At 72.7% G+C, this 57,159-nt stretch carries 50 protein-coding genes, 8 pseudogenes and 1 riboswitch (2 of these 59 running past the window's edge); of the genes and pseudogenes, 32 read left to right on the top strand and 26 right to left on the bottom strand.

Features of this window, described 5'->3' with window-relative positions; translation table 11 throughout:
- The 8 genes and pseudogenes from Q3Y56_RS01935 to Q3Y56_RS01905 form a co-directional block, all read left to right on the top strand.
- Window positions 1-331 carry the 3' end of a RiPP maturation radical SAM C-methyltransferase gene (locus Q3Y56_RS01935; RefSeq protein WP_304460240.1) on the top strand. It extends 1,589 nt beyond the left edge of the window, so the window shows 331 of its 1,920 coding nt (coding positions 1,590-1,920); the start codon falls outside the window, past its left edge; its stop codon occupies window positions 329-331.
- A gap of 55 nt (window positions 332-386) precedes the next feature.
- Entirely contained in the window at window positions 387-644 is a 258-nt protein-coding gene (locus tag Q3Y56_RS01930; RefSeq protein WP_304460239.1) for a hypothetical protein, read from the top strand.
- Between the two features lie 32 nt (window positions 645-676).
- Window positions 677-1,867, top strand: coding sequence for a hypothetical protein (locus Q3Y56_RS01925; RefSeq protein WP_304460238.1), 1,191 nt, complete (start codon window positions 677-679; stop codon window positions 1,865-1,867).
- A 156-nt stretch (window positions 1,868-2,023) separates the two neighbouring features.
- A complete protein-coding gene (locus Q3Y56_RS01920) occupies window positions 2,024-2,311 on the top strand; it encodes a hypothetical protein (protein ID WP_304460237.1) in 288 nt (95 codons plus the stop codon).
- Between the two features lie 4 nt (window positions 2,312-2,315).
- Window positions 2,316-3,272 (top strand): annotated as a pseudogene (locus Q3Y56_RS33310) (glycosyltransferase); the annotation flags it as partial.
- Window positions 3,273-3,612: 340 nt separating this feature from the next.
- On the top strand, window positions 3,613-4,254 hold the full coding sequence (locus Q3Y56_RS01915) for a class I SAM-dependent methyltransferase (protein WP_304460236.1): 642 nt from the start codon (window positions 3,613-3,615) through the stop codon (window positions 4,252-4,254).
- Window positions 4,251-4,565 (top strand): annotated as a pseudogene (locus tag Q3Y56_RS33305) (radical SAM protein); the annotation flags it as partial. The gene Q3Y56_RS01915 and the pseudogene Q3Y56_RS33305, both read left to right, overlap by 4 nt.
- Before the next feature lie 425 nt (window positions 4,566-4,990).
- Window positions 4,991-5,494 carry an SPASM domain-containing protein gene (locus Q3Y56_RS01905; protein ID WP_369696696.1) on the top strand — a complete coding sequence of 168 codons (504 nt, stop codon included), beginning with the start codon at window positions 4,991-4,993 and terminating at the stop codon, window positions 5,492-5,494.
- On the opposite strand, the pseudogene Q3Y56_RS01900 reads toward Q3Y56_RS01905, so the two are convergent.
- The 6 genes and pseudogenes from Q3Y56_RS01900 to Q3Y56_RS01875 all read right to left on the bottom strand — a co-directional run.
- Window positions 5,483-5,728 (bottom strand): annotated as a pseudogene (locus tag Q3Y56_RS01900) (MFS transporter); the annotation flags it as partial. The gene Q3Y56_RS01905 and the pseudogene Q3Y56_RS01900 sit on opposite strands and share 12 nt — an antisense overlap.
- Entirely contained in the window at window positions 5,662-5,862 is a 201-nt protein-coding gene (locus tag Q3Y56_RS01895; protein ID WP_304465907.1) for a hypothetical protein, read from the bottom strand. The pseudogene Q3Y56_RS01900 and the gene Q3Y56_RS01895, both read right to left, overlap by 67 nt.
- Before the next feature lie 220 nt (window positions 5,863-6,082).
- Window positions 6,083-6,340, bottom strand: a pseudogene (locus Q3Y56_RS01890) (transposase); the annotation flags it as partial.
- Window positions 6,341-6,414: 74 nt separating this feature from the next.
- A complete protein-coding gene (locus Q3Y56_RS01885; RefSeq protein ID WP_304460233.1) occupies window positions 6,415-7,656 on the bottom strand; it encodes a sensor histidine kinase KdpD in 1,242 nt (413 codons plus the stop codon).
- Complete coding sequence (locus Q3Y56_RS01880; RefSeq protein ID WP_304460232.1) at window positions 7,653-8,405, bottom strand: response regulator transcription factor; 753 nt, start codon at window positions 8,403-8,405, stop codon at window positions 7,653-7,655. Before Q3Y56_RS01880 ends, Q3Y56_RS01885 begins: the two co-directional genes overlap by 4 nt.
- 4 nt (window positions 8,406-8,409) lie before the next feature.
- A complete protein-coding gene (locus tag Q3Y56_RS01875) occupies window positions 8,410-8,976 on the bottom strand; it encodes a DM13 domain-containing protein (protein ID WP_304460231.1) in 567 nt (188 codons plus the stop codon).
- On the opposite strand from Q3Y56_RS01875, the gene Q3Y56_RS01870 reads away from it, so the two are divergent.
- Window positions 8,893-9,303, top strand: a complete 411-nt coding sequence (locus Q3Y56_RS01870; RefSeq protein ID WP_304465441.1) for an AraC family transcriptional regulator — start codon at window positions 8,893-8,895, stop codon at window positions 9,301-9,303. The two genes, Q3Y56_RS01875 and Q3Y56_RS01870, sit on opposite strands and share 84 nt — an antisense overlap.
- A gap of 84 nt (window positions 9,304-9,387) precedes the next feature.
- Here Q3Y56_RS01870 and Q3Y56_RS01865 read toward each other — a convergent pair whose 3' ends face one another.
- On the bottom strand, window positions 9,388-10,017 hold the full coding sequence (locus Q3Y56_RS01865; RefSeq protein WP_304460230.1) for a TetR/AcrR family transcriptional regulator: 630 nt from the start codon (window positions 10,015-10,017) through the stop codon (window positions 9,388-9,390).
- 79 nt (window positions 10,018-10,096) lie between these two features.
- On the opposite strand from Q3Y56_RS01865, the gene Q3Y56_RS01860 reads away from it, so the two are divergent.
- Entirely contained in the window at window positions 10,097-10,561 is a 465-nt protein-coding gene (locus Q3Y56_RS01860) for an ester cyclase (protein ID WP_304460229.1), read from the top strand.
- Window positions 10,562-10,602: 41 nt separating this feature from the next.
- Window positions 10,603-11,097, top strand: a complete 495-nt coding sequence (locus tag Q3Y56_RS01855) for a DUF3237 domain-containing protein (protein ID WP_304460228.1) — start codon at window positions 10,603-10,605, stop codon at window positions 11,095-11,097.
- Window positions 11,098-11,516: 419 nt separating this feature from the next.
- Here Q3Y56_RS01855 and Q3Y56_RS01850 read toward each other — a convergent pair whose 3' ends face one another.
- Together Q3Y56_RS01850 and Q3Y56_RS01845 are read right to left on the bottom strand one after the other, a co-directional pair.
- Entirely contained in the window at window positions 11,517-12,143 is a 627-nt protein-coding gene (locus tag Q3Y56_RS01850; RefSeq protein WP_304460227.1) for a GNAT family N-acetyltransferase, read from the bottom strand.
- A gap of 881 nt (window positions 12,144-13,024) precedes the next feature.
- Window positions 13,025-14,491: a hypothetical protein gene (locus Q3Y56_RS01845; RefSeq protein WP_304460226.1), complete on the bottom strand. Its 1,467-nt coding sequence runs from the start codon at window positions 14,489-14,491 to the stop codon at window positions 13,025-13,027.
- 371 nt (window positions 14,492-14,862) lie between these two features.
- Here Q3Y56_RS01845 and Q3Y56_RS01840 point away from each other — a divergent pair, with 371 nt between their 5' ends.
- The gene (locus Q3Y56_RS01840; RefSeq protein WP_304465440.1) at window positions 14,863-16,152 is read left to right on the top strand and encodes a molybdopterin-dependent oxidoreductase; all 1,290 of its coding nucleotides are present in this window, start codon (window positions 14,863-14,865) and stop codon (window positions 16,150-16,152) included.
- A 32-nt stretch (window positions 16,153-16,184) separates the two neighbouring features.
- Window positions 16,185-16,730, top strand: coding sequence for a hypothetical protein (locus Q3Y56_RS01835; protein WP_304460225.1), 546 nt, complete (start codon window positions 16,185-16,187; stop codon window positions 16,728-16,730).
- A 284-nt stretch (window positions 16,731-17,014) separates the two neighbouring features.
- On the opposite strand, the gene Q3Y56_RS01830 is transcribed toward Q3Y56_RS01835, so the two are convergent.
- The 4 genes and pseudogenes from Q3Y56_RS01830 to def all read right to left on the bottom strand — a co-directional run bounded on the left by Q3Y56_RS01830 (window position 17,015) and on the right by def (window position 20,490).
- The gene (locus tag Q3Y56_RS01830) at window positions 17,015-17,647 is read right to left on the bottom strand and encodes a DUF2064 domain-containing protein (RefSeq protein ID WP_304460224.1); all 633 of its coding nucleotides are present in this window, start codon (window positions 17,645-17,647) and stop codon (window positions 17,015-17,017) included.
- Complete coding sequence (locus tag Q3Y56_RS01825; RefSeq protein ID WP_304460223.1) at window positions 17,644-18,309, bottom strand: glycosyltransferase family 2 protein; 666 nt, start codon at window positions 18,307-18,309, stop codon at window positions 17,644-17,646. Before Q3Y56_RS01825 ends, Q3Y56_RS01830 begins: the two co-directional genes overlap by 4 nt.
- A gap of 233 nt (window positions 18,310-18,542) precedes the next feature.
- Window positions 18,543-19,600, bottom strand: a pseudogene (locus Q3Y56_RS01820) (NAD-dependent epimerase/dehydratase family protein).
- 230 nt (window positions 19,601-19,830) lie between these two features.
- Window positions 19,831-20,490, bottom strand: coding sequence for a peptide deformylase (gene def, locus Q3Y56_RS01815; RefSeq protein WP_304460222.1), 660 nt, complete (start codon window positions 20,488-20,490; stop codon window positions 19,831-19,833).
- Window positions 20,491-20,597: 107 nt separating this feature from the next.
- Here def and Q3Y56_RS01810 point away from each other — a divergent pair, with 107 nt between their 5' ends.
- Window positions 20,598-21,182, top strand: coding sequence for a helix-turn-helix domain-containing protein (locus Q3Y56_RS01810; protein WP_304460221.1), 585 nt, complete (start codon window positions 20,598-20,600; stop codon window positions 21,180-21,182).
- A 44-nt stretch (window positions 21,183-21,226) separates the two neighbouring features.
- Here the strand turns inward: Q3Y56_RS01810 and Q3Y56_RS01805 are convergent.
- From Q3Y56_RS01805 to Q3Y56_RS01785, 5 genes and pseudogenes are all read right to left on the bottom strand, one after another.
- Window positions 21,227-21,796 (bottom strand): annotated as a pseudogene (locus Q3Y56_RS01805) (ArgK/MeaB family GTPase); the annotation flags it as partial.
- A 137-nt stretch (window positions 21,797-21,933) separates the two neighbouring features.
- Entirely contained in the window at window positions 21,934-22,116 is a 183-nt protein-coding gene (locus Q3Y56_RS01800) for a hypothetical protein (RefSeq protein WP_304460220.1), read from the bottom strand.
- A 442-nt stretch (window positions 22,117-22,558) separates the two neighbouring features.
- Complete coding sequence (locus tag Q3Y56_RS01795) at window positions 22,559-22,897, bottom strand: helix-turn-helix domain-containing protein (protein ID WP_304460219.1); 339 nt, start codon at window positions 22,895-22,897, stop codon at window positions 22,559-22,561.
- A gap of 93 nt (window positions 22,898-22,990) precedes the next feature.
- On the bottom strand, window positions 22,991-23,641 hold the full coding sequence (locus Q3Y56_RS01790; protein WP_304460218.1) for an NAD(P)-dependent oxidoreductase: 651 nt from the start codon (window positions 23,639-23,641) through the stop codon (window positions 22,991-22,993).
- Between the two features lie 97 nt (window positions 23,642-23,738).
- The gene (locus Q3Y56_RS01785) at window positions 23,739-24,371 is read right to left on the bottom strand and encodes a DsbA family protein (protein ID WP_304460217.1); all 633 of its coding nucleotides are present in this window, start codon (window positions 24,369-24,371) and stop codon (window positions 23,739-23,741) included.
- Between the two features lie 96 nt (window positions 24,372-24,467).
- Between Q3Y56_RS01785 and Q3Y56_RS01780 the strand changes: the two genes are divergently transcribed.
- From Q3Y56_RS01780 to Q3Y56_RS01760, 5 genes are all read left to right on the top strand, one after another.
- Window positions 24,468-25,424: an AraC family transcriptional regulator gene (locus Q3Y56_RS01780; RefSeq protein ID WP_304460216.1), complete on the top strand. Its 957-nt coding sequence runs from the start codon at window positions 24,468-24,470 to the stop codon at window positions 25,422-25,424.
- A gap of 55 nt (window positions 25,425-25,479) precedes the next feature.
- A complete protein-coding gene (locus tag Q3Y56_RS01775; RefSeq protein ID WP_304460215.1) occupies window positions 25,480-26,934 on the top strand; it encodes an alpha/beta family hydrolase in 1,455 nt (484 codons plus the stop codon).
- Window positions 26,935-26,972: 38 nt separating this feature from the next.
- Window positions 26,973-27,245 (top strand): DUF1876 domain-containing protein, encoded by a 273-nt coding sequence (locus Q3Y56_RS01770; RefSeq protein WP_304460214.1) that lies wholly within the window; start codon window positions 26,973-26,975, stop codon window positions 27,243-27,245.
- Between the two features lie 377 nt (window positions 27,246-27,622).
- Window positions 27,623-29,116 carry a S8 family serine peptidase gene (locus Q3Y56_RS01765; RefSeq protein ID WP_304460213.1) on the top strand — a complete coding sequence of 498 codons (1,494 nt, stop codon included), beginning with the start codon at window positions 27,623-27,625 and terminating at the stop codon, window positions 29,114-29,116.
- A complete protein-coding gene (locus Q3Y56_RS01760) occupies window positions 29,059-29,361 on the top strand; it encodes a S8 family serine peptidase (RefSeq protein WP_304465439.1) in 303 nt (100 codons plus the stop codon). The genes Q3Y56_RS01765 and Q3Y56_RS01760 overlap by 58 nt, the downstream gene beginning before the upstream one ends.
- A gap of 102 nt (window positions 29,362-29,463) precedes the next feature.
- Here the strand turns inward: Q3Y56_RS01760 and Q3Y56_RS01755 are convergent, their stop codons facing one another.
- The 3 genes from Q3Y56_RS01755 to Q3Y56_RS01745 form a co-directional block, all read right to left on the bottom strand.
- The gene (locus Q3Y56_RS01755; protein ID WP_304460212.1) at window positions 29,464-30,594 is read right to left on the bottom strand and encodes a DMT family transporter; all 1,131 of its coding nucleotides are present in this window, start codon (window positions 30,592-30,594) and stop codon (window positions 29,464-29,466) included.
- Between the two features lie 268 nt (window positions 30,595-30,862).
- On the bottom strand, window positions 30,863-32,113 hold the full coding sequence (locus Q3Y56_RS01750) for a GTP-binding protein (protein ID WP_304460211.1): 1,251 nt from the start codon (window positions 32,111-32,113) through the stop codon (window positions 30,863-30,865).
- 79 nt (window positions 32,114-32,192) lie between these two features.
- A complete protein-coding gene (locus Q3Y56_RS01745; RefSeq protein WP_304460210.1) occupies window positions 32,193-33,161 on the bottom strand; it encodes a DUF3048 domain-containing protein in 969 nt (322 codons plus the stop codon).
- Window positions 33,162-33,419: 258 nt separating this feature from the next.
- On the opposite strand from Q3Y56_RS01745, the gene Q3Y56_RS01740 reads away from it, so the two are divergent.
- The 10 genes and pseudogenes from Q3Y56_RS01740 to cobM all read left to right on the top strand — a co-directional run bounded on the left by Q3Y56_RS01740 (window position 33,420) and on the right by cobM (window position 45,936).
- Entirely contained in the window at window positions 33,420-33,590 is a 171-nt protein-coding gene (locus Q3Y56_RS01740) for a hypothetical protein (RefSeq protein ID WP_304460209.1), read from the top strand.
- Window positions 33,591-33,837: 247 nt separating this feature from the next.
- Window positions 33,838-34,314: a helix-turn-helix domain-containing protein gene (locus tag Q3Y56_RS01735; protein ID WP_304460208.1), complete on the top strand. Its 477-nt coding sequence runs from the start codon at window positions 33,838-33,840 to the stop codon at window positions 34,312-34,314.
- A 667-nt stretch (window positions 34,315-34,981) separates the two neighbouring features.
- Window positions 34,982-36,165, top strand: a pseudogene (locus tag Q3Y56_RS01725) (MAB_1171c family putative transporter).
- A gap of 225 nt (window positions 36,166-36,390) precedes the next feature.
- Window positions 36,391-37,605, top strand: coding sequence for a cytochrome P450 (locus tag Q3Y56_RS01720; RefSeq protein ID WP_304460207.1), 1,215 nt, complete (start codon window positions 36,391-36,393; stop codon window positions 37,603-37,605).
- A gap of 207 nt (window positions 37,606-37,812) precedes the next feature.
- Window positions 37,813-39,696, top strand: coding sequence for a methylmalonyl-CoA mutase small subunit (mutA, locus tag Q3Y56_RS01715; RefSeq protein WP_304460206.1), 1,884 nt, complete (start codon window positions 37,813-37,815; stop codon window positions 39,694-39,696).
- A complete protein-coding gene (gene scpA, locus Q3Y56_RS01710; protein ID WP_304460205.1) occupies window positions 39,693-41,909 on the top strand; it encodes a methylmalonyl-CoA mutase in 2,217 nt (738 codons plus the stop codon). Before mutA ends, scpA begins: the two co-directional genes overlap by 4 nt.
- A complete protein-coding gene (gene meaB, locus Q3Y56_RS01705) occupies window positions 41,906-42,922 on the top strand; it encodes a methylmalonyl Co-A mutase-associated GTPase MeaB (RefSeq protein WP_304460204.1) in 1,017 nt (338 codons plus the stop codon). Before scpA ends, meaB begins: the two co-directional genes overlap by 4 nt.
- Window positions 42,923-43,022: 100 nt before the next feature.
- Window positions 43,023-43,847 carry a (2Fe-2S)-binding protein gene (locus Q3Y56_RS01700; RefSeq protein ID WP_304460203.1) on the top strand — a complete coding sequence of 275 codons (825 nt, stop codon included), beginning with the start codon at window positions 43,023-43,025 and terminating at the stop codon, window positions 43,845-43,847.
- A gap of 7 nt (window positions 43,848-43,854) precedes the next feature.
- Complete coding sequence (gene cbiE / locus Q3Y56_RS01695; RefSeq protein WP_304460202.1) at window positions 43,855-45,078, top strand: precorrin-6y C5,15-methyltransferase (decarboxylating) subunit CbiE; 1,224 nt, start codon at window positions 43,855-43,857, stop codon at window positions 45,076-45,078.
- Window positions 45,079-45,171: 93 nt separating this feature from the next.
- The gene (gene cobM, locus Q3Y56_RS01690) at window positions 45,172-45,936 is read left to right on the top strand and encodes a precorrin-4 C(11)-methyltransferase (RefSeq protein WP_304460201.1); all 765 of its coding nucleotides are present in this window, start codon (window positions 45,172-45,174) and stop codon (window positions 45,934-45,936) included.
- A gap of 78 nt (window positions 45,937-46,014) precedes the next feature.
- Here cobM and Q3Y56_RS01685 read toward each other — a convergent pair whose 3' ends face one another.
- The gene (locus Q3Y56_RS01685) at window positions 46,015-47,145 is read right to left on the bottom strand and encodes a cobalt-precorrin-5B (C(1))-methyltransferase (RefSeq protein WP_304460200.1); all 1,131 of its coding nucleotides are present in this window, start codon (window positions 47,143-47,145) and stop codon (window positions 46,015-46,017) included.
- 485 nt (window positions 47,146-47,630) lie between these two features.
- Between Q3Y56_RS01685 and Q3Y56_RS01680 the strand changes: the two genes are divergently transcribed.
- The gene (locus Q3Y56_RS01680; protein ID WP_304465438.1) at window positions 47,631-48,395 is read left to right on the top strand and encodes a cobalt-precorrin-6A reductase; all 765 of its coding nucleotides are present in this window, start codon (window positions 47,631-47,633) and stop codon (window positions 48,393-48,395) included.
- A gap of 167 nt (window positions 48,396-48,562) precedes the next feature.
- On the opposite strand, the gene Q3Y56_RS01675 is transcribed toward Q3Y56_RS01680, so the two are convergent.
- From Q3Y56_RS01675 to cobG, 3 genes are all read right to left on the bottom strand, one after another.
- The gene (locus Q3Y56_RS01675; RefSeq protein ID WP_304465437.1) at window positions 48,563-50,047 is read right to left on the bottom strand and encodes a precorrin-2 C(20)-methyltransferase; all 1,485 of its coding nucleotides are present in this window, start codon (window positions 50,045-50,047) and stop codon (window positions 48,563-48,565) included.
- 119 nt (window positions 50,048-50,166) lie between these two features.
- Window positions 50,167-50,817, bottom strand: a complete 651-nt coding sequence (locus Q3Y56_RS01670) for a precorrin-8X methylmutase (protein WP_304460199.1) — start codon at window positions 50,815-50,817, stop codon at window positions 50,167-50,169.
- The gene (gene cobG, locus Q3Y56_RS01665; RefSeq protein WP_304465436.1) at window positions 50,814-52,196 is read right to left on the bottom strand and encodes a precorrin-3B synthase; all 1,383 of its coding nucleotides are present in this window, start codon (window positions 52,194-52,196) and stop codon (window positions 50,814-50,816) included. The genes Q3Y56_RS01670 and cobG overlap by 4 nt, the downstream gene beginning before the upstream one ends.
- A 103-nt stretch (window positions 52,197-52,299) precedes the next feature.
- A riboswitch (cobalamin riboswitch) is annotated at window positions 52,300-52,378 on the top strand.
- Between the two features lie 53 nt (window positions 52,379-52,431).
- Here cobG and cobN point away from each other — a divergent pair.
- Window positions 52,432-56,096, top strand: a pseudogene (gene cobN / locus Q3Y56_RS01660) (cobaltochelatase subunit CobN).
- A 9-nt stretch (window positions 56,097-56,105) separates the two neighbouring features.
- Here cobN and Q3Y56_RS01655 read toward each other — a convergent pair.
- Complete coding sequence (locus Q3Y56_RS01655; RefSeq protein ID WP_304460198.1) at window positions 56,106-56,228, bottom strand: hypothetical protein; 123 nt, start codon at window positions 56,226-56,228, stop codon at window positions 56,106-56,108.
- Between the two features lie 313 nt (window positions 56,229-56,541).
- Between Q3Y56_RS01655 and Q3Y56_RS01650 the strand changes: the two genes are divergently transcribed.
- Window positions 56,542-57,159, top strand: the 5' portion of a protein-coding gene (locus Q3Y56_RS01650) for a cation diffusion facilitator family transporter (protein WP_304460197.1). Its footprint extends 351 nt past the window's final position; 618 of the gene's 969 nt are visible here — the first part of the coding sequence; it begins with the start codon at window positions 56,542-56,544; its stop codon lies off the right edge, out of view.

Here is a 57,159-nt window from a genome sequence, read left to right as displayed (position 1 = left end):
CGACGTCGAGAAGGCGCCCACCCGCCACCCGCTGAACCAGGCTGAGACCACCCTGTACCGCTACCTCGACGTCGGAGTGGCGGAGAAGCTGCTCGCCGAGAGGTTCCAGCGCGACCACCGGGCCTGCTTCGACGCGCTGGGCGGAGAGAGCGGTATGGCGGCACTGGTCGCGCGATGGCTGGCGGACGACCTCGTGATCCGCATCGACGGAAAGATCCTCGCTCTCGCCGTCCACGCGAACCGCATGGCGCCCCGCCGCCAGCCGCCGCCCGCCGACGCGGCGGCCGCGTCCGAGCCCGTCCTCGTCGACCGGGCGGCAGTGATGACGTGAGTGCGCGCCCCCCGATGAGGACGTGAGTTCGCACCCCCCACGACCAGGAGGAACCATGGCCTACGAGCAGAACGAGACCGAGCAGGCGATTCTCGACGTCATCCGCACCATGCGCGAGGACCCCGACAAGTACAAGTCCGTCATCCGCGAGCTCGAGGCGATGAAGACCGACGAGGAACGGGTCGGCCGCCTGCTCACCTTCGCCACCGGCGAACGCGACCTGGCCGCCCTGCTCCCCGCCCGCGCCGGTGCGGAAGAAGAGGCGTACACGATCACCACGGTCACCTTGACCACGGTCCTGGTGGAGTGCTGAGCGCCGGCACTGCCGTGGCGTCAGGCGCACCAGTGACCGCCCCGGCGCTGCCCCACCCCCGCGAGCTCGACGCCCGCGTCCCTTTCACCGAGTCCACCTACTGGTACGCGTGCGGCGCCCCCTGCCCAGGCGCCGTCCAGGGGTGGAAGCTCTACGTCCCGATGACGCTGCTCAACGCCCGGGAGCTCACCTGCCGACTGGCTCCGCTGCTCTTCGGGGCGGGTCTGCATTTCAAGTACGTCAAGGACGTCGCCACCTTGCAGCAGCTGAACGCCGGGGTGTTCGGCTACTCCCAGATCGGCAAGTGCCTGGTCGCCTACCTCCCGCGTCCCGACGCGCTCCTGCTGAAGACGTTGAAGGAGGCGCTCGGGCCGTACCGCGACCAGTGCCCCGCGGTGCCGTGCGCCCGGCCCTTCGGCGGCCGGCTGCCGCTGTACTACCGCTTCGGTTCCTACCTCGGCGGCACGCTCGTGCTGGACCGCCGCGAGGTCGAGGACAACCGGACCAGCCTCGCCCACGCGGTGCCGGACGGCGTGCCGGACGCGCTCGCCGAGTTCACCGACCCCGAACCGGAGGACGCGCGGGTGCGGCACTTCCTGCGCCGCTACCCCGTCTTCCGCGCGCTGGCCCAGCAAGGCAAATGCGGCGTCTTCCACGCCATGGACACGACCGGCGAAACCCTCCGCGAGGTCGTGCTGAAGGCGGGGTACCACCGCGGGCAGCTCCAGGCGGACGGAACCGACGGCTGCGACCTCCTGCGCCGGGAGCTCGCCTGCTACCGGATGCTCGCCGAACGCGGCCTGGGCCACCTGGCCCCCGCGCTGGTGGACGCGCTGGACGTCCCCCGCAAGGTCGTTCTCGTCCTGGAGTACATCGACGGGACCAGCCTCCTGCGGCACAAGGCCACCGGGCGGCTCCGCGCCGGCCACCTGGAGCGGGCGTGGACGCTGCTCAAGCGGTTCCACGCGGCCGGCGTCTACCTGGGCGACGCCAAGCTCGCGAACCTGCTCGCCACCCCGGACGGTGGCGTGCGCGCGGTCGACTTCGAGGCCGCGGGCGTGATCGGTGACCACGCGCCGCCGATGCGCACGTTCTTCGTCACCCCCAGATGGACGACCCCCGGCGCTCGGACCTGGCGCACTTCCTCGTCTCCGTCCTCCACCCCTACGACCGGGACCGGAACGGCTGGGACGACAGGCACATCGACCTGTACGCCTGCCTGACAAGGGACCCGGGCGACGAGGCGGACGCCTGGGCCCTCGACCGCCTGCGCGCACTCCTCTCCGGTATCCGGCCCTAGGCCACGTGCAGTAAGCGATGCGGTACCGGCGCTCACGCGTGGTACCCCCTGAGGAAAGGCACGCGTGCGCGAGGTGGGAATGGCCGACTCTGACCAGGAACGTGACCAGGAACATGAGCAGGAGCTGGCGGAACTGCTGAAGGAGGTGCGTGCCCTGCGCAGGACGATCGACGAGCTCAAGGCCGGGCCGGGGCCGCGACCGGGGCTGCCGGCCGACTACGAGGTGATCGTGAGGTCCCAGCCCGAGCTGCAGGCCGACTACGAGGTGGTGGTGAGGACGGTGCCCGCCTTCCAGCCGCCGGCCTACGACGTGGTGGTGCGGGCCGCCGTCGAGGAGTCAGGGAAACCACCCCGTGCCGGCCAGTAGGCGGATGCCACCGGTGCCCACCGTGGGGTACTTCCCCTACACGGACACCACGTGCAGCGTGGAGGCACGCTGGCTGGGCGAACACCTTCCGGTGACCGTCCGGCTGGCCACCGGCGCACCCTCACTCAGCAGCGGACCTCCAGCGATTCCGCCGTTGGAGCACCTCGCCCGTGCCCTCACCGGCTTCACGGCGCTGCCGGCCGTGGTCGCCGAGGGGCCGGGCGGATTCCTGTGGGCCGCGCTCCTGCGGGACCACGGGTTCGCGGGAACCCTGACCGTGCTGCCGTACCTCAACCCCCGCCGCTGGTACGACATCGCCGCCCTCGCCCTCTACCGGCGCTTCGCCGCACCGGGGGACCGGGTCTTCCTGGGATCGACGCCATCGGCCGGGCTCTACGCGGCCCAAGGCGTCCCGGCGTCGGTCGGGGAGCCCTACGGCATCGACGACGGGCTGTTCGGGCTGCGCCCCGGGGCCGTGAGGACCCGTGAGGAGCTGCGGATCCCCCCGGGCAGACTGCTCCTGTTCGCGGGGCGGTCCCAGCCCGACAAGGACCTCTACCGGCTGCTCCGGGTGGGACTGCGAGCCCGCGTGCTCTTCTCCGACCTCCACGTGGTGATCGCCACCCACCTGCTCGACCGGGGCTACCTCGCGGCCGCCCTTGGGCGACTGGGCAGCGACTCGGGCGTGCACCTGGTGGCCGACCCCACGCGCGAGCAGCTGGCCGACCTCTACAACGTCGCCGACGTCTTCGTCACCGCCTCCACCAGCCACTTCGAGACCTTCGGCCGGGCGCCGGCGGAGGCGCTGGCCTGCGGAACCCCCGCCGTCGCGCCGCGCTACGACGGATTCGCCGAGGTCCTCGCCCAACCGGGCGGAACACTGGTCGACGTCGCGACCGACCCGCGCACCGGCACCCCCCACGTGAACGAGGAGCTCTTGCTGCGGGCGGTCTACGACGTGCTGAGCACCCCCCGACCGCCCCGACCCCAAGAGGTGTCGGCCGCGGCCCGGCGCCGGTTCGGCCGCTCCGCCACGATCGGCCTGCTCTCCCACCTCACCGGCGGCGCCCCTCGGCCACCGGCGCCGCCGGTCGCTCCGGCCCCCTCGCGCTGCCCGCCGCCTGGCGCGCCCCGCTGGCGGAGATCGCCGCCCGGGAGCCCTCGGACGCGCTGCGGTGGTTCTGGCACACCTGCGACCACGCACGCCTCGGCGCGTATGACGACGCGTTCGCGGCCGGAGTGCGCCGGGCGCTGTGCGTGCCCCGGCAACGTACCGACGGCACCGAGGAAAGACAGGACGTATGCCCCTGAGCATCTGGAGAGGCATGGAGGACTGCCTCCAGGCGATGGTCGAGCGCCGCCCGTCGGCCGTGCTCGACGCCGGGATCGGCTTCGGGCTCTGGGGCGGCCTGCTCCGCCAGTACCTCGACGTGTGGTCCGGGCGCGTCCAGCCGTCCCAGTGGGCCACCCGCATCGACGGCATCGAAATCGACGAGAAGCGGGTGCAGCCGCACGCCCGGCACCTCTACACGGAGATCCTCGTCGGCGACATTCGCCGGCTGGTGCCCTCGCGCGCCGCCCAGTACTCCTACGACGCCATCCTCTTCGGCGACGTCATCGAGCACCTGCCCAAGGACGACGGCCGGTTGCTGCTCGATGCCGCCGCCGGCCTGTGCCCGCTCGTCGTGGTGCGCATCCCGCTCGGTGACGGCTGGCGCCGGGAGGGCCGGGAAGAGCCCGACCACCACCGCTCGCAGTGGTACGCCTCCGATTTCACGCGCTATCCGTGCACCGTCCGCGAGTACGACTACTTCGGCAACCCCTACGGCCTCATCGTGATCGAGCCGGACCGGAACCCGCCGATGCCCAGCAGGCTGCTGACCGAAGCCGATCAGTGCCTGGAGCGCCTTGAGCGACGACTCGAAAGGCTGGTGCGGCGATGACGCTCAGCCCTCACCTCACACTGATCACCAAGGTGACCAACGCCTGTGACATGCAGTGCCGCTACTGCTTCATCGAGCCGTCCGTCTTCCACAAGAAGATGACGGACGAGACGGCCCGGCGCGTGGTGCGCGCCTTCCTCGACTCGGACTCCTTCGAGTCGGTCCACTTCGTGTGGCACGGCGGAGAGCCGCTGCTGCGCGGCCGGAGATTCTTCGAGCGCGTCTTTGCCGAGCAGCGGCGCACCGCCACCCGCGTCGCGTACACCAACGCCACGCAGACCAACGCCACCCGCCTCGACGACGCCATGCTGGAGTTCCTGCTGGCCAACGACGTGAGCATCGGCCTCAGCCTCGACGGCCCGGCCGCGCTCACGGACGCCTCCCGAAGGCCGCGCCGGAGACTGCCGCTGCTCAACGAGGGCGGCTGCGGCACCGGGGGCGGCTGCGGCACGGAGGGCGGCTGCGGCACCGGCGCGGGCGGGGCAGGCCGCGCGGCGCACGCCGGCGGTCACGCGACGACCGTCGACGCCGCACGGCGTCTGCAGGAACGGGGGCGGGCGGCCGGGGCGATCGTGACGGTCAACCGCAACAACGTCGGGGAACCGGAGGCCGTCTACGAGGAGTTCGCGAGCCGGCGCATCCACATGAAGATCAACCCGCTCACGCGTTCCGGGCTGGCCGACACGCAGGTGGGGCCGACCTGGGCATCAGCGCCGAGGAATACGGGCGGTTCCTTGTGCGCGTGTTCGACGCCTGGTTCGACGACCCCGATCCGAGGATCTCCATCGAGCCCTTCGGCCAGCACATCGCCCGGATCCTCGGCGACGCGGTCACCCACAGCTGCTTCTACACCCGGAGCTGCCACCGCTACTTCCTCGGTATCTCACCCGACGGCGACCTCTTTCCCTGCGGCATGTTCCAGGGCGAGCCGTCGTTCCGCTACGGCAACATCCATGAGATGGAACCCGAGCACGTCGCCCGGACGGCGCTGTTCGACGGGATCGAGGCTCGGGAACGCAAGGTGCTGGCCACCTGCTCGAAGTGCGCCTTCTTCGACCTGTGCTACAGCGGCTGCATGTTCCATTCGCTCAAGGACGCGAAGATCCTGGAGACAAAGGACTACTACTGCTCCGGCTACAAAAGGTACTTCGAGCACGTCCTGCGCCGTGTCCACAGCGACCTCGCCCGCGCACTCCGAGAGCCGGAACCCAGCAGGGCGGCGGCGAGGGATCGCTCCTGAGACGTCGCGCGAGCGGAACACTCGCAGCGGCAGGAGCGGGTGGGCCGCCTTCGCCTGGCGGGCGACGAACGCGAGGAGCAGGGCGGGTGCCGCGGCGCCGAAGCCCAGCGTGTGGGCGGAAGTCCAGCTGTAGTCGGTGGTCTCGACGATCGTGTGGACGCTGAGCATCAGCGCGGAGGTGACCAGGAGCGCGCCCACGACATCAGTCCCCCCACCGAGGCCGACACCTGGTTCTGCACCGCCCCGGCCGGCCGCTCAGCGGTGGTGTGCGGCAGGTCGCGGAGCGGGGCGGCGGCAGGCAACCGCTGGCGCAGGGCATGCGTGTTGATCAGCAGCCCGATGCAGTCCCGCGTACCCGGCCCGGTCACCGGCGAAGGAGACGCCCTCGGGCACCGGGCGGTCGTGCGGAACGGTCGTGCCCTCGGGGAGTGCCGCAACTGCCGGACCCAGTGGTCCGTCATCCGGGCCGCCTCCGGCGTGGCGAGCCGTTCCCGCTGCCGGCGTGCGAAGTCGGTGAGCTGGCACGTGTCGTCGGCGGGATCCGGGGGGCCGCCGCTCAGGGCGAGTTCGTAGGCGCGCGAGAGGCTCTCGCAGCAGGCCGTTGAGCTGGGCGAGGATGCTGTCCTTCTGCCATTTGGCGAAGTAGCCGTAGACCGTGTTCCAGGGCGGGAAGTCGTGCGGCAGGTAGCGCCACTGCACGCCGGTCCGGTCCACGTACAGGATTGCGTTCATGATCTCGCGCAGGTCGTGCTCGGGCGGGCGGCCGAAGTCCAGGGCCCTCCCGCGGCGCTCGACGCGCCAGGCCGCCAGGACCGGCTCGATCAGCTCTGCCGAACCGGCCGACATCCTCTCCGCCCTCGCGACTCTCACCTGATCGCGCTCCCAACGGTCGGGCCAGTGCCTCGAGTCGTACGTCCGGCTTACCCGACCTGTTCCGACGATCGACGGTCGTCGGCGGTCGGGAGGGTGATCTCGAAGCGGCATCCTGCTCTGGCGTTGTGGACCGATGCGTGCCCGCCGTGGGCCTCAACGATGCCGCGGACAATCGCGAGCCCGAGTCCCGCGCCGGTGTCGCCGTGCCGCTGCTGCCCCGCGGCGGCGGCATGGGCCGCGGTCGTCACACTGTCCGCCGCGCCCGCATGGGGCGTCAGGGAAGTCGTGGCTGCGCGGCCGGGCGGCGGGGTGCGGGCCTGGCTGCCCCGCCAGCCTGTGTCGAACACGTGCGGGAGGTCCTGCTCCGGGATGCCGCCGCAGCAGTCCTCGACCGCGAGCACCACCAGGTCGTCCGCGCGGTGCGCGCTCACCGCGACGGTTCCCTCGGCAGGCGTCGCCCGGATGGCGTTGACCAGGAGATTACCGAGCACGCGCGTGATGCCCTGGCCGTCGACGCGGACCGGGAGGGGCGTGATGCCGCCGTCCACCAGCCGCACCCCTCGCTCGTCCGCGAGCGGCCGGGCCGTGGCGAGGGCGTCGTCCACCAGGTCGTAGACCGATACCCGGGCCAGGACCAGCTCCAGGGACCCGGCCTGGATACGGGACAGCTCGAAGAGATCGTCGACCATGCCGGACAGCCGCTCGACCTCGGTGCGCATGCGGGCGTGATAGCGGCCGGGATCCGAGGCGACACCGTCCTCCAGCGCCTCGGCCATCGCACGCAGCCCGGCGAGCGGAGTGCGCAGATCGTGCGAGATCCAGGCGATCAGCTCCCGCCGCGAGGCGTCCAGCGACCGCTCGCGCGCCTGTGCCGCCTTCAGCCGGGCACCGGTCTCCTCCAGGGCGGCGGCGAGCGCGGCGAGTTCGGCGGTGGGCGGGTCCGCGGGGGCCACGAAGCCGGCCTCGCTGCCGACGGTGAGTGCTGCCGCTGCCAGTTCCCGGCTGCCCGCGGCGATCCGGCGTCCGAACAGCAGCGCGGCGCCGAGGGAGATCGCGCCGGAGACGGCGACCACGATCAGCACCACGCGGAAGTCGTGTCCCGACAGGAACATCTCCAGCGCCACCGCGACCGTGCCCGCAGCCATCGCGACGACGGCGAGCGCGGCCACCGCGAACATCGACACCACGACCGAGCGGCGGCGCAGCAAGGTGACGGCCGGGGCGGCGACCAGCCCGGCGAGCAGGGCACCGACGGCTGCCAGGACGACGATGATCAGCATGTCGATCACGGCCGGGGGCTCCCGTCCCCTGCCCGGGTGTCGGGCGGGTCGAAGCGGTATCCGGCGCTCCACACGGTGCTGATGAGCTTGGGTGCGGCCGGGTCGTCCTCGACCTTCTCGCGCAGCCGCCGTACGTGCACGGTGACGGTCGAGGTATCGCCGAACTCCCACCCCCACACGTGCCGCAGCAGCTCTTCGCGGGAGAACACCCGGCCCGGGTGGCGCAGCAGGAAGACCAGAAGATCGAACTCGCGCCCGGTCAGGGCCAGCTCCCGACCACCGCGCTCGGCTCGCCGGGCGGCCGGGTCGACGACCAGGTCACCCGCCCGCACGGCCACAGAGGCGGCGGGCGGTGGGGCCTCGGCGCGGCGCAGCACGGAGGCCACCCGCAGCACCAGTTCGCGCGGGCTGAACGGCTTGGTCACGTAGTCGTCCGCGCCCAGTTCCAGGCCCAGGATGCGGTCCGCCTCCTCACCACGCGCGGTCAGCATCACCACCGGTAGCGGCGGCCCGTCGCCCGCCCGCAGCCTGCGGCATACCTCCAGGCCGTCCAGGCCGGGCAGCATCAGGTCCAGGACGACCAGCTGCGGCCGCAGGGCCGCGGCCAGTTCCAGGGCGGTAAGGCCGTCGGCGGCGTGCTCGACCTCGTAGCCGGCGCGGGTGAGGTAGCCGGTGACGACCTCGGCGACCGTCGGCTCGTCCTCGACGACGAGGACTCGGCGGGCGGGACCGCGAGCGGGGGCGGGGTGGACGTCCAACGGGTCAGCCCGCCACCGGGTCGAGGTCGGCGGCTCCGAAGGAGACCGAGAACCGCTTGCACCAGATGACGGCGCTGCGGAACCCGGACAGATCCGTGCCGGCCGGGACGGTGTAGTTCTGGTTGCCCAGGTTGCCCTTGAGCTTCCCCAGCTCGACCGCTCCGTCCCCGAGTCCCGCCTTCACCGCGTCGGCGCCCCGGGGCGAGAGGTAGACCCGTACATCCGGCCCGTCCGAGGTCTTGAGGTCCTCCAGCCGCAGCACCTGGCCGCCGTCCGAGAGCCGGATCGTACGGGCGGTGCCGCTGGTGCCGTGCTCGTGGGTGACGAAGCCGCCCCTGGCGAGGTCCATCCGCCCCGCGTCCTTCATCGACGGCTCCCCGCTCCCCGTCCCGGCGTTGTCCTTCATCCCTGGTCCGTCCTGCACCGCGGGGGCGGAGGCCGTGGGCAGGGCCTCGTTCACCGTGGTGTCGATGAACGCCTTCCAGGGCTGGAAAAGGTAAAGCCCGATGCCGGCCACGACCACCAGCACGACAAGGGCGGGCACGACGATACGGCGGGACACACGGGACACCAAGACCTCCTGAACGGGGACGAGCGGGCCGACCGCGACCGGCCGACCCCATCATGCGTCCAGCAAACACACGCCCGCCCCACCGGGGTACCAGGGAGGACGCCCCGTAAGACACCGGTAATCAGCTCAGCCCCGCTCAAACGGACAGAACGGCTGGGGGAGGGAGCGCCACTGCTGGAGTGGGTCACCTCCCACCTCGACACCCGACTGACCCTCGTCCACGTAGCCGAACGCGCCGGACTGTCCAGCCGAACCCTCGCCCGGCGGTTCGCCGAACAGCTCGGCACCACACCCGGCGCTTACCGACGGACCTTCAGCGAAACCTGATGACGCAGCTCACCCCGGCCTCGGCGAGGATGGCGGAAAGCGTCCAGGCGTTGACCGTCGTGCGCTCTATAGGACGGGTGCCGCTCAGTGCGGTGGTGCGAGGAAGCTGTCGACAACGCGGCGAACCTTCGAGCCGACGTCGGATTCACCCAGTTGCCACGCGGTGTTGGCGGCGATGAGTACGGCATCGACCTGGAACGCCGTGAGGTCCGGGTCCAGTTCGGCGATCTCCCCGGTGTTCACGGCGTGGCGCAGCTCGTCGGCGAGCAGAGCAAGCCAGCTGCGGCGGTGGAGCAGCAAGGCGTCGCGGACTTTCCCGGGCCTGCTGTCGAAGTCCGGAAGGCTGGCCGCCCAGAAGCAGCCTCCGGGGAACAGCGGCGCCTCGGCGTAGGAGATCCAGCGTTGCGTCAGGGCGCGCAGCCGCGCGGCACCCGGAGGCGCTGCCTGCGCGGGGCGGATGACCGCTTCGGTGAACTCTGCGCGTGCCACCTCCGCGACGGCGAGCTGCACGTTCTCCTTGGTCTTGAACAGCGTCTGGACGCCGCTTTTGCTCAGCCTCAGGTCAGCTGCCAGGCGGCCGATGCTGAGCCCGTTGAGCCCCTCCAGCGAGGCGACGTCGACACCGTGCCGGGCGATCTTGTGCCGGGCCCGGGCCCCCCGGAGGAGGCGCTGATCAGCCACGGTCCCGGCTGCTGATTCTGCGTGCTCGTTCATCGGCTCCATCCTGCCATGCGCTTGCATAAAGAATACGACCGGTCGTACGTTTAATGGCAACTCCTGAGGAGGGGCATCTATGGATGAGCAAGGCATGTTCGAACTCGCGCAGGCCCTCGCTGTGGCCAAGAGACGGCAGGACGTTCCCGCGTCACTGCGGCTCTTCCATCCCGACGTCGTGCTCGAGACGCCGGCCTTCGGCACGACGGCTCGGGGCCTGGCCGAGAACGAGAGGGCGCTGCGGCGGTTCTTCGCCTCCTTTCCCGACTACGACGTCGACCTGCACGGGCACGCGAGCGACGGCGACACCCTCGTGTGCTGGGGTACGGCACGGCTGACCATGACGGGCAACCGGTTCGGCGTGCGCCCCAACGGCAAGCGCGCCGAGATACCGGTCTTCCTTCAGTTCACTTTCAAAGACGACGTCATCGCAGGCGAACGGTTCTTCTTCGACCTGGCGACGCTGTGCGCTCAGTCGGGCGTCTCGACGGACGCCGTCCGACGCACACTGTTCCCCGCGTCCGCGGGAGGCGACGCCGCATGACAGGCATGACAGGCATGACAGGCATGACAGGCATGACAGGCATGACAGCAGACCCGCGCGTGAAGGACGTCGGCGACATCCGAACGACGCACCTCTTCGACATGGTCGTCGACCTGCAAACCCGCCTGCCCATCGGCAGCGGCCCGTTCGGCCGGCGCATCCTCTTTGGTGCCGCAGGTGGCACCTTCCACGGCCCGAGACTGCACGGCGACGTCCTCCCCGGAGGCGGAGACTGGGCGCTGTTCGGCCCCGACGGAACGATGAGCCTCGACGTACGCCTGACACTGCGCACCCACGACGGCGCCCTCCTGTACATGACCTACGGCGGCCGCTGGGTCACCCCGCCCGCGCTGCGTGACACCATGGCCGACCCGATCCAGCGGTACCGGACCGACCCCAGTGAGTACTACTTCCGGACCAACCCGCTCTTCGAGACCGGTGCCGATTCCTACGCGTGGCTCAATGACACGGTCTGTATCGGGTCGGGATACCTCGTGGAAGGCGGCATCGCGTACAAGGTGTCGCACGTGTTGTGACAGGGAGATGACAAGGGCCACGCCCACATCAAGTCGGCGAAGACGCGGGTCTTCTGGCGCCCGGGGCAGTTGGCCCGGCGGCCGCGGGCTCCCTCGGCCGGCATCGCGGCGCGAGGTTCAAGGCAGCCGCCAGGCGCCGTCTTCGTCGGGGTGGCTGCGTAGGTGAGAACTCACCAACAGAGCCACTCTCGGCGGCGACGGCGACGGCCAGGTCCTCCGCCTGAGCCAGCCGCGCGGCGGCGTCGCGTGGTCATCGCCCACTCCGTCCCCGGTAGAAGCCGTCCCGGTGGGCCTGACGGCGGCGCCGCGCGGGCCTCGGCGCCGCCCTCTCGCCGACGTCGCCGTCCGCGCGTTACACCGATTGACAACTGCCTGCGTCTCGGGGCTGGTCAGGCGAGGGAGCGTGTTGTGAGCCCTGGTCAGTGAGTCCGGCCCGGCGCGTCCAGGTACGCGCTCGCCTTGGACCCGCACGCGAGCTGCTGCTTCACCGACGGCCACTCGGCCCGCAGGACGCTGAAGAAGACGACGTCGCGGCGGCTGCCGCCGGGCATGGGGTCGTAGCTGCGCAGGATGCCCTCCTCGGTGGCACCGATGTTGCGCAGTGCGCGGCGGGCCTGCTGGTTCAGCACATGCGTCTTGAACTCCACGCGCTCAACTTCCATGCGCTCGAAGGCGTGCTCCATCAGCAGGTAGTCCACCCAGCGGTTGACGCCCCGCCCCTGGAAATCGCGGCCAAGCCACGCCTTGCCGATCTCCAGACGGCCCTCGGCCTCGGCCAAGTTGCAAAAGCTCCTGCTGCCCGCGGCACGGCCGCTGCGCTTGTCCGTGATGTGGAAGACGACGCGCCGCCCCGCCAGGTGTTCGCAGAGTACGCCCTCGAAGAACGCGTCGAAGTCGGCGTCGGTCTCGATCCGGTAGACGGTATAGCGCCAGATCTCCGGGTCCATCGCGATGGCGTGCAACGACGCGTGGTCGTCCCGGGCGATGGGCCGCAGCCGGACGTACTCGTTCTCCAGCGTGGTCGCCGCCATATCCGGCCAGCTCATGCCGTACCTCCGTCTCTCTCCCACCCAGGTCGCGCGAGCAGGCTGGGCCCTCGAAGCCTCTGCCGACCACTCTCGGGCATTCTCCTCCAGTTCCTCCGTCAGCTCTGGGCTTGGCCACGTAGGAGGCCCCCGACACGTCGGATCTCGATACCCACCGATCATGCAAATGCTGTGCTGCACCCATCTCTCCTGTCCTCCGACGGTCACCATGCCCACCTGAGAGAACAGGGTGTGCCTCACTGCAGCCGGGCGGCAGCGGTCACAGGACTGTGCCGTGCAGGGCGCCGGCTGCCTTCTCGGCGTAGTACGGCTCCTCGTGGTCGATGCGGGCCAGGACCATCGTCTGCTCGGCGGTGGGCTCGAAGCCGTGAACGGCCGGCAGGGCACGGACGGTATGGGTCCCGGTGCCGGTGATGGTGCGGTGACGGCTCTGGGGTGCTCGGGATGTTTGTCGAGGCGGACATGTGTCTCCAGGGCGGAGTGGGGTATCGGGTCTCGTTTCACACGGCCCGGGCGGCGGAGGCCCGGCCGGGCCGGGGTGTCTGTCGGCGGGCTCGGGTGGCGGGCGCGGTGACTCGGGGCAGCGGGCTGGCCCGGGGGCGGCCGGAGTCCGCGACCGGCGTGGAGCGGGGGGTGGCGTGGTGGCGGTGGTGCGTTGCCGGCGGGTGCGCAGGGCGGTGAGGTCGGCCAGGGCGCGGCGGCTGCCGGTGATGAGCTGATGGGGTGTGTTGGCTGGGTCTTCGGGCAGCGATGCGCTGTGTCGCCTGGGCGGGGGGAAGCGGGGTACGCGGGGTACGCCGAATCCGATGAGGAACCCGGTGACGGCCGCGGTGGCCAGTGCGCGGCCGTCACGGAGCGGTTCGCATCTCGCGGAGGCGCGGTCACCAGCCCGTCAGCAACAGGTGGTTGACCGACAGTGCGAGGACGGCCTGGGCGAGGAGCCAACCGCGGTGGTCGCGGGGCGGGAGGAGGGCGGCGGCCGGCAGCAGCCAGGTGGTGAAGGGCAGCCAGATGCGTTCGGTCTCGGCCTTGCTCATGCCGGACAGATCGGCGACGGCGATCATTGCCAGCGCGGACAGCACAAGGATGACCAGCCCGCCCGGCCCGGGCTGCTGTCGGGTACGGGCACGCCAGTGGCGTACCACCGCGGGTGTGTGGGCGAACGCTCGACGGACGCCCGCGAGCGTGGCGATACCCGCGATGATCAACGCGTTGGCCAGGTTGCCCCAGATCCAGTAGCTGTAGGGGCGAACGGAGCCCACGCCCTGGTAGTAGCGTTCGACCAGCAGGTCGTAGCCCTCCCACCACCGGAAGCCCGACAGGGTGAACGCGGCGGCCACCGCTGCGGCGCCGGCCAGGACGTAGGGGAGGGGACGAGCCGTGCGGGCGAAGAGCAGCAACGCGCCGACCGGGATCGCCATCAGGGTCAGGCCGTACGACAGATATGCCGTCAGCCCCAGCAGCAGACCCGCGAGCACCGCGCGCCAGGCGGGCCCGGATGCCGCTGCGGCCGGCAGGGGCTTGCCGGCGGTGGTGGGTAGGTGAGCCGTTCGGGTGGTGGCCAGGACGAGGAACGTCAGGCCCCAGGCGGCGACCGCGGCGAAATAGCCGTCCGCGGACGCCCCGGTCCACACGGCCGCTGGAGCCAGGACGAGGAACGGGGCCGCTCGGCGCGCGAGGTCCTCGTCCGCGAGCGCGCGCAGCGCGATGAGGATGGCGGCGGCCGCGGAGCTGCCGACCGTGATGCACCAGGCTCCGGCCCAGCCTCCGCCGCCCAGGCCGATGCGGTCGAGCGCGACGAAGGTCAGTACCGCGGCGGGCGGGTGCCCGGACACGTGTGCGGGCCAGTGGTCGGGCTGGGTGAGCAGGATGTGCTGGGTGTACGTGCTCAGGGCTTGACCGATGTCGTCGAACCGGTCGACGGCCCGAAGGTACTCGTGCTCGGTGGTGAGCCGCTCGGCGACCCCGCGGTGCCAGCCGTCGACGAGCGCGAGCGACCACGTCCAGACCATGGCCGTCAGCCAGCTGCCGAGGACGAGCCGCCGCCAGGGCAGTCGGGCCGCCATCCGTGGCCCCCAGGTCACCAGCGCCGCGGCGACCGCCAGCGCGGCTGGAGTACCGGGGCCCAGGTGCGGCATCCATTGGGCATACAGAGGGGGCCAGTCCACGAAGAGGGTGTGATCGGAACGCTGGATGGCTGTGCCGGCCACCGCCACCACAAGGACGAACGCTGCCCCGACCGCAGCCGTCCGCACATCCCGTCGGCGGCCTGCCCGGCCGCAGGAAGCACGTCCTGGGCCGGGCCCGGCGGGGCGTCTGCTCCTCGCGGATGAACTGCCAAGACTCATCCCGCCACGCTAGGAGGCTCCGGTATCTGTGCGACACAACGCGCCGACGTCGTCACCGGACCGTCAGATTCTGTCCTCCGGGCCGCTGACGTCAGCCTTTCGTCACCTTGCGTCGGCGTTCGCTCCGGGCTTCCTGGCTTAACGTCATGCCACGGCAGCTCCGGGCACATGTGGCGACAAGGACCGCTATGGATGACGAGCACGGTAATGGCCCGCGGGGCGATCGGGCCGACGGCGACGGTCGGCGCGGCGCGCCCGGAGAGGACCGCGGAGCGGATCGGCGGCCGGACGGGAAACCGGACGGGAAACCGGATGGGAAACCGGACGGGAAATCGGACGTGGCGGGGGACCGTCCGTCGGTGTGGCGGCGCCTGGTGCCCGCGGCGGCCGGCCCGCCGCCCGGGCCGGCGCGTCCGGGGTTCTGGCGCAGTCCGCTCCGTGGGCCCTGGCTGACCTCCGTCCTCGGCGGGGTTCTGCTCATCGGCCTCCCGGTGGTGTTCGTCACCGGGCTGCTGTCCTACGCCGCCTACAACCCGGACCTGTCCCCGCTGAACGACAAGACGCCCGACAAGGGCGTGCTGGGCTTCTACCTGTTCTCCTGGCCGACCAGCCCCTACTGGCTCTACCGCGTCACCCAGGGCGTGCACGTCACGCTCGGCCTGGTGCTGATCCCGGTCGTGCTGGCCAAGTTGTGGTCCGTCATTCCCAGGCTGTTCGCATGGCCTCCGGCGCGGTCCGTCGCGCATCTGCTGGACCGGCTGTCGCTGTTCCTGCTCGTCGGCAGTGTCCTCTTCGAGATCGCCACCGGCGTACTCGACATCCAGCTCGACTACATCTTCCCGGGCTCCTTCTACACCCTGCACTTGTACGGAGCCTGGGTGTTCTTCGCGGCCTTCGTCGTCCATGTGGCCGTCCGCTTCCCCCGGATGCGCCGCGCCCTGCGCAGTCGCCGGCTGCGTGACGAGCTGCGCACCCCGACGGCCGTCACCCGTCCCGAACCGCCGGACGCCACCGGCCTGGTCAGTCCCCGTCCGGCCGCGCCCACCATCTCCCGCCGCGGCGCGTTGGGCATGGTGGGCCTGGGATCCCTCGTCTTGCTGGTGACCTCGGTCGGGCAGAGCGTCGGCGGCCCGCTGCGGCGAGTGGCGTTCCTCGCTCCGCACGGCCAGGATCCCGGACCGGGCCCCAATGGCTTCCAGATCAACAAGACGGCGGCCTCTCGCGGCATCCGCGCCCGTGACATCGGCCCCGACTGGCGTCTGACGGTCCACGGCGCGGGGCGGAAGGCGATCCTCAGCCGGGCCGAGCTGCTCGCGCTGCCGCAGTACAGCGCCGCACTGCCGATCGCCTGTGTGGAGGGATGGTCCACGTCCGACCAGCACTGGAGCGGCGTGCGGCTGGCGGATCTCGCCGGCCTGGTCGGAGCCGACGACCGGCCGCCTCAGGTGCTCGTCGAGTCGCTGCAGCGCAGCGGCGCGTTCCGGGCGGTGGTGCTGCGGGACAACCAGGTCCGCGACACGAGGTCCCTGCTCGCGCTGCGGGTGAACGGCGCGGATCTCTCCCCCGACCACGGGTATCCGGCGCGGATCATCGTTCCGAACAACCCGGGCGTGTACAACACCAAGTGGGTCTCCCACCTGACCTTCGGAGGGCCGGTGTGAGGGGCGGAGGAAGGCGCGCCGCGAGGCGCCTCATGGCCGGATTTCGGCGCGGCTACGGTGATTCCCCGCTGCACGCGCTGCTGATGCTGAGCTCCTTCGCCCTGACGGCGTATGCGGGGGCCCGGCTGCTGGACGGGGATGTGCGCGGCGTCGTGCTGTGGTTCGTGGGTGCCGCAGTCCTCCACGACCTGGTGCTGCTGCCGGTCTACGGCCTTGCCGACCGCGGGGTGCAGGCCCTCGTCCTGAGGGGCGGGCGCTCCGCAGCACCCGCCGGGGCACCGCAGCGGCGCCAGGGCATCAACTTCATCCGGGTACCGGTCCTCCTCTCCGGACTGCTTCTGCTGGTGTGGTTCCCGCTGATTCTGGACCGGGTCGACCGCTACGAGGCGTACACCGGGCTGCCGGCCGGCGTCTTCTGGGAGCGCTGGCTCCTTGCCACCGCCGGGCTGTTCGCCACCTCGGCGCTGTGCTTCATCGCCTGGCTGTGGCACGGGCGACCGGCCAGGACCCGCCCGCGGATCCGGCGGCCCCGCCGGCACCTCCCGTACCTGCCATGGCCGCGGGGGCGCAGGCGGTAGACGCTGCGCCGCGTTCCGCGGTGCGAGCGGCCGCGCGGCGGTGCGCCGGGCCCGGCTCCGCGTTTCGTAAGAAGCCCGCCCCGAGCCCGTCCCCTCCCACGCGGGTGCCGATGAGTCAGCGGTGGCGGGGGTGACAGCGTCGACTCAGTTCCACGAACACCCGGCCCGCCGCCGTCCATCGGCGACGCGTCGCAGCAGGGCGACGGGGGCACCGCCGACCCGAGCGCCCTCCGCCCCCGTGCGTCGGGGGACACGACCAGGCGACGGGCGCAATGCGGTCGTTGTCACAGGGCGACTGCCCCGGTCAGGTCCGCGTGCAGCGCGGCGAACCGGCCGCTGGGCGCCTCGGCTGCCACCAGCCGGGCGTCGTCCGCCGTATCGACGTCCCGCAGGAGCGGGAGCTCGCCGACGCGCAGACCGGCTTCGGCCAGCCGTCCGCGCTGCACCGCACCGGTCTCGGGTACCGACATCGGTACCCCCCGCAGCAGGGCGGGATCGGGGTCCGCCAGCCCGAGCGCCCAGAAGCCGCCGTCGGCGGCCGGGCCGAACCAGGCGTCGTGTGCCCGCCAGGCGTCCGGTGCCAGGGCAGGGGCCAAAAGCTCGCCCGTGACCTGCGGGGTGTCCATCCCGATGAGCAGGGCGGGGCCGTCGCACAGCGCGAACGCGGCGGCGAGCCGTTCGTCGAGGCCGCCCGCGCACTGCGGTACCACCTCGAAGCCCGGCGGCAGCCAGCCCCCGGGGGAACCGTCCAGGACGAGGACGCGCCGGCCCGCCGGGACCGCGGCGACCGCCGCCAGGGTGTCGGCGAGCGCGGCCTCGGCCAGCCGCGCGGCCTGAAGTGGGCTGAACGGCGGAGTGAGCCGCGTCTTCACCCGGCCCGGCACCGGCTCCTTGGCGATCACCAGCACCGTGGTCACCGGCCGTCACCCGCCTCGGCCAGCACCCGGCGCATGTCGTGGACGGTCTGCCAGGTGCCCCGCCAGGTCCCGGTGACCTTGGATTTCCCGGCCCGTGGCAGATACGGCACGTCGACCTCCCGCACCCGCCAGCCGGCATCCGCGGCGCGCACCACCATCTGCAGCGGATAGCCGCTGCGCCGGTCCGTCAGCCGGAGACCGAGCAGGTCCTCACGACGCGCGGCCCGCATAGGCCCCAGATCGTGCAGGTCCAGCCCGGTGCGCCTGCGCAGCATCCACGACAGCGCCAGATTCCCCGCCCGCGCGTGCAACGGCCAGGCGCCGCTGCCCTTCGGCCGCCGTCGGCCCAGCATCAGATCGGTCTGGCCGTCGGCCACCGAGCGGGCGAACGGAGCCAGGAGGCCGGGATCCAGGGAGGCATCACAGTCGCAGAAGCAGACGATGTCCGCCTCGGCAGCCGTCAGGCCGGCATGGCAGGCGGCGCCGAAGCCGCGCCGGGACTCGCGCACCACGGTGGCACCCAGCTCCCGGGCGATGCCGGGGGAGCCGTCCGTGGAGCCGTTGTCCACGACGATCGCCCGCCATCCGGCGGGGACGCGTTCCAGGACCCAGGGAAGTGCCTCGGCCTCGTTCAGACAGGGGAGTACGACATCAACGGTCACGACCCTCACCGTACGAATCCGGCACAGATAAAACGGACATTGTCCTTACGAAACGCGGACATCGCCACCGGCCCCGGACCCGGGACGGGACACCGACGCGAACCGGATGCGACGCCGGCGCCATGAGCAATCCAGCACCGGGCCGGGTCCTGGTCGCCGTCGCCGCAGAACGCCGCGCCGACTCGCTGGTGCTCTCCGTCACCGACGGATGCGGGGGGATCGCGGAATCCGGTTCACCGCGACGCCGGCGCCCGCTGACCCGCGCGGGCGAACTCCGCCATGCCCGCGTGGAAGCCGACCCGGGGAAGCCAGCCGAGATCCCGGCGCAGCCGTCGCGAGTCGGCGGTGATGTGCCGTACGTCGCCGAGCCGGAACTCGCCCGTGATGACCGGTTCGGGCCCGCCGTGCGCAGCGGTCAGTACCGCGGCCATCTCGCCGACGGTGTGCGGCTCGCCGCTGCCGGTGTTGTACACGACGAGCGTGCCCGCCTCCTGCTCACCGACCGCCTCCAGGGCCGCCACATTTGCCGAAGCGACATCCCGGACATGCACGAAGTCGCGTCGCTGGGCGCCGTCCTCGAACACCCGCGGCGCCTCACCCCGGGCCAGCGCCGACCGGAAGAAGGACGCCACACCGGCGTACGGGGTGTCCCGGGGCATCCCGGCCCGTAGACGTTGTGATAGCGCAGCGACGTGGCCCGCCCTCCCGTGACACGAGCCCAGGCAGCGGTCAGATGCTCCTGCGCCAGCTTGGTCGTGGCATACACATTGCGCGGATCGGCCGGGGCGTCCTCGTCCACCAGCCCAGGGTGCAGCCGGGAACCGCACCGCGGGCACGGCGGATCGAAGCGCCCGGCCGAAAGATCGGCCGTCGCCCGCGGGCCCGGCCGGACCACCCCGTGGCGCGGGCACTCGTAGCGGCCCTCCCCGTAGACGACCATGGACCCGGCCAGCGCCACATCCCGCACACCGGCCTCCGCCGCCGCGGCCAGGAGTGTGGCCGTGCCCAGGTCATTGCAGCTCACATAATCGGGCGCGTCGGCGAAATCCCTGCCGAGGCCGACCATCGCGGCCTGATGGCAGACAGCGTCGACTCCGCGCAGCGCCCGCCTCACGACCGCCGCGTCCCGCACATCGCCAGGGATCAGTTCCACGCCGGCCGAAACCGGGGTGCCTTGATGTGCGGTGGGAAGCAAGGCATCCAGCACCACCGGTTCGTGGCCCCGCTCAGCCAGAGCCGTGACGATGTGCGAACCGATGAACCCCGCGCCTCCTGTGACCAGTACTCGCATGAGACCGACGCTACGGGCCGCGACGGCCGTGCACTCTCTCCCGCGCCAGGACGTAAGACATCCGTCACCCGGAGGGGGAGGCCGGCCTGCCGCAACCGCGACTCAGGCGCTGGTCCACACCGGCGGCCGATCAGTCTCTGCAGGAGACCGGCAGGGGCTCAAGGCTCTTCGGCGTGTCTCAGGAGGCGCGAACGCGCCCCGTGGGGATTCCGTACCGCCGCCCCGTGTGGTCACTTGCCCAGTTTCTTGGCCGTGGTGGCTCGCCGGGCGAACATCTTGTCCTTGGACTCAGCCATCTCGCGGAGCGCTGATTTCCGTTCCCGCTGGGCGAGCCGGTCCAGATAGAGGTGACCGTGAAGATGGTCGGTCTCGTGCTGGAGGCACCGGGCGAAGTAGCCCCTGCCCTCGATCACCAGGGGCTTGCCGTCCTTGTCGAAGCCTCGTACGACGGCGCGGTCGAGGCGGGGCACCACACGGTAGGGGCCGGGAACGGACAGGCATCCTTCGGGTTCTTCGATCAGCACGCGCTCGTCGGCCGCGATCTCGTTCAGGACCGGGTTGGCGATGTGCCCGACGTGGCGCACCCCCCACTCATCCGTGATGTCCCACACGAACAACTGCAGATCCACGTCGATCTGGTTGGCGGCGAGCCCCGCGCCTTCTGCCACCTGGTTCGTGGCGAACATGTCGTCGATCAGCTGAGAAAGCGCCGGACTGCCGAACTCGGTCACCTCCTGGCACCGTTGATGCAGAATCTCCTCTCCGACGACGGTGATGCGGCGCACCGCACCCCGTTCGACCTCCGGAGCGAACCGCGGGTAGGAATCGACGGGTTCGCCCTGCACTCGTACTCGGCGGTCCTGCGAAGTGTCACCGAACCGAACAGTCATGGAGTTTCAACGCCTTCCGCACATGCGCGAGCCGGCCGGGGACGGAGATCCCGGCCGACTGTGGCCCAGCTTGACCGAATGCTTTCCAAAGTAGCAACCTTTGCAAAGTGAGCGATGAAAACCGTCAAGCAGCATCCACGGACCGGCCGTTGCGCCGCGCCCGGCAGCCACTCCCCAACCATCCCGTGCGCGTCGCCTTGCTGGACCTGCTCGCCGAGGTCGGCACCGTCACGTCCACGCAGGCCGCCGCCCGCCTCGGCCACAGCTCCGGCCTCTGCTCCTTTCACCTGCGCCAACTCGCCCGGCACGGCCTCATCGAAGAAGTGCCGCGCAAAGGCGGGCGGGCACGGCCATGGCGGCTCCGTTGGGAGCCCTCCCAGCGCTCCGATCAGGAGGCACCGGAACAGTTCGACGAGCTCGCACGCGGACTGGAGGACGAGAGCTACCAGCACTGGCTGGGCCATCGGGACCAGGCGCCGGCCGAGTGGCAGCACGATGAGTCCTTCAGCGCCGTGGTCCACCTCACTCCAGCGGAGATGGCCGAACTCGCCGCCTCCATCCGCCGCCTACTGGCCGACTACCGCGAACGAGACCAGCGACCCGCCGCACGCCCCGCGGGGACCATGGCCGTAGCCGCGATCACCAGGCTGTTCCCCCTGCTGAACGAGAACCCGGCACAACCGCCGTCATAGCTGTCGTTGCGAGGCAGAAGCACTTCCCGGCTTTGCGATCATCCAAGGGCCGCGATGACCTCCGCGGCTCCTTCGCGACGACTGGCGGTCGTCGTCACGATGGGGATGGTGCGCGTGCCGAGCTCGACCATGGCTCGGAGTTCGCGGACCATCGCCTGGACCCCGTCCTGATCCGCCTTGTTCACCACGTAAAGGTCGGCGATTTCCAGGACGCCGGCCTTGGCCATCTGGATGCCGTCGCCTGTTCCGGGCGCGAGGACGACGAGGGTGCGGTCCGCGACGGATGCGATCTCCACTTCCGACTGCCCGGCGCCGACCGTCTCGATCAGGATGACGTCGAAGCCGACCTCGCAGAGGATCGAGATCATGGGTCGGGCCGTGGCCGAGAGCCCGCCGAGATGACCGCGGCTGGACACTGACCGGATGAACACCCCGGGGTCGTCGGAATGCTCCTGCATGCCGATGCGGTCGCCGAGCAGCGCGCCGCCGGTCAGCGGAGACGAGGGGGCGAAGCAGAGCACCGCCACGCGCTTCCCGCGCCGCCGGTACTCGGTGACGAGGCACGAGATGAACGTCGACTTACCGACGCCTGGCGGGCCGGTCAGGCCGATGACCGTGCCGGACGTGCTGGAAGGATCCGGCGTTCCCGAAGCCTTAAGGGAGTCGCGGGAGGTGAAGACCCGGCGCACCCCGGCTCGACGAGTTGGCAGTGGCGCGCGCCCTGCGCGACGCCGGCTGGAAACCGGTGTCGTCATGCCGCCATCAGCGAGGTGATACGGTCCTCGCCGATCCGGGAGCGAAGCGTGGCATCGGTGACGCCCAGCCCGGGCGACGGCGCCAGGCAGAGCACACCGAGCTCGCCGAGGTGATCGTTCAGCTGAACCCTGCGTGCGGCCTCTGCCGTTTCCTGGAACGGATACACCTCGGACAGCATCGGGAGCACCCGGTCACGCTGGATGAGGCGGTTCGTCTGCCACTGCTCGTTCGTGGAGATTCGCCCCGTGGCTGCCGATGACCTTCTTCAAGCGCATCCACAGGTAGCGGTTGTCGAAGGCGTGCTGGTATCCCGTGCTCGACCCGCTGGTCACGATGGTGCCGCCGCGCCGGGCACGTGCCTCGCCTGGCGACATTCATGCCACAACGGGCCGAGCTCGGCGACGAGCTCAGCGATCACATCGGCCGACAGGCCCAGTTCCGCCGTCTGGTGCAGGCGGCACGGATCAAGGCCGACAGTTCGCCCCTACTCGGCAAACCTGCCGGTCGTGGTGCACGCCGAAGCCCGCCCTCGCGCTCGCCGTCGGCGGCCCGCTGCCGGGCAACCGCAACGACTGCACCGCCCTCACCGAGTCCGGCCCCGGTGGTTGCCTCAAGCGGCCTCAGACGTGCGCGATCTCCACTCCGGCGGCGGGGAGGTGCTCCTTCGCCCAGGCGCCGAGCGGCTCCAGGGCCTCGTTGAGGGCGACTCCGGACGGGGTCAGGGAGTACTCCACGCGCAGCGGCAGCTCGTCGTAGACCTCGCGGTGCACCAGCCCGACCGCCTCCAGCTCCCTCAGCTGCTGGACCAGCACCTTCTCGCTGATGCCGGGTATGAGACGGCGCAGCTCACCGAAGCGCGGGGCGTGGTGGTAGAGCGCCCACAGGATCGTCACCTTCCATTTGCCGCCGACGACGTCCATGGCGGCGTCCGTGGCGCAGACATACGAACCCTTCTTCATGCCTCCGACTCTACGGGCCGGGTCTGACAACCGCGTCCGACAGCCGCTTCGGACAAGGGACTTCGGCCAGGGGAGAGGGGGCGGACCCGGTCGTCAGCGGGCGACGGTGAACCTGCGGCCGACGTGCCGCGGGCTCTCGACCTCGTCGACGAGCGCGACGGCGTAGTCCTCGGCGGTGATGTAGCTGTTGCCGTCCGCGTCGGTGACCAGCTCGTCGTCTCCCGTGCGGTACGTCCCCGTGCGCTCGCCCGGCTCGATGGTGGCCGCCGGGCTGAGGCTGGTCCAGCGGACGTCCCCGACCGTGCGCAGGTAGTCCAGCGCCTCGCCGTGGGCGTGCATGATCTGCAGCAGCCAGTCCGGCAGGCCCGGGGCGTCCCACACCCGCACCCCGGGCGCGGTCTCCAGGCTCCCCGCGCCGCCGACCGCGATCAGCCGCGGCGCGCGGTCGCCGAGCGTGCGCAGCCCCGCCACCAGGGACCGGGCGGCAGCCGGGATGAGCCGCTGGTGGCCCGGCCCGTCACCGCCGCCGACGGCGCTGACCACGACGTCCTGCCCCTCGGCCACCGCGGCGACGGACGCCGGGTCCAGGACGTCACCGCTGATGACGGTGAGCTTCGGGTGGTCGGCGGTCAGCTTGGCGGGGTCGCGGACGACGGCGGTCACCTCGTGGCCGCGGGACAGGGCCTCGTCCCGTACACGCTGGCCGATGGTGCCGGTGGCGCCGAACAGGGCGATCTTGGTCATGGTGTTCTCCTTGGTAATCGAAAGGGCGGCAGCGGAGCCGCCCGAGAGGGGAGGGGGCCTCAGCGGCCGGAGGGGCCAGGCGCCGGGGCGGTCGGGTTCAGGCCAGATGCCGGTCCAGCGCCGCGGCCAGCTCGTCCGCCGAGGAGACCGGGCCGCCGAGCCGCCGGGGCCCGCCGGGGGTGTGGAGCAACAGGGTCGGGAAGCCCTCGACGCCGATCGCGCGGACCTCGCGCACGTCCTGCCGGGCCTCGGCGCGCACGGCCGGATCGTCCAGCGCCCCGGTCACCGCGCGCGGGTCGAGACCGAGCCGGTCGGCCAGGACCTCGTACGTCGCGGGGGCGGACAGGTCCAGTCCGTCGCGGAAGAACGCCCGCTGGAGCGCGCCCGCGAACTCGACCTGCCGGGACGGCGCCTGGCGGCGCAGGGCCACCAGCCCGACCGCCGGGCCGGCCGAGTCCAGGACCATGCGGCCGTCCGCGAGCAGGGCCTGGAACGGCGCGCCGAACTCCGCGCCGGTCAGCTCGGCTATGCGCTCGTTCGCCGCGGGGATGTACGGAAACGCCGACAAGGGCGCGGCCCGGCCGCCGCTGAACAGGCCGCCGCTGCGGACCTGGACCTCGACGCGGTCGGCGTTGCCCGCCGCGAAGGCGCGCAGCGCCGGGCCGAAGCCGTAGCACCAGCCGCAGTACGCGTCGAAGGCGTACGTGAGACGGACGCGCTCGTGGACCATGCGGGGACTCCTTGCACTCTCCTGGGACCGTTTCGGTCAACGATGTCCACGCTACGTCCGTCGCCGCAGGTGAACGAGGTAGCGTGGTGACTCGCCATGGTGAAAAAGCGACACGATGCGATTCCCGAGATCCTCTACCAGGCGCCGGCGGGGACCTCGCCGGGCGTCGAGGTGATGTCCCTGAGCGAGCTTCGCCGACGGGCTCCGGAAGGCGAGTTCGACGCGCCGCAGCGGCCGCGCTTCCACTCCCTGTTCGCCATCGAGTCGGGAACCGCCTCGCACACCGTCGACTTCACCGGCTACACGCTCAAGCCGGGCAGCGTGCTGTGGGTGCGGCCGGGGCAGGTGCAGCAGTTCGGCGACCTGACGGCGATCGAGGGCACGCTGGTGCTGTTCCAGCCAGGCTTCCTGGCGCCGGAGACGGCCCGGGCCGCCCGGCTGGACGACCGGTTCGGCGGTACGTGGTGGCAGCCGGTGGGGGAGGACCGCGAGGCGGTGCGCGCGGCGTTGCGGCATCTGGAGTACGTCTTCCGGTCGGGGCGCGGGCTGCCCGCCGAGGTGCACACCGCGATGCTCCGCCACCTGCTCGCCGTCCTGGTGCTGTGCGTCGCGCATCAGAGGGCGCCGGCGGGCAGCCCCCTGCCGGAGCCCTCCGAGACGTATCTGCGCTTCCGCGACGCCGTCGAACGCGACTTCGCGCGGACCCACCGGGTCGCCGACTACGCGGAGGCGCTCGGATACTCCCCGCGTACGCTCTCCCGGGCCACGCTGGCGGCGGCCGGGGTGGGCGCGAAGGAGTTCCTCGACCGCCGGGTGGTGCTGGAGGCGAGACGGCTCCTCGCGCACAGCGAGCTGTCGGTGTCGCGGGTCGCGGCCCAGACCGGGTTCACCGACGCGGCCAACTTCTCCAAGTTCTTCCAGCACCGCACCGGCCAGGCGCCAGGTGCGTTCCGTGACGCCATGCGCGGCGGTCGTGGCGCCCCCCGGGACGGCCGCCCGGATGGTGCGGCGGCCTCACGTGAGCATTTGCCAAACCAGGATATTTCGGATTGATTCGAAGGAGGGCGGCGACTCTTCCTGCCACCTCTCCCCGGGCTGGGAGCGGATCATGTTGTTCACCGACCGCACGGACGCCGGACGGCGCCTCGCCGAACGCCTGGAACGGCTGCGCGACGAGAGACCGGTCGTCGTCGGCCTGCCACGGGGCGGGGTCCCCGTGGCCTACGAGGTCGCCCACGCGCTCGGCGCACCGCTCGACGTCATCATCGTCCGGAAACTCGGCGTGCCCTACCACCGGGAACTGGGCTTCGGCGCCATCGGCGAGGGCGGGGCGCGCGTCATCCACGACGACATCGTCCGCATGAGCCGGGCCGGCAAGGACGAGCTCGCGGAGGTCGAACGGCGCGAGGAGGCCGAACTCGACCGGCAGGCGCGGCGGTTCCGAGGCGACAGGCCCCGGCTGAGCCTGGCGGGCCGCACGGTGGTCGTGGTCGACGACGGCATCGCGACCGGTGCGACGGCCGAGGCCGCCTGCCGCGTGGCCCGCGCCCAGGGCGCGTCGCGCGTCGTCATGGCCGTGCCGGTGACGTCGCCGAGCGCGCTGGGCCCGCTGAGCGCCGAGGCGGACGAGGTGGTGTATCTGTCCGCGCCCGCGGGGTTCGCCGCGGTGGGGGAGTGGTATCGGGACTTCTCCCAGACCGCGGACCAGGAGGTCGTGGACCTGCTGGCCAGGGCCGCGGCCGAACGGCCGGACCCGGCTCGGGACGCGGACCGGGGAGGCGCCGCGGGCGGGGGAGTCGCCGCGGACCCGGACCCGGATCCGCATCCCCGCGGCTCGAACCCGGGCCCCGGCCCGGACGCCGCCCCCGACCCCGACCCGGCCCCGGGCCGGGACCCCGCCTCCGGGCCCGAGGACGCCGGGGTGCCGAGCGCCATCGTCGGTACCGCCGCGGTCCTGATCCCGGTGGCCGACGGCGCGGTGCGGCTGCCGGGCGATCTCACCGTCCCCGAGGGGGCGCCCACCGTCGTGCTCTTCGCCCACGGCAGTGGCAGCAGCCGCCACAGCCCGCGCAACCGGGCGGTCGCCCAGGAACTGAACCGGGCGGGCCTGGGCACCCTGCTGTTCGACCTGCTGACCCCCGAGGAGGAGATCGACCGGGCGAACGTCTTCGACATCGGGTTGCTGGCCGGACGGCTCACCGAGGTGACCCGGTGGGTGCGCCGGGTCTCCGTACCCGTCTGCTACTTCGGCGCCAGCACCGGAGCCGCCGCCGCGCTGCGCTCGGCGGCCGAGCCCGGAGCGGACATCGCCGCCGTCGTCTCCCGGGGCGGCCGCCCCGATCTGGCCGGGGACGACCGGCTGCCGCGCGTCACCGCGCCCACCTTGCTGATCGTCGGCGGCCGCGACGCGACCGTACTGGACCTCAACCGCCAGGCCCAGTCCCGGCTCCGCTGCGAGAACCGGCTGTCCGTCGTCCCCGGGGCGGGCCATCTCTTCGAGGAGCCGGGCGCGCTGCGGGCCGTCTCCGACCTCGCGCTGGAGTGGTTCCGCGCGCATTCTTGAAAGACGACGCAGAAGGGTGACACAGGAGGTGGTCCCCCATGGAGACGATCGTGGGATGCAATATCGAGATGGAGTTCCACGAGATCGACGCCACCAAGACCGAGGCGGCGGTCCGGGTGCGACTCCACGACGGCACGGAACTCAAGGGGTACGGCGTGGCCCACCGGCACCCCGACGACCCGGCGCAGCAGCGGGTCGGCGAGGAGATCGCGGCCGCCCGGGCACTGACCGACCTCTCCAAGCAGCTGCTCGACAAGGCAGGGGTGGACATCGAGGAGGTCACACACGTGCACGCGGACCTGGTCCGCTGAGCCCGCCCGGCTGTCGAGGCGGGTGAACGGCAGGGCTGAGCGCGCGGACGTCACGAAACCCGCGATCCGGTGCCGGCCGGTCGGCAGATGCGCCGACCGGCCGCACCCGTATGGGTGATGCGCGCCCTGGTCGGCCGGCAGGGGGAACGGCCGCCCCGAGCCCGCGCGCCCGCCAGAGCCTCCCTTGATCAAGAAGCGTGCTCCACCTCGGGCTGCTAGGAAAGTGTTGAGGGCGCATGCCGCAGGACTATGCCAAGCCGCGGCGCCCGCCGTCCCGCCGTCCCGTCGTATGGCGGACGGCAGACACCTCCGTTTTCCCCGATGAACGGCCGCATGCCCTGCGGTGAAGCCGATGGCCTTGATGAGGGAGACCTTTCGTGGACTACAGCAAACTCGCGCCGTCTCTGGCGATGGCCTACGACGAGTACGCACAGGGGCGCGAAGCGCTCGCGGACCATGTGCGGGAAGACCAGATGCCGGGCTTCGTGGCGCCGCGGGATTTCGCGAAGCCGGCCCGGGTGGTGGTCACACTGGACTGCTCCCCGGGTGCCGACTTCAGTGATCTCGAGAACAGCGGAATCGAGATCAACGCCGGTGGGGACAGGGTGCGCACGGCCATCCTGCCGCTGGACGACCTCCCGACGCTGGCCCAGCATCCGGGAGTCGAGCGCATCGCCCCGGCGCAGCGGCTGCATCCGCGGATGGACGCGGCCCCGGGGAAGGTGGGGCTCCCCGCCTTTCTGACGAAGACGACGCTCACGGGGAAGAACGTCATCGTCGGGGTCGTCGACAGCGGGATCGACGCGCGGCACCCGGCCTTCGCCGGCCGCGTCCTGCGGATCTGGGACCAGGAAGCGCGCGGTGGGAACGGCGTGCGGGAAGGCGGGTACGGCATCGAGCACACCGGCGACGACCTGGTCAAGTCCAAGGACGAGGTGGGCCACGGCACCCATGTCGCGGGCATCGCCGCCGGCACGGACGCGAAGTACCAAGGCGTGGCGCCGGAGTGTCAGTTCGTCGTGGTCAAGACGAACATGACCAACGTGGGCATCATCGACGGCATCCAGTACGTGTTCCGGGTCGCGAAGGAGCTCGGGAAGCCGGCCGTGGTCAACCTCAGCCTCGGCGGCCACAGTGACGCCCACGACGGGACGGACTCCCTGTCGAAGGCGATCGACGAGGAGTCCGGTCCTGGCCGGATCGTCTGCTGCGCGGCGGGGAACGAGGGGGAGGACAACATCCACGCGCAGCTCGAACTGAAGGCGGGAGAGGTCCAGACGACTCCGTGTCTGCACAGCCCGGACGTCGACGGCGTCGTCAACGATCTGTGGTTCAACGGCTGGTACGCGGGCGGTGACGAGGTGGAGGTGGCGGTCGCCGCACCCGGCGGCCAGACCACGCCGTTTCAGGGGGTTCTGCCCAACGGCCCGCAGGGCAGCCCGAACAAGCAGCACCGACTGGGCGACTGGATCGTGATGATCGGTACCCCGGGGCCCGACAGCAGGAACCAGGACCACAACTTCACCGTGCGGCTCCAGCCCCCCGCCAACGCGACAGGAACACGCACCTGGAGGCTGCTGCTGAGGGGGAAGAAGGTCGCCCAGCAGAAGACGCGGGTGGACGTCTGGACCCTGGGCGACGGCACGTTCTCCGGGCCGCACGCCAGGAACTCCATGACGATCGGCTCTCCGGGAACCGCGACGAAGGCCATCACGGTCGCGGCCTACACCACCAAGACCCAGTGGAAGGACATCGACGGCCGCAGCCGCGTCGCCAGCTGGCTGAAGGCCGATGACATCGCCCCTTCAGCAGCCTGGGGCCGCGACGCGACGGCAGGGCGAAACCGGATCTCACCGCTCCCGGCGCGATGATCGTCTCCGCGCTGTCCCGCGACTCCAGACGCGCTCGCCACTGGATGATCGACCAGAACCATGTCGCGATGCAGGGTACGAGCATGGCGTGCCCGTTCGCGACCGGCGTCGTCGCGCTCCTGTTGTCCAAGGACAAGACCCTCGACTCGGGCAAGGTGCTGACGCAACTCAAGTACGCCACCAGGAACGGCCAGAACCCCCCTGCGGACACCTGGGGGCGCGGGCTGATCGACCTCGCGAAGTGACGCCGCCGTGTCCGCCCGGGCGGACGCAGTGGCCCCGGTGGCGATCGAGGACACCGATGCCCTGGTGACCGCCGTAGGCGAGGACGGCCAACTGGACAGCCCCTAACCGTGCGGCTGGAGCACGCCTTCGGCGCAGTCGCGGTCGACGCGTCCCAACTGCCGGGGCACGTGCACCCGGCGGGCGGCCGGCACCGGAACGCCCGTGCCCGGCTCCCCGCCGGTGCGGGCGCCGTCGGGCCGTTCCTCCAGGACAGGCTTCGCGGCCGGGTCCGCGCCCCCGGCCGCGTCGGCGCCGCCAGGCTGCTCCGGCCTGGAGGGCGGCTCCTCCGGTGTGTCCGTACCGGTGTCGGTACCCGTACCCGTGTCCGTACCCATGTCCGTACCCGGCGCGGTCGCACCCGGGGCGGTCGCCCCCGTCCCGTGCCGGGCCAGCAGCACCAGACCGGCGCTCGCCACGGCCCCGGCCAGCAGGGCCAGCAGCGTGCCCGCCGTCCCGTGCCGGAAGTGCTCCCCGAGCGCGGCGATGCCGACCGCCGTGGCCACCACGGGGTTGACGACCGTGGCGGTGGCCAGCGGAGCGGTCAGCCCGGCGCCGCGGTAGGCGGCCTGGGACAGGAACACCCCCGCCCCCGCGAGCAGCACGATCATGATCAGACTGGGCAGCCCGTCGGCCCACGCCGTCCAGCTCCAGTCCACGGTCACGTTCTTCGTGAACACCGACGAGACACCGAACGCGGTGCCCGCGGCCGTGGCGAGCAGGACGCTGCGGACGACGGGCCGGCGTATCCAGCGCGCGGCCAGCGCGAGCACGGCGACGGACCCGACGGTGACGGCCGTCAGCCCGGCCCGCTCCATGCGGGACAGCGACTCAGCGGGTGAGGACCCGGTCAGCGACAGCAGACCGGCCAGCCCCGCCGTCGCCAGGACCGCGCCGCGCCAGCCCGAGGCGCCGATCTCGCGGCGCACGAACAACGCGGCCATCGGCAGTGCGAAGACGATGGTGAGCGCGCCCAGGGGCTGCACCACACTGAGCGGCCCGTAAGCCAGCGCGAGCACATGCAGCACCGCGCCCGCGCCGTTCAGGGAAACGGCGGCCCACCAACTCCCGCGCCGCAGCGGGGCGTACGACTGCCCCGGCGTCGTGGCCGCCACGTGCTCCTGCAGGATGGCCCCGGCGGCGTAACAGACCGCCGAGACCAGAGCGAGCAGCACGGACAGCGCGAGCGCGGTCACGTCGGGACCAGCCGCGCTGGTCGGTCATCGTCCATGTCCCTACCCTGGCCTGGAACCCGCGCCGGTGCGTCGTCCCTGAGCACGCATTTTCATGTACTACCGAAGGAGTACGACCGACGGCTCGATTCCCTACTTGCGCCGTAGGTCCGAGCACGTCGAGGGACTCATGGATGATCTCCACCCCGACTGATCTCCGCTGAACTCCACCCCGATACGGTCTCCTACCCGTTCGGCGCGGACGGGATGCGTGCCGGCCCCTGGCCGGGGGTCAGGCCCCGGGCCGCGTACCGAACAGCGGGTCGGGGAACCGGGCCCACTCCGCGGCCCCCAGGGCGAGTTCACCGTCGTCCAGCAGCGCGGCGTCCAGCTCGGCGCGCACGCGGTCCGGGTCCAGGCCGCCGCCGGTGAACACGATCTCGTTGCGCCGCTCCTCGTAGTAGTCGTCCCAGAACCAGGCGGCCAGCGTGCGGCGTTCCGGCGACGCGCGCCGCCACGCCTCGGCGTCGTCGCGCGCCAGCCAGCGCCCTGCCTCCGCCAGCTCCACATGGCCGCCGGCCGACCGCCAGGAGACGATCGTGTCCGGGCGGCCGGCGAGCCACAGGTGCCCGCGGCCGCGCACCACGCCGGGCAGCACCCGGTGCAGCGCCTCCGCCAGCCGCTGGGGATGCATCGGGCGCCGGGCCCGCCACAGCACCGAGGACACCCCGTGGTGCACCCCGCGGCGGCACACACCCGACCCGGACAGCGGGTCCAGCCGGTCGGCCGGATCGGCCGCCGGGCCCCGGCCGCCGGGCACCACCGCCGCCGCCAGCTCGGCGGCGTCCACGCCGTCGGCGAGCACCGCGGCGGAGGGGTTCATATGGCCGAGCAGCGCCCGGACGCCCGCGTGCCGTCCCGCCGTCTCCGGCGGGCCGCTCCCGATGATCAGCACCCCGGCGCCCTCCGCCTGCCGGGCGGCGGCCTCGGCCAGGGTCAAGGGCGCGGGGCGCTCCGCGTCGCCCCATACCCGTACGGCCTGGTGCACGCACCGCAGGTCGGCGAGGAACCGGTCGGGATCGAGCGCCGCGACGACCGGGGCGAGCTCGTAGCGGGAGGCCAGCGGGGTGGAGCCCAGCGGCGGCCGCCACACGTCCGCCAGAAAGGGCGTGACGTCGATGTGCTCCGGAAGCGACAGGATGACGTGCGGGGCGCGCGCCGTACGGGAGAGCTCCAGCAGGTCCTGACGGAGGATCACGGAAGGGATGCCGGTGGCGCCGCGCGCCCACGGTTCATGCGTGTCGCCGCCCGAGGTGAAGCGCTGCACGGCGGGACGCCCGCCGCCTCCGCCACGCGCGCGGCGCCCGCCATCCCCACCGCTCCCGCCGTGCCCGTCGCCGCCGTCGGCGGGCAGCGAGACGGAGAGCACGATCGCCCGCGGCGCGGCGCGCAGCAGGAGTTCCAGCGCGCGACCACGCATCTCGGGGGTGTTGCCGTACACGACGCTCAGCAGGCCCCGGGTACGGCCGCTCTCGTCGGCCACACCCGGATGCTATGCAATTGGAAATCATTTTCACAAGCGGGGTGCTCTCGGGGTGCCCTCTTCGCGAGCGGGAGCGTTCTCACCGGGGCGCGTAGACCACCCACACCTGGCCGCGGGCGAAGTTGAGCTCGTCACCGTCCGGCGTCGTGAACTCCGTACCGTCCTCGGCGTCCGGCCGCACCCAGCGCGCCGGATACGACTTGCCGTCGCGCAGCACCTCGGCCGTGCCCGACCCCGTGGTCTCCGTGAACGGCGACACGCTGCCCAGCCGGTCGCGGAAGCGGGAGTCGCGGATGTCCACGTGCTGGATGACGACCGTCGCCGCCGAGAGCCGCTTGCCGTCCGTGGTCGCGGCGGGCGTCCCGTCCATCGACACCAGCCACCGCTTCTGCTCACCGGACCAGGAGAACCCGAACCGCGCGGCCGGATAGCGCACCGTCTCCTGCCGGACCGGCTCACCGCCGCTCGCCGGGGCCGCGCCGAAGTGGAACCCTATGTCCTTGGCGTCGCTCGCGTCGGGGGCGGCGCGCAGCGCGGCGGCGGGGCGTACGTAGAGGTTGTGCGGCGCGGCCCGGTCCGGGCTGCGGAGGAACGCGTCGGGCGCGCGGCCGGGCGTCACCGGGAACAGCGGGGCGCCGTCGATGACCGGCTGGAGCTTGGACTGCACGCCCGAGTACGCCAGCGCCGGGCGGCCGAACTGCCGCAGCAGGTCCAGATCGGACTCGCGGGCGCTGCGCACCGGGCCGACCAGGGGCGGCAGGTCGGAGGAGAAGATCGCCAGTATGCGGCTGAGCCCCGCCTCCACCCGCTCCACGTACACGACGTCGGCCCGGTCGACCCCGGTCTGCGGGCGGGCGGGCGCGACGTTGTCGATCTTCACGGCGAGCACGGGGCGCGGCACGGCGGGCTCCCCGGTGAACGTCGACCTGCCGTCGGTCTTCCGCTTCGCCTCGCCGTCGCTGTCGCAAGCAGGCAGCGCGACCAGCACCGCGGCCGCGAGCAGGGCAAGCGCTCGCCCTCCGGCTCCACCGACCCGATTGACCCGCACGGCTCTCACCTCTTCCGGCACCAGCTCACCACGTACCCGGCCGCCGCGCACCCGCTGGCCTCAGCGGCGTGTCGGCAGGGGCATCTTGCCCGGCGGGTCGTGGCCGAAATCGGCGGGCGCCGACCCGGGCGCGTCGTTAATCTGAGGCAACGGATCGCTACCGCGTCCGACGTGCTGTGACATCGAACCCCACCGGGCGTCCGGCGCCCGGTAGCGCGTGCGTCGGCACATCCGGTCCCGACACGAATGGAGTGTGCGGTGACACCCGAGAAGACCAAGCGGAACGAGGCGTCGGCCGACCGCGAGGAGCGGCCCGCCAGGGACGGCCAGCTGGGCAGCCTGGAGGTGTGGGCGAGGGCCGCGCCGATCCGGCTCGCCGGCTACGAGGACGACCTCGCGGAACCGCACATCCTTCCGGGAGTCGACTGAGATCCTTCCGAGTCGAATACGCGCTGGAGCCGGGGGAGTTCGGCCCGACGGCGAAGCGGCTCGGGCTCGGCTCGACGCGCAAGCGGCTCGACCTGAACGTGTGACGCCGCCCCTGGCCGAGCAACTGGTGGTTAAGTTGCCTGGCCAGTGGCACGTCGCATGGACTGGTGCGGCCCTTCTTCCCATGGCAGGATGCGCTCCGAGGAAACCCTCGTCTTAACCAGCCGTGAGTGGAAGGGAGGTCGGGATGACGGGCAGCCCGCTGGCGGACCGGCTCAACTACCTGTTCGCGAACATGCACCCACCCGGCGCTCCCTACACCAACGCGTACGTGGCCGAGGAGATCAGCGGCGGCGACGAATACGGCGGCGTCCGCCTCAGCGAGCAGTACCTGTCGATGCTGCGCACCGGCAAGCGCACCAACCCCAGCCCCGACGTCCTGCGCGCGCTGGCGAAGTTCTTCGCCGTGCCGGTCGGCTACCTCCTCGGGGATCTCTCGGAGTCCCAGACGGAACGGGTGGAGGAAGAGGTACGGTTCCTCGTCGCCATGCGCGACCAGCGGGTGCGCGGGATCGCGCTGCGCGCCGTGGGCCTGCCCCCGGAGGTCCAGGACAGCCTCACCACGATCATCGCCCAGTTCCGCCGGCAGATGAACCTGCCACCGGATCCGGCCGGACCGGGTGAGTCGGGCGGTGAGGCACCGCGTGAACAGCCTCGTCGATGACACCGACCAGCTGTTCGTCACCTGGCGGCGGACCGGATGCGAGGACGGTGCAAGCATGCGAGTGCGGCGGATACGCCGGCAGTGCAGACAGCTCATCCAGGAGCTGGGCCTGCCCGCGTCGACCGACCTTCAGGGCCTGTGCGACATCGTCGCGCGCCGCGTCGGCCGCCCCATCCGGCTGGTGCCCATGAGCCTGGGCGGCGTGGTCTCCGGCATGACCGCCAGCACCGACGACGAGCTGTGGGTCTTCTACGAACAGAAGACCTCCCCCTGGCACCAGATCCACATCGTGCTGCACGAGATCGGACATCTGCTGCTGGGGCACGACCACGACCCGGCCGTCACCGAGGACGCCCTGCGGATGTGGGCCCCCACCGTCGACGTGGCCACCGCCATGCGGCGCATGGGGCTGGCCCCGGGGTTCGCCCGCCACCACTGCTACGACGACATCACCGAGCGCGAGACCGAGGTCCTCGGCACCCTGCTGATGGAACACCTGGTGCCCACCGCCCCGACCGCAACCTGCCGCTGGAGGGCCGGGCGGCCGAGCTCGTCGCCGCCCTCGGCCCCGCGCTGCGCCACGACCGCAGCGGCGGCCGGCCCGCCGCTGACGACGCGAACGCGGACGACGGGGACAGTGAGCCCGGCGGGCCCGGCGGAGGCGCCCGTGTTTGACCTCGTCTACCTGTGCTTCGGCGCCGCGGCCTGGACGATCGTGGTCTACAAGGCCCGCGCCTGGTTCCGCGACCGCGCCAACGCCGACCTGGGCCTGGCGTGCCTGATGACCGGCGGCGTGGCGAACGTCTTCGTGCTGTCCGCCCCAGCGTCTACCGCTGGTTCGACCGGTTGGTGGGCGTGGCGAACCTGGCGATGGTCTTCCTGTACTCCTCCGTCGTGGTCTTCGCCACCGGCGCCCTGGTGCTGCTGCTGCGCTGGACCGGGTCGGCGGTACGGCCCCGTACCGTGGTGGCGGTCATCGCCGCCCTCTGGGCCGTCGCCGTCACCGGCTTCGCCGTCGGCCGCCCGGACTCCGTCGAGCACCCGCGGGACTTCAGCACCGCCTACGCCCACGCCCCCGGCGTCGTCACCTTCCTCGTGCTGTATCTGGCCATCTTCGGCGCCGCGCTCGCCGGACTGGGGCTGCTGTGTCCGCGCTACGCCGCGAGCCTGCAGGGCTCCTGGCTCGCCCGGGGCCTGCGGGTGCTGGCCGCCGGCTGCTGGCTGGGCCTGGTCTACTGCGCCTGCAAGCTCATCGGGTTCGTCTTCTCGTGGGCGGGCAGGGACCTGCACTGGCTCTCCAACGGCGTGGCACCGCTGACCGCTTCCGTCGCCGCCCTGCTGGTGCTGTCCGGCTTCGCCATCCCCGCGGTCGGCCCCCGGGTCTCGGCCTGGCGCCGGCTCCGGCGGCTGGAGCCGCTGTGGCGCGCGGTCACCGACGCCGCTCCCGAGGTGTCCATGGGCCGTTCGCGCTGGTCCGCCTGGTGGCCCTTCGCCGACCTGGAGTGGCGGGCGAACCGGCAGATGGCCGAGATCCGCGACGTACAGCGCGGCGTACGGCGCCATGTGGAGGCCGAAACCCTCGACCTCGCCCGTGTCAAGGCCCGTGAGGCGCGGTTGGGCGATTGGCAGGTTGCTGCCGTGGTGGAAGCAGCCGCGCTCCGCCGTGGTTTGCAGAACCAGGCGGTGGGACACCTGCCGGCGTCCTGCGCCGACAACGTGGTGGTGGCCACCGGCGCCGGCCTGGCCGAGGAACACGAGCACCTGGCCAGGGTCGCCGACGTCTACCACCTGCCGCTGGTCGACGCCGTGCTCGACGAGGTGAGGGAACGGACCGTCGCCCGCGGCGAGTGACGCGGGGGACCGCAGACGAGGTGGCCCTGGACGGGGGTCGGGGCCGCCTGTGGCACAGGGCGGCGCCGGGGAGACCCGGCGCCGCCCCTAGGCCGCACCGCGCTGTCGTGCGGGTGACCGGGATGCGCGCGCTGCCCGCCGCGCCAAGGGGCGAGGGAGAGGACCGGTCCGGCTGTGTCGACCCGCACCCACCGCACCCAAGTGCCGCGTCTAGAGTCGGTGTTCATGCAGAGCACCGCCACCCCCGGCACCCCGGAACCGATCGACACGACCACCCTGATCCCGGACCCGTACGCCGCCCTCGCCCGGCTGCGCGATGCCGGTCCGGTGCACCGTATCCGCTACCCCGACGGCCAGACCGCCTGGCTGGTCACGCGGTACGACGACGTCCGGCAGGCGCTGGCCGACCCCCGGCTCTCCCTGGACAAGCGCCATGCCCTCCCCGGCAACTACCGGGGGTTCTCCCTGCCGCCCGCCCTGGACGCCAACCTCCTCAACATGGATCCGCCGGACCACACCCGGGTGCGCCGGATGGTGGTCAAGGCGTTCACCCCGGGCCGCGTCGAGAGAATGCGGGAGCCGATCCGGCGGATCGCGGACGCGCTGCTGGACGCCGTCGAGGCCGACGGTGGCACCGACCTGCTCACTCACTACGCGACACCGCTGCCCATCACGGTGATCTGCGACCTCCTGGGAGTCCCGCAGGACAACCGGCCCGACTTCCGCGCCTGGACCGACGCGATGATCACGCCGGACCCCCAGCGGCCGGAGCAGGCGAAGGAAGCCGTCGGCCACATGCTGCGCTTCTACACCGGCCTGATCGCGAGCAAGCGCGCCGAGCCGGGCGACGACCTGCTCTCGGACCTGATCGCCGTCCGCGACGACGAGGACGGCGGCGACCGGCTCAGCGAGGACGAACTGACCTCGCTGGCCTTCCTCATCCTCTTCGCCGGGTACGAGAACACCGTCCACCTCATCGCGAACTCCCTGCTCGCGCTGCTGGACCAACCCGAGGCGCTGGACAAGCTGCGCGCACAGCCGGAGCTGATCGGACCCGCCGTCGAGGAGTTCCTCCGCTACGACGGCCCGGCCCCCCTGGCGATCCGCCGCTTCCCGCTGGCGGACATGGAGATCGGCGGGGTGGCGGTGCCCGCCGGCGAGACCGTGCTGCTATCGCTCGCCGCCGCCAATCGCGACCCCGCGCACTTCAATGAGCCGGATCGGCTGGATATCCACCGTAGCCATTCCGGGCACCTTGCCCTCGGCCATGGGATCCATTACTGCCTGGGCGCGTCCCTGGCCCGGCTGGAGACGGAAATCGCGCTCAGCGCCTTGCTGAAGCGCTTTCCGCGGCTCCGGCTCGGCGTTCCGCGCGAGGAACTGCGACACCGTCCCAGTATCCGCGCGCGTGGCTTGATTTCGCTGCCGGTCTCCTGGTGAACACGCAAACGAACACGTTTTTGATGCAGGGCACCTCTTCCATGCGGTAAAAAGGTGCTGTGCCTGCCCGGTGTGCATCCCCCGTCGCACCGGGCAGGCCTTTGTGAGTCGCGGCCAGGCTCGAGCGAGCGGGCCCGGAGCCCAAGAGAGCAAGCTCACAGGTGCGGCCACTCTGATGGGCTGACCAGCGCACACTAGCCTTCCCCCATGACGGTCCTGCCCGACGGGCTTCCCCTAGCCGCCGAGTTCCCCGACGCTACCCGGGAACAATGGTGCCACTTGGTCGAAGGCGTGCTGCGCAAATCAGGCACACACGATGCCGTGGGCGCCGACGCCGAACATGCGCTCGCCACCGCGCTCCAGGACGGCGTCTCGGTACGCCCCCTGTACACCGCGCAGGACGCACCCGGCGATGCCGGATATCCGGGATTCGCCCCGTTCGTCCGCGGCGCGCGGGCCGAAGGCTCGGCGGCCTCCGGCTGGGACGTACGCCCCCGGCACACCCACCCCGACCCGCGCCGCACCAACGAGGCCGTCCTCGCGGACCTGGAGAACGGCGCCGCGTCGGTATGGCTGACGGTCGGCTCCTCGGGCATCCCCGTCCACGCCCTCCCACAGGCCCTCGACGGCGTCTACCTGGACCTGGCCCCCGTGGTCCTCGACGCGGGCGCCGACTTCGAACCCGCCGCCCGCGCCCTGCTGCGCCTGTACGCCGACCGCCAGGTGCCCGCGCGCGCCGCGCTCGGCAACCTCGGCGCCGACCCGCTCGGCCTGGTGGCCCGCACCGGCCAGGACACCGACCTGGCCGCCCACCTGTCCGCCGCCACCGGCCTCGCCCAGCTGGTCCACCGCGACCACCCGGGCGTCCGGACCTTCACCGTGGACGCGTTGCCGTACCACGAGGCGGGCGGCTCCACCGCCGAGGAGCTCGGCTGCTCGCTGGCTGCCGCCGTGGCGTACCTGCGCGAGCTCACCGCCGCCGGACTGACGGCCGAAGCCGCCTGCGCACAGCTGGAGTTCCGCTACGCGGCCACCGCCGACCAGTTCCTGACCATCGCCAAGCTGCGCGCCGCCCGGCGCCTGTGGGCCCGCGTGGCCCAGGTGTGCGGGGCGGACGCGGCGGGCGCGCAGCGCCAGCACGCCGTGACCTCGCCGGTCATGATGAGCGGCCGCGACCCGTGGGTGAACATGCTGCGGACCACCGTCGCGAGCCTGGCCGCCGGAGTCGGCGGCGCCGACGCCGTCACCGTGCTGCCCTTCGACCACGCCCTGGGCCTGCCCGACGACTTCGCCCGCCGGATCGCCCGGAACACCTCCACGATCCTGCTGGAGGAGTCGCACCTGGCCCGCGTGATCGACCCGGCCGGCGGCTCCTGGTACGTCGAGCGGCTCACCGACGACGTGGCGCGCGCCGCCTGGGCCTGGTTCCAGGAGATCGAGCGCGCCGGGGGACTGGCCAAGGCCCTGGCGTCCGGCCTCGTCCGCGACCGGCTCGCCGCCACCTGGGAGCGCCGCTCGCGCGACCTGGCGCGCCGCAAGGAACCCATCACCGGCGTCAGTGAGTTCCCCAACCTGGCGGAGCAGCCGGTGACCCGCGAACCGGCCCCCGACCCGGTCGGCGGTGGACTGCCGCGGGTGCGCCGCGACGAGGCGTACGAGGCGCTGCGCGCCCGCAGCGACGCGGCTCTGGCCGCCGACGGCACCCGCCCGCGCGTCTTCCTCGCCGCGCTCGGCCCGGCCGCCGCGCACACCGCCCGCGCCTCCTTCGCCGCCAACCTCTTCCAGGCGGGCGGCATCGAGGCCGTACACCAACCGGCCTCCGTCGACGCGGAGTCGGTGGCCGAGGCGTTCGCCGCCAGCGGCGCCCGGATCGCCTGCATCTGCTCCAGCGACGCGCTGTACGCGGAGCAGGCCGCCGCCGTCGCCGAGCGGCTCAAGGCCGCGGGCGCCCTGCGGGTCCACCTCGCCGGTCGACCGGGCGAACTGCGCGAGACGTACGAACAGGCCGGAGTGGACGCCTTCGTCTTCGCGGGCTGCGACGCGGTCGAGGTCCTCTCCTCGGCTCTCGACACCATGGGAGTGACGCGATGATCCCCGACTTCTCGTCCGTCGAACTCGACGGCCCGGCCGCACCGGCGAGCGCCGACGCCTGGCGCGCCGCGCTGCGCGAGTCCACCGGCAAGGACGTCGACGCCCTGGTGTGGGACACCCCGGAGGGCATCGGCGTCAAGCCGCTGTACACCTCCGAGGACCTGGCGGGCCTCGACTTCCTGGGCACCTACCCGGGCATCGCGCCCTACCTGCGCGGCCCGTACCCGACGATGTACGTCAACCAGCCCTGGACCATCCGGCAGTACGCGGGCTTCTCCACCGCCGAGGAGTCCAACGCCTTCTACCGCCGCAACCTCGCGGCCGGGCAGAAGGGCCTGTCGGTCGCCTTCGACCTGCCGACCCACCGCGGCTACGACAGCGACCACCCGCGGGTCACCGGCGACGTCGGCATGGCAGGCGTGGCGATCGACTCGATCTACGACATGCGGCAGCTCTTCGACGGCATCCCGCTGGACCGGATGAGCGTGTCGATGACGATGAACGGGGCCGTGCTGCCGGTCCTGGCGCTCTACATCGTCGCCGCCGAGGAGCAGGGCGTACCGCCGGAGAAGCTGGCGGGGACCATCCAGAACGACATCCTCAAGGAGTTCATGGTCCGCAACACCTACATCTATCCGCCGCAGCCGTCGATGCGGATCATCTCGGACATCTTCACGTACACCTCGCAGAAGATGCCGCGCTACAACTCCATCTCCATCTCCGGCTACCACATCCAGGAAGCGGGTGCCACGGCCGACCTGGAGCTGGCCTACACCCTCGCCGACGGCGTGGAGTACCTGCGCGCGGGCATCGCCGCCGGCATGGACGTGGACGCCTTCGCGCCCCGGCTCTCCTTCTTCTGGGCGATCGGCATGAACTTCTTCATGGAGATCGCCAAGTTGCGCGCGGCCCGGCTGCTGTGGGCCAAGCTGGTCAAGCAGTTCGACCCGAAGAACCCCAAGTCGCTGTCCCTGCGCACCCACTCGCAGACCTCCGGCTGGTCGCTGACCGCGCAGGACGTGTTCAACAACGTGACGCGCACGTGCGTCGAGGCGATGGCCGCCACCCAGGGCCACACCCAGTCGCTGCACACCAACGCCCTGGACGAGGCCCTCGCCCTGCCCACCGACTTCTCCGCCCGCATCGCCCGGAACACCCAGATCCTGCTCCAGCAGGAGTCGGGCACCTGCCGGGTCATCGACCCCTGGGGCGGCAGCGCGTACGTCGAGAAGCTCACCCACGACCTCGCGCGGCGGGCCTGGCAGCACATCGAGGAGGTCGAGGCCGCGGGCGGCATGGCCAAGGCCATCGACGCGGGCATCCCCAAGCTGCGCGTGGAGGAGGCCGCGGCCCGCACCCAGGCGCGCATCGACTCCGGCCGCCAGCCGGTCATCGGCGTCAACAAGTACCGCGTCGACAGCGACGAGCAGATCGAGGTGCTCAAGGTCGACAACTCGGCGGTGCGCGCCCAGCAGATCGACAAACTCCGCAGGCTGCGCGCCGAACGCGACGAGGCGGCGTGCCAGGACGCGCTGCGCGCGCTGACCGCGGCGGCCGAGTCGGGACCGGGCAGCGGCCTGGAGGGCAACCTCCTCGCGCTCGCCGTGGACGCGGCCCGCGCCAAGGCCACCGTCGGTGAGATCTCCGACGCACTGGAGAAGGTCTACGGACGCCACTCCGGCCAGATCCGTACGATCTCCGGTGTGTACCGAGAAGAGGCAGGACCGTCGTCCTCCGTGGAGAAGACCCGGCGGCTCGTCGACGCGTTCGAGGAGGCGGAGGGCCGCCGCCCGCGCATCCTGGTCGCCAAGATGGGCCAGGACGGCCACGACCGCGGCCAGAAGGTGATCGCCACCGCCTTCGCCGACCTGGGCTTCGACGTCGACGTCGGCCCGCTGTTCCAGACGCCCGAGGAGGTGGCACGCCAGGCCGTCGAGGCCGACGTGCACATCGTCGGCGTCTCCTCGCTCGCGGCGGGCCATCTGACCCTGGTGCCCGCGCTGCGCGAGCAACTGGCCGAGGCGGGCCGGGAGGACATCACCATCGTGGTCGGCGGCGTCATCCCGCCGCAGGACGTCGAGGCCCTGCACGAGGCCGGTGCCGCCGCCGTCTTCCTGCCCGGCACGGTGGTCCCGGACGCCGCGTACGACCTGGTCAGGTCGCTCGCCGAGGACCTCGGCCACGAGCTGGGGGAGAACGAGGAGACGCGTTGAGCACGGTGCGGCCCAACGGGCAGCGGCGGAGCATCGACATCGACACCTACGCCAAGGGGGTGCTCGACGGGTCGCGCGCGTTCATCGCGCGCGCGATCACGCTCGTCGAGTCCACCCGGCCCGACCACCGCGAGCTGGCCCAGCGGCTGCTGATCGAGCTGCTGCCGCACACCGGCCGGGCGCGGCGGGTCGGCATCAGCGGGGTGCCCGGCGTCGGCAAGTCCACCTTCATCGACGCCCTGGGCACCATGCTCACCGGGCTCGGCCACCGGGTCGCGGTGCTCGCCGTCGACCCGTCCTCGACCCGGACCGGCGGGTCCATCCTGGGGGACAAGACCCGGATGGAGCGGCTCGCGGTCGATCCCGCGGCGTTCGTCCGGCCCTCGCCCAGCGCGGGCACGCTCGGCGGGGTGGCGCGCGCCACCCGCGAGTCCATGGTGGTCATGGAGGCCGCGGGCCACGACGTCATCCTCGTGGAGACCGTCGGCGTCGGCCAGTCCGAGACCGCCGTGGCGGGCATGGTCGACTCCTTCCTGCTGCTGTCCCTGGCCCGCACCGGCGACCAGTTGCAGGGCATCAAGAAGGGCGTGCTGGAGCTGGCGGACGTCGTCGCCATCAACAAGGCCGACGGCCCGCACGAACGCGACGCCAGGTCGGCGGCGCGCGAACTGGCGGGCGCGCTCAGGCTGTTGCAGCCCGCTGACGCGCCGTGGAACCCGCCCGTCCTGACGTGCAGCGCGCGCGAGAGCACCGGTCTCGACGTGGTGTGGGACCGCCTGGAGCAGCACCGCAAGGTCTTGGACGCCTCGGGCGCGCTGGCGGCCAAGCGCCGCGACCAGCAGGTGGAGTGGACCTGGTCGATGGTCCGGGACCAGTTGCTGGCGCGCCTCCACGAACATCCGGCGGTGCGGAGGCTGGGGCCCGTACTGGAGCAGCAGGTACGCGACGGGACGCTGACGGCGACGCTGGCGGCGGACCGGCTGCTGGAGGCGTTCGGCACGACGGACGCTTGACGGGGCGTGGTTGGCGCCTGCGGCGGGCTCTCCCCTTCCCCGCGGGGTCTGGGGCGGAGCCCCAGTTGAGGGAAGGGGCGGGTAGGGGAAAGGAACCCACGTGCACGAGGCAGCCGCAGTAGGGCCGTTCTTCGGCGTCCGTACCGACGCCGCGCCCGGCCCCGGCGGGCCCCGCGCCGAGGGGTACGTAGCGCTCGGTGAGGCGTACCGGACGACCGATGGAACGGCGGCGCAACCGCTGCTCGACCGCATCGACGCCGTCGCGGCGACCCTGGGCGCCGGCGAGCGGCGGGTCGCTGCGTCCCTCGTCTTCCAAGGGCTGGCCGCCCGGCTGTGGTCCATCGCACTCGGCCCGGCCGCGCTCCACGGCCGCGTCCCCGACCTGCGCCCCGACACCCTGTGGTGGAACCCCGCCCGTACCGCGCCGCACGACCTGTGGCTGCCCGGTCCCGTCCGGGCCCTGGGCGAGCCGGGCGGGGTCGCCGGACAACTGGGCCACGCCGTGTACGTCAACCTCCTGCCGCTGCACCGCGCCACGCGCACGGCGTGCCGGATCTCCGAGGCGCTGCTGTGGGGCAACGCCGCCGCCGCGCTCGCCGGTTCGCTGCGCGTCCTGTGCGGCTGGTGCCGCGCCCAGGGGCGCCCGGAGGCCGCACGGCGGGCCGTCGACCTGGCCCGCGCGCTCCTCGCCGCTCCACCGCTGGAGAACACCGGCACCTGGCACCTCGGCCCCGAGCGCGACTTCCGGCGCCGGAGCTGCTGCCTGTACTACCGGGTGCCGGGCGGCGGACTCTGCGGCGACTGCGCGCTCACACCCCGGGCGCCCGGCCCGCGCGCCGCCCCGCCCCACCAGGTCAGTAGAGTTTCCGTCGCCGGACCGATCCCCGTACTTCCCACTCCACTCCCACTCCAACTCCCACGATGAGGTAACCGTGAGCACCGCACGCCCCGCAGTGACCGTCGTGGGGCTGGGGGCCGACGGATGGGGCGGGCTCGGCCCGGCCGCGCGGGAGGCTCTGTGCGCCGCGGAGACCGTGATCGGCGGCCCGCGCCAACTCGCCCTGCTGCCCGCCGACTGCGCCGCCGAGCGCGTGCCGTGGCCGTCGCCGCTGCGCCCCGCCGTGGCCGGGTTGCTCGCCGCGCACGCGGGACGGCGTGTCGCCGTCCTGGCCAGCGGGGATCCCATGTTCTTCGGCATCGGGCGGACCCTGGTGGAGGAGCTGGGCGCGGACGCCCTGCACGTCCTGCCACACCCGTCGTCCGCGTCCTACGCCTGCGCGCGGCTCGGCTGGGCACTGGAGGAGACCGAGGTCGTCAGCCTCGTCGGGCGGCCCCTCGCCGCACTGACCGCCGCCCTGGCCCCCGGCCGCCGGCTGCTGGTCCTCTCGGCGGGCGCCGACACGCCCGGCGAGGTCGCGGCGCTGCTGCGCGACCGCGGCTTCGGCCCCAGCCGGATGTACGTGCTCGAACAGCTCGGCGGAGACCGCGAGCGCCGTGCCGACGGCACGGCCGAGGACTGGCCGCATCCGCCCGGCGACCCGCTCAACCTCGTCGCCCTGGAGTGCGCCGCCGCGCCCGGCACGCCCCGCCTGGCCGTGGTCCCGGGCCTGCCGGACGAGGCGTACGAGCACGACGGCCAGCTGACCAAGCGCCACGTACGGGCGGTCACCCTCGCGGCGCTCGCCCCGGCACCGGGCGAACAGCTGTGGGACGTCGGCGGCGGCTCCGGCTCCATCGCCGTGGAGTGGCTGCGCGCCCACCGCACCTGCCGTGCCGTGACCGTCGAGCGCGACCCCGCGCGCGCGGAACGCATCGTGCGCAACGCCGCCGCGCTCGGCGTGCCCCGCCTGCGTGTCGTCACCGGCGCCGCGCCCGCCGCACTGGCCGGACTGCCCACCCCCGACGCGGTGTTCATCGGCGGTGGGCTCACCGCGCCGGGACTGCTGGACGCGTGCTGGGCGGCGCTGCCCGGCGGCGGGCGGCTCGTCGCCAACACCGTGACCCTCGAATCCGAGGCGCTGCTCGCCGACCACTACCGGCGGCACGGCGGCGAACTGGTCCGGCTCGCCGTGGCGCACGCCGTCCCCGTCGGCGGTTTCACCGGCTGGCGGCAGGCGATGCCGGTCACCCAGTGGTCCGTGGTCAAACCCGGATGAGCGCCGGCCTGACGAACTCCAGGCCCTTGTCCCCGCCGGCCCCATGAGCCGACCAAGCCGACTGAGCCGACCAAGCCGACTGAGGAGAGAACGATGACGGTGTACTTCATCGGCGCGGGCCCCGGCGCCGCCGACCTGATCACCCTGCGCGGGGCGCGCACCCTCGCCCGCTGCCGGGTCTGCCTGTACGCGGGCAGCCTCGTACCGCGGGAACTGCTCGCCGAATGCCCGCCGGACGCCCGGCTGGTCGACACCGCGCAACTCGACCTCGACCAGATCACGCATGAGCTCGTCCAGGCCCACGAGGCAGGCCACGACGTGGCGCGGCTGCACTCCGGCGACCCGTCCGTCTTCAGCGCGGTAGCCGAGCAGATGCGGCGCCTGGACGCCGTCGGCGTGCCGTACGAGGTGGTGCCCGGCGTACCCGCCTTCGCCGCCGCGGCCGCCGCCCTCAAGCGGGAACTGACCGTGCCGACCGTCGGCCAGACCGTCATCCTGACCCGTGTCGCCCAGCAGGCCACTCCGATGCCGGAGGGCGAGGACCTGGCCACCTTGGGCCGCAGCGGGGCGCTGCTGGTGCTGCACCTCGCGGCGCGGTACGCGGACCGGGTGGTCGCCGAACTGCTGCCGCACTACGGGGCCGACTGCCCGGCAGCCGTCGTCGCGATGGCCAGCCGCCCCGACGAACTGGTGCTGCGCGGCACGCTGGCCGACATCGCGGACCAGGTGAAGGCGGCCGGGGTGACGCGCACGGCGGTCATCCTGGTCGGCCGGACCCTGGGCGCGGAGCAGTTCCGCGACAGCCACCTGTACTCGACGGAGCGCCACCGTCCGTGTGCCCCGGACCCGGCCCTGTAGGGGCTGGGCGTTCGACCCCTCCCCGCCCCGGGCTGGACATTCGAGCCTGTCCGGCGATTGATGCGGGGAGGGGAAACCTCAGCGCGGTCCACGGGGGTCCGCGCGCCCCACCACCGTCCCCGCCCGGTCGATGCAGATCACGTCCACCGCCACCGGTGCCCCGCGCAGCACGCCGAGTGCTTGGTCCCGCGCGGCCGCGGCGACCAGATCACCGAGCGGCACGCCCCGCGCGGCGCACAACTGCAACGCCTCCAGTCCCGTGTTCGCCCCGGACACCGCGGCCGCCAGTTCCGCGTCGGCCCCGCCCCGGCGGGCGAGGTCCGCGAGGAAGCCCTTGTCCACCTGCGAGCGCGAGGAGTGCAGATCCAGGTGGCCGGCGGCGAGTTTGGACAGCTTGGCGAAGCCTCCGGCGATCGTCAGACGGTCCACCGGGTGGCGGCGCAGGTACTTCAGTACGGCACCGGCGAAGTCCCCCATGTCGAGCAGCGCGTCCTCGGGCAGCCCGTGCACCGCCACCGCGACCTTCTCCGACGTCGAGCCGGTGCACCCGGCGACATGCGTCCGCCCGGCCGCGCGGGCCACGTCCACGCCCCGCCGGATGCTGTCGATCCAGGCGGAGCACGAGTACGGCACGACGATGCCCGTCGTGCCGAGGATGGACAGGCCGCCCAGGATGCCCAGCCGCGGATTCCACGTACTGCGGGCGATCTCCTCCCCGTGGTCCACGGAGATCTCGATCTCCGCGTCACCGGTGCCGCCGAGCTCGGCGGCGACCGCCTCGACGTGCTCGCGCATCATCTGCCGGGGCACGGGGTTGATGGCGGGTTCGCCGACGGCCAGCGGCAGCCCGGGCCGGGTGACCGTGCCGACCCCCGGCCCGGCCCGGAAGACCACGCCCGCGCCGGGCGGCAGGATCCGCACGGTGGCCCGGATCACCGCGCCGTGCGTGACGTCCGGGTCGTCGCCCGCGTCCTTCACCACGGCGGCCATCGCCTCCCGACCGGGCCCCAACCGCTCACCGGCCAGGGCGAACGCGGGCCGATGGCCCTTGGGCAGGGTGATGGTGACCGGGTCGGGGAAGTCCCCACCGAGCAGCGCGGTGTACGCGGCCGTCGTGGCGGCCGTCGCGCACGCGCCGGTGGTCCAGCCGTGCCGCAGCCCGGTCCGCGCCAACTGCGCGGCACGCCCGGATGCCTGTGCCTCAGCCACGGCGCCTCCGACCGGCCGACACGCCGACGCCTCCGCAGCCGCCGCGTGCCGCGCCGGTGTTCTCGTCTCGGCTTTCGCCGCTGCCGCTGCCGGCCGATGGCCGGTCGGGGCGCCCGGGCCCGGGACTGCCGTCCGCCGCCGCTTCCGCGCAGGGGTTCGCGCCGTACGCGGCGGCACCCGGGCGCCGGTACGCGGCGCTGGGGGACGCGCCCGCGCGCGGGTACGGGCCGCCTCGCGCGGCGGCGCGCTCGTGCGTGTCACCGCCGTACGCCGACGCGCCCACGCACCCGTACCCGGCCCCGTACCCGCCGCCCGGTGTCCCGGCCGCGTGTGGGGCCCTGGCATCATCCAGCCGTGTCGCGCACCGCGTCCGCGCGCCGGACCCGGCCGCCGCACGGCGAGCCCATGCTCCGGGCCGGGCCGCCGCGTACCACCGCGACACGCCGTCCGGCCTGCGCCGGGACCCGCACCACGAGAGGTTCGAGATGACCGACGCCGCGACCAGGCCCCGCCATGTGCTCATCCTGGGCGGCACCACCGAGGCCCGGCGGCTCGCGGCCGAACTCGTCGCCGACCCGGCGCTGCGTGTCACCAGCTCCCTCGCGGGCCGGGTCGCCGAACCGCGACTGCCCGCCGGGCAGGTCCGCGTCGGCGGGTTCGGAGGGCCCGAAGGCATGGCCCGCTGGCTGCGCGAGCACCAGGTGGACGCGCTCATCGACGCCACCCATCCTTTCGCCGGAACGATCAGTTTCCATGCGGCTCAGGCGGCCGCCACGGTCCATGTTCCCCTGCTCGCGCTGCGCCGTCCCGGCTGGGTGGCCGGGCCCGGCGACCGGTGGCACACGGTCGGCTCGCTCGACGAGGCGGCCGCGTCGCTGCCCGCCCTGGGCGAGCGGGTCTTCCTCACCACCGGCCGCATGGGGCTCGCGGCCTTCGCGCACCTGGCCGACCTGTGGTTCCTGGTCAGGTCCGTGGACGCCCCGGAGCCGCCGGTCCCGCCGCGCATGGAGGTGCTGCTGGACCGCGGCCCGTTCACCCTCGAAGGGGAGACCGGGCTCCTGCGCCGGCACCGCGTCGACGTCCTGGTGACCAAGGACAGCGGGGGAGACGCCACGGCCCCGAAGCTGACCGCGGCGCGCGCGGCCGGGATTCCCGTCGTGGTGGTCCGCCGACCGCCGGCCCCGGCAGGGGTACCGGTCGCGGCCGACGTGCCCGCCGCAGTGACCTGGCTCCGCCGGACCTTGGACTGACACCCGGGCCACGGGCGGTGGGCCACCGGCTGCCGGCTGGGCCGGCAGCGGCTACGAGCGGTCAGCGGCCGGACCAGGGAGCCCGCCCCACCCGCCGCCGCGGGCCGCCGTCGCGGGCGCACCCGCACGGCGGGCCCTCCCGCTTCACGGCCCCTCGCCGGGAGGCGTCACCGTTCCGGATACCGGCGTGGCGTCCACACGATCCGCGTCCCGTCGCCCCGCCGTACCGTCCTGGTCTGCGAGGACCCCACCAGCAGAATCGTCCGCATGTCCACCTGCGCGGGGTCCAGATCGGCCAGCGACACGATCCGTACGCTCTCCTCGGGACCGCCGACGTCCCGGCCCAGCACCACCGGCGTGTCGGGCGTACGGTGCGCCAGCAGCAGCTCGCGCGCCTTGCCCACCTGCCAGATCCGGCTGCGTGAACCGGGGTTGTACAGCGCCAGCACCAGGTCCGCGGCGGCCGCCGCGGAGAGCCGCTCGGCGATGACCTCCCACGGCTTGAGCCGGTCGGAGAGCGAGATGACCGCGTAGTCGTGGCCCAGCGGCGCACCGACGCGCGAGGCGGCCGCGTGCGCGGCCGTCATCCCGGGCAGCACCCGCACCGGCACCTCGCGGTACGGATCCTCCGACGCGGCCTCCAGTACGGCGGTCGCCATGGCGAACACGCCCGGGTCACCGGAGGACACCACGGCGACACGCCGACCGCGGCGGGCCAGGTCCAGGGCGAACTCGGCGCGTTCGGCCTCCACCTTGTTGTCGGAGGCGTGCCGCCGCTGTCCGGGCCGCACCGGTACCCGGTTGAGATACGTCGTATAGCCCACGAGGTCCTCGGCGGCGGCCAGTTCGCCGCGCGCCTCGGGCGTCAGCCACAGCGGCCCCGCGGGTCCCAGCCCGACGACCACGACCTCGCCGCAGTCCGCCGCCGCGGGCGCGTCGTCCGCGCGATCGGTGAGTTCCACCCGGCTCGGCAGGACCGCCATCGAGAAGTACGGCACCGACTCCGGGTCGACCTCCGCCAGCGGCGCGGCGCGCTCCGCGCTCATCGTGGCGCGCTCCACATAGTGCGCGTCCGCGAGCCGGCCCGACCGCTCCAGCGCCGCCCGTACCGTCGGGAAGGTCCGGCCGAGCTTCATCACGGCCGCCGCGTCCGTGGCCGCCAGCCGCGCCGCCAACTCCTCCTCCGGGAGGGTGCCCGGAAGGATGGTCAGCACCTCCTCGCCCTCCACCAGCGGCTTGCCCAGCCGGGCCGCCGCCGCGCTCACCGACGTGACGCCGGGGACCACCTCGGTGGGGTAGCGGTCGGCCAGCCGCTTGTGCATGTGCATGTACGAGCCGTAGAAGAGCGGATCGCCCTCGGCGAGCACCGCGACCGTACGCCCCGCGTCCAGGTGCGCGGCCAGCCGTTCGGCGGCCTCCGCGTAGAACTCCTCCATCGCGCCCCGGTATCCGCCCGGGTGGTCGGTGGTCTCCGTGGTCACCGGGTAGACCAGGCGTTCCTCGATGTGGTCCGGGCGCAGATGCCGCTCGGCGATGGAGCGCGCGATGCTGCGGCCGTGCCGGGCGCTGTGGTACGCGACCACGTCGGCCTCGGCGATGACCTCCACGGCCCGCACGGTCATCAGGGACGGGTCCCCGGGGCCGAGGCCCACGCCGTACAGCCGCCCGGTGGCCCCGCTGTCGCCGGTGGCCCCGAGACCTTCGCTCGTGCCGCCGCCCGCGCCGGCGCCACCGGCCTCGCCGCCACCGCCGCTCGTCGCCTGCTGCTCGCTCACTCTTCCTCGCTCGCAATCGCGTTGATCGCGGCCGCGGCCATGGCGCTGCCGCCCCGCCGCCCGCGCACCACCAGGTGGTCGAGCCCCGCCGGATGACCCGCCAGCGCGTCCTTGGACTCCGCGGCGCCGATGAACCCGACCGGCACACCGATGACCGCGGCCGGGCGCGGCGCGCCCGGCCCGCCCTCCTCGATCATCTCCAGCAGCCGGAACAGCGCCGTGGGCGCGTTGCCGACGGCGACGACCGCGCCGTCCAGCCGGTCCCGCCACAGCTCCAGCGCCGCGGCGGAACGCGTCGTCCCCATCCGGGCGGCCAGGTCCGGGACCGACGGGTCGGACAGGGTGCACACCACGTCGTTGTCCGCGGGCAGCCGCCGACGTGTCACCCCGCTGGCGACCATCTGCGCGTCGCACAGGATGGGCGCGCCGGCGCGCAGCGCGGCGCGGGCGCGGGAGACCACCTCGGGCGTGTACCCGAGATCCTGCACGAGATCGACCATCCCGCAGGCGTGGATCATCCGCACCGCGACCCGGCTGACGTCGGCGGGGAGCCCGGCGAGGTCCGCCTCGGCGCGGATGGTGGCAAAGGACTGGCGGTAGATCTCCGCCCCGTCCTTCTCGTAGTCGAACACTGTGTCCTCGATCATGTCGTTCCGCGTGCCGCCGCCACTGCGTCGGCCGCCTGTTCCGCTGTTACCACCCGCACCGCGTGCTCCGTCTCCGGTGCGCCCGTGCCGCGTGCCGCGACCCGGTAGCCGTCGCCGGTGGCCAGGACGTCGACCCACCGGCCGCCGGGGTGGCCGCACCGGCGCTCGCACCCCGACCAGTACACGGGGAGCGCGTGCGCCGCCGCCCCGGACACCGCGGGCGCCGCCCGTGCGGCTCGCTCGGCGTCCGCCCGTACGTCGGCCAGCGACTTGGCGCAGCCGGGCCGCCCCGTGCACGCCCCGACGCCGTACCACGGCGAGTTCCGGTCGGTGACGAGTCCGGCGTCCGCCAACGCGGCCAGCAGCTCGCGGCCGCCTCCGGCCGACACGCCCGGGAGCACCACGCCGCGCCAGGGTGTCACACGCAGTTCACCGGCGCCCTCCCGGGCGGCGGTCGCCGTGAGCAGGCGCCACTGCCCGGCGGTCACCCTGCCCAGCGGCGCGAGGACGGACAGCGCGCACCGCCCGTCCGGCCCGCTGACGAGCCCGGGCGCGGGTCGCGCCGCCTCCGCGTCGCCGGCGTCGGCCGCGTACGGCGAGGCGAGGGCGGTCGCCGCGATCCCCGCCGCCGCGAGTCGCGCCGCGAGGCGCCGCGCCGACACGGCATACGGCGCGGGCAGTTCGCGCGCCCGCCAGGCACGCGTGCCGCTCTCCCGTACGGCCGCGAGGAACTCCAACGCGGCCACTACGGCGGCGCCCGGCGCGTCCTCGGCGCGCACCATGAGCCCGCGACACGCCGGCGCGCCATCGTCCTCGGAGCCGCCGACATGCAGCACCGCGCCGCCGCCGGGGCGTGCGATCAATGTCACATCGGCGTCCAGCGCCGCCACATCACCGCGCCCGTCGTCCACCGCGAACAGGAATCGCCCGGAAAGAGACGCTGTGTCGGGTTCCGTGCACAGGAGTTCGTCCAGCCGCCGCGCCCACCGCTGCACATCCGCGTGCCCCCCGCCGTCCAGCCCCGCCAGCGGCGAGGCGACCACGTTGCGGGCCCGCTCGTGCCGGTCCGACGGCAGCAGCCCGGCTCCCCGCAGCCGGTCCGCGAGCGGGCCGCCGCAGTCCGAACCCAGCCCTCGCAACTGGATGTTGCCGCGCGAGGTGAGGTCCAGCCGCCCGTTCCCCAGCTCCTCGGCGGCACGCGCCAGCACCTCGGCCTGATGGGGCGTCAGCAAGCCGCCGGGCAACCGGACGCGCGCCAGTGCGCCGTCGTCCGCCTGATGCAGTCGCAGCGCCCCGGGACAGGCGTCGCCACGCCCGCGAGGGGGTGGTTCGCCCCGGGTTGGGCTGGTTTTGGGGGTGAGCGGCATGGCGGCGAGCATACCGACCATCACATCGGCCGCCTGCCCCGCTCGCATGATCAGCCCTTACTATGCTCCTCGGCGGACCGACCCGGTCCGCCGGACGCCAGCGACGGCGCCAGGGGAGGAAGCCGGTGAGAGTCCGGCGCGGTCCCGCCACTGTGAGCACGGCAGCACACCGCGGCCGAGTGAGCCAGGAACTCCCGCCGTCCTCCCACCGCCCGGGGCGCGGACCCCGAGGAAGGCCTGCTGCCGCATGCTGCATTCGTCCGGGGAGCACCCCCAGTCCCCCCGAGTCCTGCTGCTGTCGACCTCCGACACCGACCTGCTCAGCGCCCGCGCCGCACAGGGGCCGGTCTCGTTCCGGCTCGCCAACCCCGCGCGCCTCCACCTGGACGACCTGCCCGGCCTCCTCGACGGCACCGACCTCGTCGTCGTACGCCTCCTGGGCGGCCTGCGCGCCTGGGAGGAAGGGCTCGACATCCTCCTCGCCGGGCCCCGCCCGGTCGTCGTCCTCACCGGCGAACAGGCCCCCGACGCCCAGCTCATGGAGGCGTCCACCGTGCCCGTGGGCATCGCCGCCGAGGCCCACGCCTACCTGGCCCACGGCGGACCCGCCAACCTCGAACAGCTCGGCCGCTTCCTGTCCGACACCGTGCTGCTGACCGGCCACGGCTTCGAGCCGCCCGCGCCCGCGCCGTCCTGGGGCCCGCTGGACCGCGCCCACACACCGGGGACGGCCCGACCGTCGCCGTGCTCTACTACCGCGCCCACCACATGAGCGGCAACACCGCCTTCGTCGAGGCGCTGTGCCAGGCCGTCGAGCAGGCGGGCGGCCGCGCCATGCCGCTGTTCGTCGCCTCGCTGCGCGCCCCCGAGGCCGGGCTGATCGACGAACTGCGCACGGCCGACGCCGTCGTCACCACCGTCCTGGCCGCGGGCGGCACCCGGCCCGCAGACGCCTCCGCCGGCGGCGACGACGAGTCCTGGGACGCGGGCGCGCTCGCCGCCCTCGACGTCCCCATCCTCCAGGCGCTGTGCCTGACCGGCCCGCGCGCCGCGTGGGAGGAGAACGACGAGGGGCTCTCCCCGCTGGACGCCGCCACCCAGGTCGCCGTCCCCGAGTTCGACGGACGGCTCATCACCGTGCCGTTCTCCTTCAAGGAGGTCGACGCGGACGGGCTGCCGGTGTACGTCGCCGACCCCGAGCGCGCCGCGCGTGTCGCCGGAATCGCGGTACGACACGCCCGGCTGCGGCACATCGCCCCGGCGGACAAGCGGCTCGCCCTCGTGCTGTCCGCGTACCCCACCAAGCACTCCCGCATCGGCAACGCCGTCGGCCTGGACACCCCGGCCAGCGCCGTCGCGCTGCTGCGCCGACTCCAGGCCGAGGGCTACGACTTCGGCACCGAGCCCGTGCCGGGACTGGCCTCCGGCGACGGCGACGAGCTGATCTACGCCCTGATCGAGGCGGGCGGCCACGACCAGGAGTGGCTCACCGAGGAGCAGCTCGCCCGCAACCCGGTGCGGATCCCGGCGGCCGACTACCGCCGCTGGTACGGGCAGCTGCCCAAGGAGCTGCGGGACGCGGTCGAGGAGCACTGGGGCCCGCCGCCCGGTGAGATGTTCGTCGACAAGAGCGGCAACCCCGACGGCGACATCGTGCTGGCCGCCCTGCGCTTCGGCAACCTCCTGGTCCTCATCCAGCCGCCGCGCGGCTTCGGCGAGAACCCCATCGCGATCTACCACGACCCGGACCTGCCGCCGTCCCACCACTACCTGGCCGCGTACCGCTGGATCGCCACCCCGCGCGCCGACGGCGGCTTCGGCGCCGACGCCATGATCCACCTGGGCAAGCACGGCAACCTGGAGTGGCTGCCCGGCAAGAACGCGGGCCTGTCCGCCGCCTGCGGCCCGGACGCCGCGCTCGGCGACCTGCCGCTGGTCTACCCGTTCCTGGTCAACGACCCGGGTGAGGGCACCCAGGCCAAGCGCCGCGTCCACGCCACCCTCGTCGACCACCTCGTCCCGCCGATGGCCCGCGCCGACTCCTACGGCGACATCGCGCGCCTTGAGCAGCTGCTGGACGAGTACGCGTCGATCTCCGCGATGGACCCGGCCAAGCTGCCCGCCATCCGCGCCCAGATCTGGACCCTGATCCAGGCCGCCAAGCTCGACCACGACCTCGGTATGGAGGACCGGCCGGACGACGACGGCTTCGACGACTTCCTGCTGCACGTCGACGGCTGGCTGTGCGAGGTCAAGGACGCCCAGATCCGCGACGGCCTGCACGTCCTCGGCGGCGCGCCGACCGGCCCCGAGCGGGTCAACCTCGTTCTCGCGATCCTGCGCGCCCGCCAGATCTGGGGCGGTACGTCCGCCCTGCCGGGCCTGCGCGAAGCCCTCGGCCTGGACGAGTCGGCGGCCACCCGCACCGACGCGGACGACGCCGAGGAGCGGGCCCGCGCACTGGTGCAGGCGATGGAGGACGCCGACTGGGCGCCGGAGGCCGTGGCCGAGGTCAGCCGCGACGTGCCCGAGGAGCGGCGCGAGGCCGTCGCCGCGATCCTGGACTTCGCCGCCCGCCAGGTCGTCCCGCGGCTCGCCGCCACGACCGACGAGATCGACCACACGGTGCACGCCCTGGGCGGCGGCTTCGTCCCCGCCGGGCCGTCCGGTTCCCCGCTGCGCGGCCTGGTCAACGTGCTGCCGACCGGCCGCAACTTCTACTCCGTCGACCCCAAGGCCGTCCCCAGCAGGCTCGCCTGGGAGACCGGCCAGGCGCTGGCCGACTCGCTGCTGGAGCGCTACCGCACCGACAACGGCGAATGGCCCCAGTCCGTCGGCCTGTCGCTGTGGGGCACGAGCGCGATGCGCACCTCCGGGGACGACGTGGCCGAGGCGCTCGCGCTGCTCGGCATCCGCCCGGTGTGGGACGACGCGTCCAGGCGGGTGACGGGACTCGAACCCATCGCCCTCGCCGAGCTGGGCCGTCCCCGCATCGACGTCACCCTGCGCATCAGCGGCTTCTTCCGCGACGCCTTCCCGCATGTCGTGGGGCTGCTGGACGACGCCGTCCGGCTCGCGGCCTCGCTGGACGAACCCGACGCGGACAACCACGTACGGGCGCACACCCGTGCCGACCTCGCCGAGCACGGCGACGAACGCCGCGCCACCGTCCGGATCTTCGGCTCCCGCCCCGGCACCTACGGCGCGGGACTGCTCCAGCTGATCGACAGCCGGGACTGGCGCACCGACGCCGACCTGGCCGAGGTCTACACCGTCTGGGGCGGCTACGCCTACGGCCGCGGCCTCGAAGGCCGCCCGGCGCGGGAGGAGATGGAGACGGCGTACAAGCGGATCGCCGTCGCGGCCAAGAACACCGACACGCGCGAGCACGACATCGCCGACTCGGACGACTACTACCAGTACCACGGCGGCATGGTGGCCACCGTGCGCGCGCTGAAGGGCACCGCGCCGGCCGCGTACATCGGCGACAGCACCCGCCCGGAGACGGTGCGCACCCGCACGCTGCACGAGGAGACCTCGCGCGTCTTCCGGGCCCGGGTGGTCAATCCGCGCTGGATCGAGGCGATGCGCCGGCACGGCTACAAGGGCGCCTTCGAACTCGCCGCGACCGTCGACTACCTCTTCGGCTACGACGCCACCACCGGCGTGGTCGCCGACTGGATGTACGACAAGCTCGCGCAGACCTATCTCCTGGACCCGGAGAACCGGGAGTTCCTGGAGCAGGCCAACCCCTGGGCGCTGCACGGCATGGCGGAGCGGCTGCTAGAGGCCGAGAGCCGCGGCATGTGGGCCGAGCCGGACGCCGAGGTGCTCGCGGCGGTCCGCGAGCTGTACCTGGAGACCGAGGGGGACCTCGAGGGGAAGGCGGACGGCGCGGGCGCCGACGCCTGACGCGCCGCGCTACGAGGAGAGCAGACGTCCGCCGTCCGGCCAGGCCGGACGGCGGACGAGTTCGGCCCACTCGTGGTCGTAAGCGCCGGGCACCGTTCTGCCCGCCGAGGACCAGCGCTGCACCAGGGCCATGTAGATGGGTACGTGCGTCGCTTGACGAACCCGTTGCTGCGCCAGGGGGCGCCGTTGCTGTGTCATTGTTGCCACATCCGGCCAACGCCCCGTCAGAAGGTACGGTCACCGCCCGCGCGCACCGCTCACCCGGACCGGCGTCCCCTCGCACACCTCGGCGACCCTCATCTGAAAAGGGTTTCCGAAATCGCCGTCGAATATGACGTCAATTGACAGTCCAATTGATAACCGTGTCCATTGCAGTCTTTGGATAATCGGACGGTATGCGGTTCACTTGCCTTCGCCGCGACGGTGAGGGCGAGAGGAGTTCGGGGTGGGCGCGCACACGCATGAGGGGCACGGCGGTCACACGCACGACGGTCACACGCACGGCGTCACAGCGGGGGCGGACCGCCGCTGGCTGGCCCTCGCGTTGGCGCTGATCTGCGGATTCATGGTCGTGGAGACCGCCATCGGAATCCTCGCCCGATCGGTGGCGCTCCTGTCCGACGCCGCCCACATGCTCACCGACGCGGCGGCCATCGTGCTGGCGCTCGTCGCGATCCGGCTGTCCGCACGGCCCGCCGCCGGCGGCTACACATACGGCCTGAAACGCGCGGAAATTCTCTCGGCACAGGCGAACGGGCTGTCCCTGCTGCTGCTCGGGGCATTTCTCGGATACGAGTCGGTGATGCGGCTGATCGACCCGCCCGAGGTGAACGGCGCCCTCGTCCTGGGCACCGGACTCGCCGGCGTGGCCGTGAACTTCGCCGCGGCGTGGTGCCTGTCGCGCGCCAACCGCACCTCCCTCAACGTCGAAGGCGCCTTCCAGCACGTCCTCAACGACCTCTACGCCTTCATCGGCACCGCGATCTCCGGCCTGGTCGTCCTGACCACCGGCTTCGCCCGCGCCGACGCCATCGCCTCGCTCGTGGTCGTGGCCCTCATGGCC

Origin of the sequence: Streptomyces sp. XD-27 (assembly GCF_030553055.1) — a bacterium.
Taxonomy (GTDB): Bacteria; Actinomycetota; Actinomycetes; order Streptomycetales; family Streptomycetaceae; genus Streptomyces.
This window is presented reverse-complemented; position numbering and strand designations above follow the sequence as displayed.

Bases quoted from the DNA above. Each gene is read 5' to 3' on its own strand.
- Q3Y56_RS01770 (WP_304460214.1), top strand. From the start codon at position 26,973: ATGGAGACGATCGTGGGATGCAATATCGAGATGGAGTTCCACGAGATC.
- def (WP_304460222.1), bottom strand. From the start codon at position 20,490: ATGACTGTTCGGTTCGGTGACACTTCGCAGGACCGCCGAGTACGAGTG.
- Q3Y56_RS01780 (WP_304460216.1), top strand. From the start codon at position 24,468: ATGGTGAAAAAGCGACACGATGCGATTCCCGAGATCCTCTACCAGGCG.
- Q3Y56_RS01790 (WP_304460218.1), bottom strand. From the start codon at position 23,641: ATGACCAAGATCGCCCTGTTCGGCGCCACCGGCACCATCGGCCAGCGT.
- scpA (WP_304460205.1), top strand. From the start codon at position 39,693: ATGATCCCCGACTTCTCGTCCGTCGAACTCGACGGCCCGGCCGCACCG.
- Q3Y56_RS01735 (WP_304460208.1), top strand. From the start codon at position 33,838: ATGACGGGCAGCCCGCTGGCGGACCGGCTCAACTACCTGTTCGCGAAC.
- Q3Y56_RS01855 (WP_304460228.1), top strand. From the start codon at position 10,603: ATGACAGCAGACCCGCGCGTGAAGGACGTCGGCGACATCCGAACGACG.
- Q3Y56_RS01800 (WP_304460220.1), bottom strand. From the start codon at position 22,116: ATGCTGTCCGAGGTGTATCCGTTCCAGGAAACGGCAGAGGCCGCACGC.
- Q3Y56_RS01785 (WP_304460217.1), bottom strand. From the start codon at position 24,371: ATGGTCCACGAGCGCGTCCGTCTCACGTACGCCTTCGACGCGTACTGC.
- cobG (WP_304465436.1), bottom strand. From the start codon at position 52,196: ATGCTCGCCGCCATGCCGCTCACCCCCAAAACCAGCCCAACCCGGGGC.
- Q3Y56_RS01775 (WP_304460215.1), top strand. From the start codon at position 25,480: ATGTTGTTCACCGACCGCACGGACGCCGGACGGCGCCTCGCCGAACGC.
- Q3Y56_RS01850 (WP_304460227.1), bottom strand. From the start codon at position 12,143: ATGAGCTGGCCGGATATGGCGGCGACCACGCTGGAGAACGAGTACGTC.
- Q3Y56_RS01930 (WP_304460239.1), top strand. From the start codon at position 387: ATGGCCTACGAGCAGAACGAGACCGAGCAGGCGATTCTCGACGTCATC.
- cobM (WP_304460201.1), top strand. From the start codon at position 45,172: ATGACGGTGTACTTCATCGGCGCGGGCCCCGGCGCCGCCGACCTGATC.
- Q3Y56_RS01915 (WP_304460236.1), top strand. From the start codon at position 3,613: ATGCCCCTGAGCATCTGGAGAGGCATGGAGGACTGCCTCCAGGCGATG.
- Q3Y56_RS01795 (WP_304460219.1), bottom strand. From the start codon at position 22,897: ATGAAGAAGGGTTCGTATGTCTGCGCCACGGACGCCGCCATGGACGTC.
- Q3Y56_RS01835 (WP_304460225.1), top strand. From the start codon at position 16,185: ATGGCCGGATTTCGGCGCGGCTACGGTGATTCCCCGCTGCACGCGCTG.
- Q3Y56_RS01860 (WP_304460229.1), top strand. From the start codon at position 10,097: ATGGATGAGCAAGGCATGTTCGAACTCGCGCAGGCCCTCGCTGTGGCC.
- Q3Y56_RS01845 (WP_304460226.1), bottom strand. From the start codon at position 14,491: ATGAGTCTTGGCAGTTCATCCGCGAGGAGCAGACGCCCCGCCGGGCCC.
- Q3Y56_RS01670 (WP_304460199.1), bottom strand. From the start codon at position 50,817: ATGATCGAGGACACAGTGTTCGACTACGAGAAGGACGGGGCGGAGATC.
- Q3Y56_RS01655 (WP_304460198.1), bottom strand. From the start codon at position 56,228: ATGGCCCTGGTGCAGCGCTGGTCCTCGGCGGGCAGAACGGTGCCCGGC.
- Q3Y56_RS01680 (WP_304465438.1), top strand. From the start codon at position 47,631: ATGACCGACGCCGCGACCAGGCCCCGCCATGTGCTCATCCTGGGCGGC.
- Q3Y56_RS01865 (WP_304460230.1), bottom strand. From the start codon at position 10,017: ATGAACGAGCACGCAGAATCAGCAGCCGGGACCGTGGCTGATCAGCGC.
- mutA (WP_304460206.1), top strand. From the start codon at position 37,813: ATGACGGTCCTGCCCGACGGGCTTCCCCTAGCCGCCGAGTTCCCCGAC.
- Q3Y56_RS01720 (WP_304460207.1), top strand. From the start codon at position 36,391: ATGCAGAGCACCGCCACCCCCGGCACCCCGGAACCGATCGACACGACC.
- Q3Y56_RS01920 (WP_304460237.1), top strand. From the start codon at position 2,024: ATGGCCGACTCTGACCAGGAACGTGACCAGGAACATGAGCAGGAGCTG.